This window comes from Pseudomonas sp. GW460-12-10-14-TSB1 (assembly GCF_017349775.1).
Classification (GTDB): domain Bacteria; phylum Pseudomonadota; class Gammaproteobacteria; order Pseudomonadales; family Pseudomonadaceae; genus Aquipseudomonas; species Aquipseudomonas piscium.
Map to the genome: position 1 here is coordinate 1 of NZ_JACNAC010000023.1, position 55504 is coordinate 55504.

The 55504-nt window shown below is 63.0% G+C and carries 61 protein-coding genes (1 of these 61 cut by a window edge); 4 read left to right on the top strand and 57 right to left on the bottom strand.

Annotation, left to right across the window (positions count from 1 at the left end; genetic code table 11):
- Positions 1-389, bottom strand: a 389-nt coding sequence (locus tag J4D52_RS15225) for a RidA family protein (protein ID WP_207272137.1), incomplete at its 3' end; no start/stop codon positions are given.
- 105 nt (positions 390-494) lie between these two features.
- Positions 495-1124 carry a DUF5666 domain-containing protein gene (locus tag J4D52_RS15230; RefSeq protein ID WP_025805232.1) on the bottom strand — a complete coding sequence of 210 codons (630 nt, stop codon included), beginning with the start codon at positions 1122-1124 and terminating at the stop codon, positions 495-497.
- 265 nt (positions 1125-1389) lie between these two features.
- On the opposite strand from J4D52_RS15230, the gene J4D52_RS15235 reads away from it, so the two are divergent.
- A complete protein-coding gene (locus J4D52_RS15235; protein ID WP_025805231.1) occupies positions 1390-2598 on the top strand; it encodes an MFS transporter in 1209 nt (402 codons plus the stop codon).
- Positions 2599-2686: 88 nt separating this feature from the next.
- Positions 2687-3589 (top strand): LysR family transcriptional regulator, encoded by a 903-nt coding sequence (locus tag J4D52_RS15240; protein WP_063429034.1) that lies wholly within the window; start codon positions 2687-2689, stop codon positions 3587-3589.
- Positions 3590-3608: 19 nt separating this feature from the next.
- Here J4D52_RS15240 and J4D52_RS15245 read toward each other — a convergent pair whose 3' ends face one another.
- The 11 genes from J4D52_RS15245 to ccmA all read right to left on the bottom strand — a co-directional run bounded on the left by J4D52_RS15245 (position 3609) and on the right by ccmA (position 12229).
- Entirely contained in the window at positions 3609-4751 is a 1143-nt protein-coding gene (locus J4D52_RS15245) for a hypothetical protein (protein ID WP_063429032.1), read from the bottom strand.
- Between the two features lie 113 nt (positions 4752-4864).
- Complete coding sequence (locus tag J4D52_RS15250; RefSeq protein ID WP_025805228.1) at positions 4865-5269, bottom strand: hypothetical protein; 405 nt, start codon at positions 5267-5269, stop codon at positions 4865-4867.
- 11 nt (positions 5270-5280) lie between these two features.
- Positions 5281-6483 carry a c-type cytochrome biogenesis protein CcmI gene (ccmI, locus tag J4D52_RS15255; RefSeq protein WP_016702236.1) on the bottom strand — a complete coding sequence of 401 codons (1203 nt, stop codon included), beginning with the start codon at positions 6481-6483 and terminating at the stop codon, positions 5281-5283.
- Positions 6480-6950 carry a cytochrome c-type biogenesis protein gene (locus J4D52_RS15260; RefSeq protein ID WP_009047731.1) on the bottom strand — a complete coding sequence of 157 codons (471 nt, stop codon included), beginning with the start codon at positions 6948-6950 and terminating at the stop codon, positions 6480-6482. Before J4D52_RS15260 ends, ccmI begins: the two co-directional genes overlap by 4 nt.
- Complete coding sequence (locus J4D52_RS15265) at positions 6947-7483, bottom strand: DsbE family thiol:disulfide interchange protein (RefSeq protein WP_038581077.1); 537 nt, start codon at positions 7481-7483, stop codon at positions 6947-6949. Before J4D52_RS15265 ends, J4D52_RS15260 begins: the two co-directional genes overlap by 4 nt.
- Positions 7480-9468, bottom strand: a complete 1989-nt coding sequence (locus J4D52_RS15270; protein ID WP_063429031.1) for a heme lyase CcmF/NrfE family subunit — start codon at positions 9466-9468, stop codon at positions 7480-7482. Before J4D52_RS15270 ends, J4D52_RS15265 begins: the two co-directional genes overlap by 4 nt.
- Before the next feature lie 3 nt (positions 9469-9471).
- Positions 9472-9927, bottom strand: coding sequence for a cytochrome c maturation protein CcmE (ccmE, locus tag J4D52_RS15275; protein WP_025805226.1), 456 nt, complete (start codon positions 9925-9927; stop codon positions 9472-9474).
- Complete coding sequence (gene ccmD, locus J4D52_RS15280) at positions 9924-10100, bottom strand: heme exporter protein CcmD (RefSeq protein WP_025805225.1); 177 nt, start codon at positions 10098-10100, stop codon at positions 9924-9926. The genes ccmE and ccmD overlap by 4 nt, the downstream gene beginning before the upstream one ends.
- The gene (locus tag J4D52_RS15285; RefSeq protein WP_025805224.1) at positions 10097-10852 is read right to left on the bottom strand and encodes a heme ABC transporter permease; all 756 of its coding nucleotides are present in this window, start codon (positions 10850-10852) and stop codon (positions 10097-10099) included. The genes ccmD and J4D52_RS15285 overlap by 4 nt, the downstream gene beginning before the upstream one ends.
- Positions 10853-10928: 76 nt before the next feature.
- On the bottom strand, positions 10929-11597 hold the full coding sequence (gene ccmB / locus J4D52_RS15290) for a heme exporter protein CcmB (protein ID WP_009047725.1): 669 nt from the start codon (positions 11595-11597) through the stop codon (positions 10929-10931).
- The gene (gene ccmA / locus J4D52_RS15295; RefSeq protein WP_009047724.1) at positions 11594-12229 is read right to left on the bottom strand and encodes a cytochrome c biogenesis heme-transporting ATPase CcmA; all 636 of its coding nucleotides are present in this window, start codon (positions 12227-12229) and stop codon (positions 11594-11596) included. The genes ccmB and ccmA overlap by 4 nt, the downstream gene beginning before the upstream one ends.
- Before the next feature lie 198 nt (positions 12230-12427).
- On the opposite strand from ccmA, the gene J4D52_RS15300 reads away from it, so the two are divergent.
- On the top strand, positions 12428-13999 hold the full coding sequence (locus J4D52_RS15300; RefSeq protein WP_063429029.1) for a flagellar hook-length control protein FliK: 1572 nt from the start codon (positions 12428-12430) through the stop codon (positions 13997-13999).
- Positions 13996-14325: an EscU/YscU/HrcU family type III secretion system export apparatus switch protein gene (locus J4D52_RS15305; protein ID WP_025805221.1), complete on the top strand. Its 330-nt coding sequence runs from the start codon at positions 13996-13998 to the stop codon at positions 14323-14325. Before J4D52_RS15300 ends, J4D52_RS15305 begins: the two co-directional genes overlap by 4 nt.
- Positions 14326-14364: 39 nt before the next feature.
- On the opposite strand, the gene J4D52_RS15310 is transcribed toward J4D52_RS15305, so the two are convergent.
- The 44 genes from J4D52_RS15310 to pseI form a co-directional block, all read right to left on the bottom strand.
- A complete protein-coding gene (locus J4D52_RS15310) occupies positions 14365-14757 on the bottom strand; it encodes a DUF2802 domain-containing protein (protein WP_025805220.1) in 393 nt (130 codons plus the stop codon).
- The gene (locus J4D52_RS15315) at positions 14758-15240 is read right to left on the bottom strand and encodes a chemotaxis protein CheW (protein WP_007922496.1); all 483 of its coding nucleotides are present in this window, start codon (positions 15238-15240) and stop codon (positions 14758-14760) included. It lies immediately after the preceding gene.
- 78 nt (positions 15241-15318) lie between these two features.
- On the bottom strand, positions 15319-16221 hold the full coding sequence (locus J4D52_RS15320) for a CheW domain-containing protein (RefSeq protein ID WP_063429025.1): 903 nt from the start codon (positions 16219-16221) through the stop codon (positions 15319-15321).
- Positions 16222-16305: 84 nt separating this feature from the next.
- On the bottom strand, positions 16306-17094 hold the full coding sequence (locus J4D52_RS15325) for a ParA family protein (protein WP_007922498.1): 789 nt from the start codon (positions 17092-17094) through the stop codon (positions 16306-16308).
- Between the two features lie 50 nt (positions 17095-17144).
- Positions 17145-18029, bottom strand: a complete 885-nt coding sequence (gene motD, locus J4D52_RS15330; protein ID WP_025805218.1) for a flagellar motor protein MotD — start codon at positions 18027-18029, stop codon at positions 17145-17147.
- 15 nt (positions 18030-18044) lie between these two features.
- Entirely contained in the window at positions 18045-18785 is a 741-nt protein-coding gene (locus J4D52_RS15335) for a flagellar motor protein (RefSeq protein WP_025805217.1), read from the bottom strand.
- Complete coding sequence (locus tag J4D52_RS15340; protein WP_063429023.1) at positions 18785-19912, bottom strand: chemotaxis response regulator protein-glutamate methylesterase; 1128 nt, start codon at positions 19910-19912, stop codon at positions 18785-18787. Before J4D52_RS15340 ends, J4D52_RS15335 begins: the two co-directional genes overlap by 1 nt.
- Before the next feature lie 49 nt (positions 19913-19961).
- Entirely contained in the window at positions 19962-22241 is a 2280-nt protein-coding gene (locus J4D52_RS15345; protein ID WP_063429021.1) for a chemotaxis protein CheA, read from the bottom strand.
- Positions 22242-22253: 12 nt separating this feature from the next.
- A complete protein-coding gene (locus J4D52_RS15350) occupies positions 22254-23042 on the bottom strand; it encodes a protein phosphatase CheZ (RefSeq protein ID WP_009042749.1) in 789 nt (262 codons plus the stop codon).
- Positions 23043-23072: 30 nt separating this feature from the next.
- Positions 23073-23444 carry a chemotaxis response regulator CheY gene (locus tag J4D52_RS15355; RefSeq protein WP_003183998.1) on the bottom strand — a complete coding sequence of 124 codons (372 nt, stop codon included), beginning with the start codon at positions 23442-23444 and terminating at the stop codon, positions 23073-23075.
- Positions 23445-23604: 160 nt separating this feature from the next.
- On the bottom strand, positions 23605-24345 hold the full coding sequence (gene fliA / locus J4D52_RS15360) for an RNA polymerase sigma factor FliA (protein WP_007922505.1): 741 nt from the start codon (positions 24343-24345) through the stop codon (positions 23605-23607).
- Positions 24342-25172 carry a flagellar synthesis regulator FleN gene (gene fleN, locus J4D52_RS15365; protein ID WP_007922506.1) on the bottom strand — a complete coding sequence of 277 codons (831 nt, stop codon included), beginning with the start codon at positions 25170-25172 and terminating at the stop codon, positions 24342-24344. Before fleN ends, fliA begins: the two co-directional genes overlap by 4 nt.
- A 118-nt stretch (positions 25173-25290) precedes the next feature.
- Positions 25291-26607, bottom strand: coding sequence for a flagellar biosynthesis protein FlhF (flhF, locus tag J4D52_RS15370; RefSeq protein ID WP_025805212.1), 1317 nt, complete (start codon positions 26605-26607; stop codon positions 25291-25293).
- An 11-nt stretch (positions 26608-26618) separates the two neighbouring features.
- Entirely contained in the window at positions 26619-28748 is a 2130-nt protein-coding gene (gene flhA, locus J4D52_RS15375) for a flagellar biosynthesis protein FlhA (RefSeq protein ID WP_025805210.1), read from the bottom strand.
- Between the two features lie 166 nt (positions 28749-28914).
- Complete coding sequence (flhB, locus tag J4D52_RS15380; protein WP_025805209.1) at positions 28915-30051, bottom strand: flagellar biosynthesis protein FlhB; 1137 nt, start codon at positions 30049-30051, stop codon at positions 28915-28917.
- 3 nt (positions 30052-30054) lie between these two features.
- The gene (gene fliR, locus J4D52_RS15385; protein WP_025805208.1) at positions 30055-30837 is read right to left on the bottom strand and encodes a flagellar biosynthetic protein FliR; all 783 of its coding nucleotides are present in this window, start codon (positions 30835-30837) and stop codon (positions 30055-30057) included.
- 3 nt (positions 30838-30840) lie between these two features.
- Positions 30841-31110, bottom strand: a complete 270-nt coding sequence (fliQ, locus tag J4D52_RS15390) for a flagellar biosynthesis protein FliQ (RefSeq protein ID WP_003184009.1) — start codon at positions 31108-31110, stop codon at positions 30841-30843.
- Positions 31111-31134: 24 nt separating this feature from the next.
- Positions 31135-31884 carry a flagellar type III secretion system pore protein FliP gene (gene fliP, locus J4D52_RS15395; RefSeq protein ID WP_025805207.1) on the bottom strand — a complete coding sequence of 250 codons (750 nt, stop codon included), beginning with the start codon at positions 31882-31884 and terminating at the stop codon, positions 31135-31137.
- The gene (gene fliO, locus J4D52_RS15400) at positions 31884-32321 is read right to left on the bottom strand and encodes a flagellar biosynthetic protein FliO (RefSeq protein ID WP_063429020.1); all 438 of its coding nucleotides are present in this window, start codon (positions 32319-32321) and stop codon (positions 31884-31886) included. The genes fliP and fliO overlap by 1 nt, the downstream gene beginning before the upstream one ends.
- On the bottom strand, positions 32322-32789 hold the full coding sequence (gene fliN / locus J4D52_RS15405; RefSeq protein WP_063429385.1) for a flagellar motor switch protein FliN: 468 nt from the start codon (positions 32787-32789) through the stop codon (positions 32322-32324).
- A 54-nt stretch (positions 32790-32843) separates the two neighbouring features.
- Positions 32844-33812: a flagellar motor switch protein FliM gene (gene fliM / locus J4D52_RS15410; protein WP_009042741.1), complete on the bottom strand. Its 969-nt coding sequence runs from the start codon at positions 33810-33812 to the stop codon at positions 32844-32846.
- A gap of 9 nt (positions 33813-33821) precedes the next feature.
- Positions 33822-34325 (bottom strand): flagellar basal body-associated protein FliL, encoded by a 504-nt coding sequence (gene fliL, locus J4D52_RS15415; protein ID WP_102676215.1) that lies wholly within the window; start codon positions 34323-34325, stop codon positions 33822-33824.
- Between the two features lie 167 nt (positions 34326-34492).
- Positions 34493-35857, bottom strand: a complete 1365-nt coding sequence (locus J4D52_RS15420) for a flagellar hook-length control protein FliK (protein WP_102676214.1) — start codon at positions 35855-35857, stop codon at positions 34493-34495.
- Between the two features lie 111 nt (positions 35858-35968).
- Positions 35969-36313: an Hpt domain-containing protein gene (locus J4D52_RS15425; protein WP_025805201.1), complete on the bottom strand. Its 345-nt coding sequence runs from the start codon at positions 36311-36313 to the stop codon at positions 35969-35971.
- Between the two features lie 30 nt (positions 36314-36343).
- The gene (locus tag J4D52_RS15430; RefSeq protein ID WP_063429016.1) at positions 36344-38050 is read right to left on the bottom strand and encodes a fused response regulator/phosphatase; all 1707 of its coding nucleotides are present in this window, start codon (positions 38048-38050) and stop codon (positions 36344-36346) included.
- A gap of 5 nt (positions 38051-38055) precedes the next feature.
- A complete protein-coding gene (locus J4D52_RS15435) occupies positions 38056-38361 on the bottom strand; it encodes an STAS domain-containing protein (protein ID WP_025805198.1) in 306 nt (101 codons plus the stop codon).
- 119 nt (positions 38362-38480) lie between these two features.
- Positions 38481-38930: a flagellar export protein FliJ gene (fliJ, locus tag J4D52_RS15440; protein ID WP_063429015.1), complete on the bottom strand. Its 450-nt coding sequence runs from the start codon at positions 38928-38930 to the stop codon at positions 38481-38483.
- A gap of 6 nt (positions 38931-38936) precedes the next feature.
- Complete coding sequence (fliI, locus tag J4D52_RS15445; RefSeq protein WP_063429012.1) at positions 38937-40295, bottom strand: flagellar protein export ATPase FliI; 1359 nt, start codon at positions 40293-40295, stop codon at positions 38937-38939.
- Positions 40285-41106 (bottom strand): flagellar assembly protein FliH, encoded by an 822-nt coding sequence (gene fliH / locus J4D52_RS15450; protein WP_053277961.1) that lies wholly within the window; start codon positions 41104-41106, stop codon positions 40285-40287. The genes fliI and fliH overlap by 11 nt, the downstream gene beginning before the upstream one ends.
- A 9-nt stretch (positions 41107-41115) precedes the next feature.
- On the bottom strand, positions 41116-42135 hold the full coding sequence (fliG, locus tag J4D52_RS15455; protein WP_007922630.1) for a flagellar motor switch protein FliG: 1020 nt from the start codon (positions 42133-42135) through the stop codon (positions 41116-41118).
- Complete coding sequence (gene fliF, locus J4D52_RS15460) at positions 42128-43915, bottom strand: flagellar basal-body MS-ring/collar protein FliF (RefSeq protein ID WP_102676213.1); 1788 nt, start codon at positions 43913-43915, stop codon at positions 42128-42130. The genes fliG and fliF overlap by 8 nt, the downstream gene beginning before the upstream one ends.
- A gap of 15 nt (positions 43916-43930) precedes the next feature.
- Positions 43931-44257, bottom strand: a complete 327-nt coding sequence (fliE, locus tag J4D52_RS15465) for a flagellar hook-basal body complex protein FliE (RefSeq protein ID WP_007922633.1) — start codon at positions 44255-44257, stop codon at positions 43931-43933.
- A gap of 128 nt (positions 44258-44385) precedes the next feature.
- The gene (locus J4D52_RS15470) at positions 44386-45795 is read right to left on the bottom strand and encodes a sigma-54 dependent transcriptional regulator (RefSeq protein ID WP_063429008.1); all 1410 of its coding nucleotides are present in this window, start codon (positions 45793-45795) and stop codon (positions 44386-44388) included.
- Between the two features lie 5 nt (positions 45796-45800).
- A complete protein-coding gene (locus tag J4D52_RS15475; RefSeq protein WP_164485796.1) occupies positions 45801-46994 on the bottom strand; it encodes a PAS domain-containing sensor histidine kinase in 1194 nt (397 codons plus the stop codon).
- A 128-nt stretch (positions 46995-47122) separates the two neighbouring features.
- Entirely contained in the window at positions 47123-48598 is a 1476-nt protein-coding gene (locus J4D52_RS15480; RefSeq protein ID WP_007922638.1) for a sigma-54 dependent transcriptional regulator, read from the bottom strand.
- Positions 48599-48771: 173 nt separating this feature from the next.
- Positions 48772-49068: a flagellar protein FliT gene (fliT, locus tag J4D52_RS15485; protein WP_007922640.1), complete on the bottom strand. Its 297-nt coding sequence runs from the start codon at positions 49066-49068 to the stop codon at positions 48772-48774.
- A gap of 10 nt (positions 49069-49078) precedes the next feature.
- A complete protein-coding gene (fliS, locus tag J4D52_RS15490) occupies positions 49079-49474 on the bottom strand; it encodes a flagellar export chaperone FliS (RefSeq protein ID WP_007922642.1) in 396 nt (131 codons plus the stop codon).
- A 128-nt stretch (positions 49475-49602) separates the two neighbouring features.
- On the bottom strand, positions 49603-51021 hold the full coding sequence (fliD, locus tag J4D52_RS15495; protein WP_025805191.1) for a flagellar filament capping protein FliD: 1419 nt from the start codon (positions 51019-51021) through the stop codon (positions 49603-49605).
- Between the two features lie 82 nt (positions 51022-51103).
- Positions 51104-51469, bottom strand: a complete 366-nt coding sequence (locus J4D52_RS15500; RefSeq protein WP_053277955.1) for a flagellar protein FlaG — start codon at positions 51467-51469, stop codon at positions 51104-51106.
- A gap of 72 nt (positions 51470-51541) precedes the next feature.
- On the bottom strand, positions 51542-52393 hold the full coding sequence (locus tag J4D52_RS15505) for a flagellin domain-containing protein (protein ID WP_025805189.1): 852 nt from the start codon (positions 52391-52393) through the stop codon (positions 51542-51544).
- A 250-nt stretch (positions 52394-52643) separates the two neighbouring features.
- Positions 52644-52913, bottom strand: a complete 270-nt coding sequence (locus J4D52_RS15510; RefSeq protein ID WP_063429005.1) for a hypothetical protein — start codon at positions 52911-52913, stop codon at positions 52644-52646.
- On the bottom strand, positions 52910-54202 hold the full coding sequence (locus J4D52_RS15515) for a motility associated factor glycosyltransferase family protein (protein ID WP_063429003.1): 1293 nt from the start codon (positions 54200-54202) through the stop codon (positions 52910-52912). The genes J4D52_RS15510 and J4D52_RS15515 overlap by 4 nt, the downstream gene beginning before the upstream one ends.
- Before the next feature lie 81 nt (positions 54203-54283).
- Entirely contained in the window at positions 54284-55210 is a 927-nt protein-coding gene (locus J4D52_RS15520) for a ketoacyl-ACP synthase III (RefSeq protein WP_063429001.1), read from the bottom strand.
- Positions 55211-55434: 224 nt separating this feature from the next.
- Positions 55435-55504: the end of a pseudaminic acid synthase gene (gene pseI / locus J4D52_RS15525; RefSeq protein ID WP_025805185.1), read on the bottom strand. It continues 983 nt past the right edge of the window; only the last 70 of its 1053 coding nucleotides appear in the window; its start codon lies beyond the right edge, outside the window; it ends in the stop codon at positions 55435-55437.

Sequence of the window (55504 nt, forward strand, 5' to 3'; positions counted from 1 at the left end):
ATGGTCTCGGCCTCGACCTCGATCAGCCACTCGGGCAGGGACAGGCCGCTGACGATGATCCATGAAGACGCTGGCGGCTGCAGGGGGAAGCGCTGCAACAGCACCTGGCTGATCTGTTCCTGCTGGTCGCGGGCCGCTTCGGCGATGTAGATCCGCAGCATGACCACGTGGCTCAGGTCGCCGCCCGCCGCCGCCAGCACCCGGGCGATATTGTCGAAGCTCTGTTCGGTCTGCTCCCGCAGCCCCGGGCCGACGCAGACCTCGCGCTCATCGACACCCACCTGGCCGGACAGCAGCAGGCGCCGCCCACCGCGCACCTCCACGGCCTGGCTGAAACCGTACTGCATGGAATTGAAGACACTGGGCGGATTGAAGACTGATTTGTGCATGGGAACTCCGCTGCGATAGACGACCGCAAACCCTAAACCAAGCCCCTGCCCAAGGCCATCCGAAACCAGGCCGTTGAAACACCTGGCAACGTAACAGCCTGCCAGCTACATCGGCGGCGTCACCCCATCCTTGCCGGCGGAGATCGACTGCGCGGTGAGGGTGCCGTCCGCGCTCTGGGACACGAACATCACCACCTTGACCCCGGCCTTGAGCAGGCTACGGTCGCCCGGCACCAGGTTGACGATGGGCACGTCGTCCGGCACCAGGATCTTCTGCTGGCCGCCCTTGTAGTTGACGGTCAGGGTCCGGCCGTTGCTCACCACCAGGTCGCCGACGCTGCCATTGGTCATGCTGCTGCCCTTGACCAGGTCGAAGGGCCGATGACCGTCGCCGGTGCCGGCCATCTGCGGTGGAAACACATGGACCTCCAGCGCCTTGAGGCTGCCATCGGCCTGCGGCACGGCGGCCGAACCTATGTAGCTGCCGGGCTTGATGTCCTCGATATTGGCCAGGGTCACGGCGCGGACCTGGGTCTGCGGCGTAAGGTTGATGGTGACGTTCTCGCCGCTGTTGACGTGCACTCGCACCGCGTCGCCGGCGATGCTGGTGATTTCCCCGCGCACGCCGATGCGCATGCCCGGCGCGTCCTGGGCCTGGGCCGGGCCGGCCAGCAGCAGTGCGCCGAGGGTGATCGCTTGAGCACCGCCGAGCAGGCGGCGAAGACACAGATTCATGGGACGGGCTTCCTGTGATGAAAGGTGGCACAGACGTCGAAACGAAAGCACTCCAGCGTCCGCGGAACAATAAGCGAGCTATCGAACTGAATGTAAGTAAATGTATCATCGCAGCGCGATGCCGGTCGTCATCTGCCGCTCTGCGCCGGTCTCGCCAGGCATTTATTCCTGCACGGCATGAATGCTATCGCTCGTCAGCTTCTACCGCGTCACGGGCCAGCCCCTTAGCCTCGCCCGCATCCCTTTCGCTGCCACGAGAATCGCCATGACTTCCACCCCCCAGGGGCTGCCTGCCGCCACCACGACCATGACCCGCGGCATGGTGCTGCTGTTCGCCTTCTGCTGCGGCGCCATAGTCGCCAACATCTACTACGCCCAGCCGATCATCGAGCTGATCGCCCCGGACATCGGCCTGAGCAGCACCATGGCCAGCCTGATCGTGTCCCTGACCCAGATCGGCTACGCCCTGGGCCTGTTCTTCCTGGTGCCCCTGGGCGACCTGCTGGAAAACCGCCGGCTGATGATCCTCACCAGCCTGGTGGCCATCGCCAGCCTGCTGGGCGCCGCGCTCACCGAGCAGCCCAACGCCTTTCTGCTGGTCTCGCTGCTGATCGGCTTCAGCTCGGTGTCGGTACAGATCCTGATTCCCCTGGCCGCGCACCTGACGCCGGAGGAGTCCCGTGGCCGGGTGGTCGGCGGCATCATGGGCGGCCTGCTGCTGGGCATCCTGCTGGCGCGTCCGGTGTCCAGCGTAGTGGCCGACCTCTTCGGCTGGCGCGCCATGTTTATCGCCGCCGCCGTGCTGATGGCCGCCATCAGCCTGGTCCTGCTGCTGACCGTGCCCAAGCGCCAGCCCGCCCACAGTGCCACCTACGGCCAGTTGCTGCGCTCGCTGGGCAGCCTGCTGCGCCAGCAACCGGTGCTGCGTCAGCGGGCGTTTTACCAGGCCTGCCTGTTCGCCACTTTCAGCCTGTTCTGGACCGCGGTGCCGCTGGAACTGGCGCGCAACCACGGCCTGTCGCAAAGCCAGATCGCCCTGTTCGCCCTGGTCGGGGCCATCGGCGCCATCGCCGCGCCCATCAGCGGGCGCCTGGCGGACGCCGGCCACACCCGCGTCGCGTCGTTGCTGGCCATGCTGTTCGCCGCCCTGAGCTTTCTGCCGGCCTTTATCCACCCGGCCTACAGCGTCATCGGCCTGGCGGTGACCGGCGTGGTCCTGGATTTCTGCGTGCAGATGAACATGGTCCTCGGCCAACGCGCGGTCTACGCCCTCGATGCCCATAGCCGCGGCCGCCTCAACGCGCTGTACATGACCAGCATCTTCATCGGCGGCGCCGTCGGCTCGTCGATCGCCAGCGCGGTGTACGAACACGCCGGCTGGCTGGGTATAGTCGGCGTCGGCAGTGCCTTGCCGCTGCTGGCCCTGCTGCGTTTCCTGGGTACTTCGCAGAAGGCGCTGCCCGTCACTGCCTGAGTGCATCCTGGTCCCCTCGGGTCGCAAAACCGGGGGGACAAGGCAGCGTTCCAGACCATGCTCGATCGTTCACACACAAGGAGTCTCGATGGACCGACTGGCAGCCATGCAAACCTTCGTTCATGTGGTGGAAAGCGGCTCGTTCTCGGCCGCCGCCCGGCTTCTGGATATCGGCCAGCCGGCCGTATCGAAAACCATCGCCCAGCTGGAGGCGCGGCTGGCGGTACGGCTGTTGCTGCGCTCGACCCGCGGCCTGACGCCCACCGAAGCCGGCATGGCGTTTTTCGAGCGCGCCAGGCGGGCCCTCGAAGAGGCCGACGAAGCCGATCTCGCGGCGCGCGGGGCTGGTTCGGGGCTCAGCGGTACCCTGCGGATCTGCGCCGCGGTGACCTTCGCCCGCCTGCATATCGTGCCGCACCTGGGGACCTTTCTCGATCGCCATCCCGACCTCGACATCGACGTGGTGCTGGATGACCGCAATATCAATCTGGTGGAGGCCGGCATCGACGTCGCCCTGCGCATGGGGCCCTTGGGCGACTCCGGGCTGACCGCGCGGCGGATCGGCGAATGCCGGCGCGTGGTGCTGGCCACCCCGGACTACTTCGCCCGACATGGCGAACCCGCCTGCCCCGCCGACCTGGGCAAGCACCAGGCGATCATCTACAGCCTCGGCGGCGGTGCCCACTGGCGCTTCGAACGGGGTGACGAACAGCAGTCAGTGACGGTCCGCGGGCGGATTCGCGTCAGTGCCGCGGAGGGGCTGCGCGAATCGGTGCTGGCCCACCAGGGGCTGACCATGGCCTCGCAATGGATGTTCGCTCCCGAGCTGGCCAGCGGCGCGGTACGCGAGGCGATGCCGGACTGGACGCTGCCCCGGCAGGAGCTATGGGCGGTGTTTCCCACCGGGCGGCTGACCAGCGCCAAGGCCCGGGCCTTCGTCGAGTTTGTCCAGCAGCAACTGGCCAGCCCCGGACCAGACGCCCAAGGCTGAGCCGGGGTCCGCAGCGGATTCAGATGCGCTCGCGCACCAGCACTTCGACCTTGGCCGTCTCGCCCCACTGGCGCACCCGCTCGATCAGCGCCAGGTCGGTCTCGCCTACCAGGTAGAGGGTTTCGATCGACTGCCCGGCCGCCCACTCGACGAAGCCGCACTGCTCGAAGGTGCCGACAGACGCCAGCTGGAACTCGTTTTCATAGAACCCCGGCGCCACCGCGACCCGGGTGTCCTGGGCGCTGACCTCGGGCAGGAACGGACAGGCCAGGTGCACCACATCCCACTTCGCCACGCGCCAGTTGCGCAGTGCTTCGTCGAAGCGGCTGCGGGCACCGCGGACGAACCCCAGGCCGTCGATCACCATGCGCCGGTTGATGATCATCCACACCTTGCGTTTGCGCGGGGCCTTGAGCAGCACTTCGCCGGTAACCTTCGAAGCCCGCAGCGCCAGGGCGAACACCAGCAATACCGGAACGAAGTAGCGATAAACCGTCTCGGCGTTGGTGGCGCGGGTCAGCTTGTACAACCTGCGGGCCTCAGTGTCGGCCTGCTCAAGGTCGGCAAAACTTGCGTTGAGCCGGTCCTGCCACGCCACCACCGGTTTGGCCGAATAGCCGGAGCGAATCTCCTCCAGGGCCAGGCTCACCTTGGCCACCGAGAGATCCGTCAGCCCACCCTCCGCGGTTCTACCGAGCGCGGCAAAACGCTGACAGAGCTCATTCACCTGCACCGCGTCGGGAGCGCTGTAGAGCGTCGAGGCGGCGCGACAATGCTCCGGCCCCACTAGGTCATCGATCTCGGCCTTGATGCGCTGGCGGATCGAAGCCTCATGCCACTTGGCCAATCGATAGTCGCTCTGGAACCATTCGGTCCTGACGCTCTGGGTCTCGCTGATCAGCGCCAGCGAAGCCAGCAGCAGCCAGCCGTAGTCCACCCGCTTCCAGCCGATCTCGCCCAGGGGAAAGACCGAGATGAAGCTCCAGCAGAAGAAGTAGTAGAGGAAGATGAACAGCACCAGCAGGTACACCGGTGCCAGGGAGAAGTAGATCAGCTGTGGTACTTCGACATCGGCAAAGCCATGCAGGGCGAGCAGGACAGCGACAACACAGAGCCAGACGGCCATGGGCGCAAAATAGGGTTTGTTCAGGCTTTTCTTCATCGGGCGCTCGGATGGCGATACTCAGGAACACCCCGGGGTATCGGCCATCCAACCGGCTGCTTGAACCGGACCTGCCCGCGGTCCGCTCAGTGGTCGCAGCTTAGGGGAGCCGCTTACTGGAACTGGCGCCCCAGCCCCGACGGCACACCGTGGATATCGGTCGCTTCCCATGGCCCGTCGGGACTGATGGAGCGGCTCCAGCCGTTGTTCCAGCGGTAATAGGTGCGCTGGCGGTAGAAGGTGTTGGTCTGGTTATCCAGCACATAGACGCCCAGGCGCGGATCCCAGTGGCTGTTGCCACCCGGCGGCGGCGCAAAGCTCGCGGAAGTGCGCGGCAACGGCTTGGCCGGCTTGATCGGCGTGGAAGGTTTGCTCGGGGTGCTTGGCGGCACCGGCTTGGTGCTGGGCTGCGCAGGCGGAATCGGTGGCAGAGTCTCGGGTGGCGCTGGCTCCTGGACCGCACAGGCGCTCAACCCCAGGACCAGTGTTAACAGGGTGATGCGGGCAATGGCGGTCATGGCGGCGTCTCTTATTTATCCGGGCTGTCGATGGTCAGTTGTTGCGGCGCGGTGGTGCTGCTGGCCAAAGGCTTGCTGCGACCGACCCACTCGCCGGCCGTCGGTTGGCCGGCGCGGGAAATACGCGCAACCAGTTGGACTTCCGGGAAGTTCGACAGTTTCAACTGCGGCATCATCGCGTCGGCATCCCCCAGCTCCACCGTCACCGGCAGATCGGCCACGGTCAGGCGCTTGGCCGCCAGCGGCGCCGGCGGCCCGGAGGTGGCACGGGCGAAGATGAACACGCTGTCGCCCGGCTGCACCTTGGCTTTCAGATCGGCGGCCAGGTCGACCCGCACCTTGAGCAGCGCGGCAGCCTTGGGCGCGGGCGCCTGGGCCACTTTGCCACCGCTGGCCAGCAGCTTCTCGGTCGCCCGGTCGATACCGCCCTGCAGCGCGGCGCGCGAGTTGTCGTCCGCCGGCAGTTGCGCCAGCAGGCGGTTCCAGTAATCGATGGCCTCTTGATAACGCTCGCCTTCGAAGGCGGCGATCCCCAGCAGGCCGAGGCTGGTGACTTCCTTCGGATCGGCCTTTAGCGCTTCGTCGGTCAGGGCCTGGACCTTGTCCGACCATTGCTTGCCGTCGGCGAAGTACTGCGCCTGCGCCCACTGGCCGAGCAGTTCCGGCTGGCGGCCGGCCAGGGCCACGGTGCGCTCGAAGATCTTCGCCGCGTCCGCCGGGCGGTCCTGGGCCATGTAGGTACGGCCGAGGAAGTACAGGCCCTCGGCGGAATCCGGCTGGGCGGCGACCGCGCGCTCGAGGCGGCGGGTCATCTCTTCCATGGATTGCGGGGCCTGGGCGAATTCACGGGTCAGCTCGACCTTGTCGCTGGCGCCGAAATGCAGGTACAGGCCCAGGCCCAATAGCGGCACCAGCAGCGCCGCCAGCAACGGCAGCGGCTTGCCCAGGCCGGACACCCGGGCCGGCTCCGCGCCCTCGGTGTCGGCCAGCAATTCGCGCGCGGCTTCGGCGCGGCCGCTGTCCATCTGCTCGGCGCTGAGCACGCCTTCGGCCTGCTGGCCTTGCAGCTCGGCCACGCGTTCTTGATAAAGCGCCACGTTCAGCGCGGTACGATCCTCTTCACGCTGGGCGCGACGGCCGCGTAGAACCGGGATCAGCAGAAAACTCAGGGCTACCAGGAGCAGCAGGCCTGCGGCGAGCCAGAAATCAATCATTCGCGGTCTTTATCCAACAGTTGGTCGAGGCGCTGACGCTCCTCGGCGGAAAGTGTGCTCGGGCTGTCGCTGCGCTCTACGCGCCGACGCCGGACGATCACGGCGATGATCACCACACCGCCCAGCAGCAGGCCGGCGGGGCCGAACCAGAGCAAGGCGGTCTTGCCGGTCAGGGCCGGCTTGTAGCGCACGAAGTCGCCATAGCGGTCGACCATGAAGTCGATGATCTGCTGGTTGTCCTTGCCTTCGCCGAGCATGCGGAAGATCTCCTTGCGCAAGTCCGCGGCGATCGGCGCATTGGAGTCGGCGATGTCCTGGTTCTGGCACTTGGGGCAACGCAGCTCTTTGGTCAGTTCGCGAAAGCGCTCGCGCTCGGCGTCGTTGGCGAACTCATAGGTATCGATCGCCGCGTGGGCCACGCCGGCGATGCTCAGGCCCAGGACGGCCGCGGCCAGCCAGCGCTTCATGGCTTGGCCTCATCGGCCAGGGCCTGGTACTTGGCGGCCAGCTTCTCGCGCCACACCGCTTCGTCGATCACCCCGACGTATTTGTCGCGGATGATGCCCTTGGCGTCGATGAAGAAGGTTTCCGGCGCGCCGTACACTCCGAGGTTCAGGCCCAGGGTGCCCTCCTCGTCGCGGATATCCAGTTGGTAAGGGTTGTGGAACTCGGCCAGCCACTTCAGGGCGTCGGCGTTGACGTCCTTGTAGTTGACGCCATAGATGTTCACGCCCTGCTGCGCCAGCTTGTTCAGCACCGGGTGCTCGACCCGGCAGGAAATGCACCAGGTGCCCCAGACGTTGACCAGCGCCGGTTTGCCCAGCAGGTCGGCGCGGGTCAGGGTCTTGTCGCCCTGCACCGACGGCAGGGAGAACTCCGGGAACGGCTTGTCGATCATCGCCGACGGCAGCTCGGCCGGGTCCAGGTACAGCCCGCGGTACAGGAACACCGCCACCAGCAGGAACAGCGCCAGCGGCAACAACATTATCCAGCGTCTCATGCAGTGGCTCCTGTCATGCCTAGGGCTTCGCGCACCCGGGTCTTCACCTTGACCCGATAACGTCGGTCGAGGGCCGCCAGCAGGCCACCGAAACCGGTGAGCAGGCCGCCGAACCAGATCCAGCGCACGAAGGGTTTCACGTGCACCCGCACGGCCCAGGCGCCATTGCCCAGCGGCTCGCCGAGGGCGACGTAGAGGTCACGGGTGAAACCAGCGTCGATCCCGGCCTCGGTCATCACCGAGTTCTGTACCGTGTAGAGGCGTTTTTCCGGGTGCAGCACGGCAACTTCCTTGCCGTCGCGGACCACCCGCACCGTGCCCTTGTCGGAGGTGAAGTTGGGGCCTTCGAAATGCTTGGCGCCCTCGAAGACGAAGTGATAACCGGCCAGGTCCATGGACTCGCCCGGCTCCAGGCGCAGGTCGCGCTCGGCGCTGTTCTGGCTCGACAGCACCACGCCCAGGGCGCAGACCGCGATGCCCAGGTGCGCCAGCTGCATGCCCCAGTAGCTGCGGGTCAGGCCCGGCAGGCCCTTGATCAGGCCTTTGTGGCGGGTCTTGTCGAAGATGTCGCGGACTCCGGCGAGCAATACCCAGGCCGCCAGCATGAAGGTCGCCAGCACCGCCCAGTTGAAGTCGCCGTAGGCGATACCGGCCACCACCGCCAGCGCGGCGCTGCCCAGCAACACCGGGGTCAGCATGCTCACCAGCCATTTGACCGGGGTGTCTTTCCAGCGCACTACCACGCCGACCGCCATCACCACCATCAGCAGCGCCATCAGCGGGATGAACAGCGCGTTGAAGTACGGCGGGCCGACCGACAGCTTGGCCCCGGTCAGGGCGTCCAGCACCAGCGGGTACAGGGTGCCCAGCAGGATCATCGAGGCGGCCACCACCAGCACCAGGTTGTTGCCCAGCAGCAGGGTTTCCCGCGACCACAGGTTGAAGCCGACCTGGCTCTTGACCACCGGCGCGCGCAGGGCGAACAGGGTCAGCGAACCGCCAACCACGAACAGCAGGAAAATCAGGATGAACACACCGCGCTCGGGGTCCGAGGCGAAGGCGTGGACCGAGGTCAGCACCCCGGAACGCACCAGGAAGGTCCCCAGCAGGCTCAGGGAGAACGCGGCGATGGCCAGCAACACGGTCCAGCTCTTGAACACACCGCGCTTCTCGGTGACCGCCAGCGAGTGGATCAATGCGGTGCCCACCAGCCAGGGCATGAACGAGGCGTTTTCCACCGGATCCCAGAACCACCAGCCACCCCAGCCGAGTTCGTAGTAGGCCCACCAGGAGCCGAGGGTGATGCCGATGCCCAGGAATGCCCAGGCGACTATGGTCCAGGGCCGCGACCAGCGCGCCCAGGCCGCGTCCAGGCGACCGCCGAGCAAGGCAGCGATGGCGAAGGCGAAGGCCACGGAGAAACCGACATAGCCCATGTAGAGCATCGGCGGGTGCACGATCAGGCCGATGTCCTGCAGCAGCGGGTTGAGGTCGCGGCCATCGCCGGGCACCTGCGGCAGAATCCGCGCGAAGGGGTTGGAGGTGACGATCAGGAACAGCAGGAAGCCGGTGCTGATCATGCCCATCACCGCCAGCACGCGCGCCAGCATCACTTGCGGCAACTGCCGGGAGAACACCGACACGGCGAAGGTCCAGCCACCGAGAATCAGCGCCCAGAGCAGCAACGAGCCCTCGTGGGCGCCCCACACCGCGCTGAACTTGTAGTACCAGGGCAAGGCGCTGTTGGAGTTGCTGGCGACATAGGCCACCGAGAAATCATCGACCATGAAGGCGTAGGTCAGGCAGCCGAAGGCGAAGGTCAGAAAGGCGAACTGGCCCCAGGCCGCAGGCTGCGCCAGGCCCATCCACAGGCGGTCGCCGCGCCAGGCGCCGAGCAGCGGCACCACGGCCTGGACTAGGGCGAAACACAGGGCCAGGATCATCGCCAGATGACCCAGCTCGGGAATGAAGATTGCGGATGTCATCGATCAGCCCTCCTTGGCCGGAGCCGGCGCCATTTGCCCACTGTCTTTGAGGGCCTTGGTCACTTCCGGCGGCATGTACTTCTCGTCGTGCTTGGCCAGCACTTCGTCGGCCACCACCACGCCATCGGCATTGAGCTTGCCCAGGGCGACGATGCCCTGCCCTTCGCGGAACAGGTCCGGGAGGATGCCGCGGTAAGTGATGGTCACGGACTTGTTGAAGTCGGTGACCACGAAGCGCACGTCCAGCGAATCTGCGGAACGTTGCAGCGACCCCATCGCCACCATGCCGCCGGCGCGGATCCGCGTGTCATGGGGGGCTTCGCCGTTGGCGATCTGGGTCGGGGTGTAGAACAGGTTGATGTTCTGTTGCAGGGCGCTCAGCGCCAGGCCGACGGCAACGCCCACGCCTCCCAGCACGCCTAGGATGATCAACAGACGCTTTTTACGCAGCGGATTCACTGATTGTTCTCCCGGCGCAGACGACGCGCCTCTTGTTCCAGGTAACGCTTGCGGGCCAGCAACGGCACCGCCACGTTGAGGACCAGCACCACCAGGCAGATGCCGTAGGCTGACCAGACATACAGGCCGTGATGGCCCATGGCGAGAAAGTCGGCGAAGGAAGAAAAACTCATGATGCCGCCTCCAGGCTGTTCTGCACTTCGGCCCTGACCCAGCTGGCGCGGGCTTCGCGCTTGAGCACTTCAAGGCGCATGCGCAGCAACAGCACGGCGCCGAAGAAACAATAGAAGCCCAATACCGTCAGCAACAGCGGCAGCCACATTTCGACGGGCATCGCCGGCTTTTCGGTGAGGGTGAAGGTCGCGCCCTGGTGCAAGGTGTTCCACCACTCCACCGAGTATTTGATGATCGGGATGTTGATCACCCCGACGATGGCCAGCACCGCGCAGGCCTTGGCCGCGCTGTCGCGATTGCTGATGGCGTTGCCCAGGGCGATCAGGCCGAAATACAGGAACAGCAAGATCAGCATGGAAGTCAGGCGTGCGTCCCAGACCCACCACGAGCCCCAGGTCGGCTTGCCCCAGATGGCCCCGGTGACCAGCGCCACGGCGGTCATCCAGGCACCGATGGGCGCCGCGCATTGCAGGGCGACGTCGGCCAGTTTCATCTTCCACACCAGGCCCACCACCCCGCACACCGCCAGCATCACGTAGATGGACTGGGCCAGCATGGCGGCGGGAACGTGGATGTAGATGATGCGGAAGCTGTCGCCTTGCTGATAGTCCGGCGGCGCGAAGGCCAGGCCCCAAATGACGCCGACGGTGATCAGCAGCAAGGCTGCGATGCTCAACCAGGGCAACAACCTGCTGCTGATGCCGTAAAACCACTTGGGTGAGCCGAGCTTATGAAACCAGGTCCAGTTCATACTGTTTCCATCACGGGTGCCGCGCGTTGTCACGCTAGGCCAGGGTCTTTACTGATCAAAATTTGATCAGACCTCATTATTCGCCGACGCTGATCTTCAGGCCAGCCGCTATTGCAAAAGGTGTCAGAGTTACTGCCAGGGCGGTCAGGCTCCCAAGCCACAGCAGATAACCGGTCGCCGGCATGCCCTGCAAGGCCGCCTGCAAGGCGCCGCTGCCGAGAATCAATACCGGGATGTACAGAGGCAGGATCAGCAGCGCCAGCAACAGGCCGCCACGCTTGAGTCCTACCGTCAACGCCGCGCCCACCGCTCCCAGCAGGCTGAGCACCGGAGTACCCAGCAGCAGGGACAGCAACAGCACCGGCAGACAGGCTGTGGGCAGACCGAGCATCAGTGCCAACAGGGGCGCAAGCAATACCAGTGCCAGGCCGGAAAAGGCCCAGTGTGCCAGTACCTTGGCCAGAACCAGAAGAGGCAGGGGGTGCGACGAAAGGACCCACTGTTCCAAGGATCCGTCCTCGAAATCACTGCGAAAAAGCCCGTCCAGCGAGAGCAAAACCGATAATAAGGCCGCTACCCAGACTAGCCCTGGAGACAAGGTTTGCAACAATTGTGTCTCAGGTCCCACCGCCAATGGGAACAGTGAGACGACAATGGCGAAAAATACCAGCGGGTTGGCCAGTTCGGCGGGACGGCGGAACAGCAGCCGGGATTCGCGGGCAACCAGCAGTCCGAAAACACTCATACGGCCCAATGCCCCAGATCGATGTCGCGATAGCCGGCCGGCATGCGGCTCAGTGTGTGGTGGGTGGTGAGGATCACCATGCCGCCGCGTTCACAATGGCCGGCGAGGTGCTCTTCCAGTTGTGCCACGCCCTGCTTGTCCAGGGCGGTGAAGGGTTCGTCGAGGATCCACAGCGGCGGGCTGTCCAGGTACAGGCGGGCCAATGCCACCCGGCGCTGCTGGCCGGCGGACAGGGTGTGACAGGGCACATCTTCGAAACCGCGCAGGCCGACTGCCGCCAGGGCCTGCCAGATCGCCTCGCGCCCGGCGGGCTGATGCAGGGCGCAGAGCCAGCTGAGGTTTTCCTCGGGGGTCAGCAGGTCCTTGATCCCCGCTGCATGGCCGATCCACAACAGGTTGCGCGCCAGCTCCGCACGCTGGGCGTTGAGCGGCTGGCCGTTGAGCAGCACCTGGCCGCTGGTCGGCTGCATCAGCCCTGCCAGCAGGCGCAACAGGCTGGTCTTGCCACTGCCGTTGGGGCCGCTGATCTGCAACATGTCGCCGCTGGCCAGACGCAGTTCGAGCTTTTCGAAGAGCAGCCGCAGGTCGCGCTCACAGGCTAGCGCTACGGCTTCTAGAAGAGGACTGGTCAAATGATCGCGGGCCTTTAGGGTTCAAGTCGGCGGTGGAGCAGCCGTTAAAGAGATGCAGAATAAACGCATCGGCGGCCTGTTCCAGAGAGCTGCGTCAAACTTTTGCGATGTTTTCGCCACGCCCCCCGAAGACGGGCGGCATTATACATGCGATGCCCTACTCTCAAGAGGGCTTATTTCTCCACAGGTTGTGTCCAAATGACAGGCGAAATCACCCTTCCTCCGCTGCCACAGCTGACGCCGGGAACCCTGCGCGCGCTGCCGACCGGCGGTGAGCTGCTCAAGTTGCTGCAGCCGCTGGAAGGCCTGATCGCCGCCGGCCAATCGGCCAAGGCCGAAGTGCTGTCGCTCAAGCAGGCGGACCAGACGTTCCAACTGCTGCTCAAGCTGACCCTCGACAGCGGCCGGCAGACCACCGTCCAGGCCACCAGCAACCAGCCGCTGCCCCTGGGCACCAGCCTGGCGGTGACCCAGCCCTCGGCCGGCAACCTGGCCATTACCGTGCAGCAGGCGATTGCCGCCAGCGTCGCCACCCTGACCCGTATCGACACCACGCAACTTCCAGTGGGCACCCTGCTGCAAGGCAAGGTGCTGACCACCCAGCTGCAACCTCAGGCAGCCGGACAACCGGCGGTCTACCGCTCGCTGGTGAGCCTGCTCAACACCGCCCTGAGCGGCAGCACCCTGAGCATCGACAGCCCGCAACCCTTGCGCATCGGCAGCCTGCTGAGCGCCCTGGTGCAAGGCTCGCAGAGCTTGAGCCTGGTGCCGCTGAGCGGGCGTCAGGAGCAACTGGCGATCGCCCAGCAACTGGCCACCCAGCAAAGCCGCCAGGCCTCGCTGACCGGCCTGATCAATGCGCTGCAGAATCTGCCGCCTTCCGACAGTACGTCCAGCGAACTGCGCGTCGCGGTGGACAAGCTGCTCGCCGGCCTGCCCGACCTCCAGCAACTGAGCAACCCCAAGGCGCTGGCCCAGGCCCTGGGCAACAGCGGCGCCTTCCTCGAATCGCGGCTGCTGGCCGGCGACAATCCGGCCCTGGCCGGCGACCTGAAAGGCAACCTGCTGCGCCTGATCGCCCAGATGACGCCGGGCCTGCCAAGCAGCACCAGCTTCAACGCGATCATTGCCGCCAACACCCTGGCCCAGGTGCTGCCGAGCTTTGTCCGCAGTGCCCTGGGCACCCTCGGCCAGGTCAGCGCCAAACCCCAGCCCGGGGGCTTCCCCCTGCCCTCGCGGCTGCTGCAAAGCCTCGAGGAGGAAGGTGACCTGGAACATCTGCTGCGCCTGGCCGCGGCTGCTGTTTCGCGCTTGCAGAGCCATCAGCTGGCGAGCCTGGAACAGAGCGGCCTGACCGATGACGGACGGCTGCTGACCACCTGGCAACTGGAAATCCCGATGCGCACGATGCAGGACGTCGTGCCCTTGCAGGTCAAGCTCCAGCGCGAGGACCCGGCGGAAAAACCGCCCGAGGAAAAACGTCAGGAACGCGAACCGAAACAGCAGCTGTGGCGCGTCGAACTGGCGTTCGACCTCGAACCCCTGGGCCCGCTGCAGGTGCAGGCGCAATTGCTCAAGGGCCGCCTGTCCAGCCAGCTCTGGGCGGAACGGCCATTTACCGCGAGCCTGATAGAAAGCCATCTGGGCAGCCTGCGTGAACGGCTGCTCGCATCCGGCCTGGATGTCGGCGACCTGGACTGCCATCTCGGCACGCCGCCGCAAGGTCCGAAAACCCGACTGGAACAACGCTGGGTCGATGAAACCGCATGAATAATCCCAACCCGCCACGCCAGGCCATCGCCCTCAAGTACGACGGCCAGCACGCCCCCACGCTGACCGCCAAGGGCGACGACGAACTGGCCGAAGCCATCCTGAAAATCGCCCGCGACTATGAAGTGCCGATCTATGAGAACGCCGAGCTGGTGAAACTGCTGGCGCGCATGGAGCTGGGCGACAGCATTCCCGAGGAGTTGTATCGGACCATCGCCGAAATCATCGCCTTCGCCTGGAACCTCAAGGGCAAGTTCCCGGCCGGGCATGAGCCGCAGGAAGCGGCGCTGGAGAAGGATGTGACGGAAAGCGGGGAGGATTACTGATCTGTAGCCGCTGCCACAGGCTGCGGCTACAGAGGGATTTCAGCTTTTGTGCAGCTTGCTCATCAACTCCGCCTCGGCCTGGGTCAAGCCACAGGACTGAGTGAGTTCGTCGACGCTGGCGCCCATGCCCACCAGGCGCGCGGCCTGGGCGAAGGACAGGCTCGACGGGTCGCGCTGTTCCAGCTGGGCCAGCTTGTCCGGCAACGGGCCGACCACCGCGCGCAGCTCATGCAGGTCCTCGCCCATGCGCACCGTACCGTTCTGGTAATCGTCGACGCGCTTGGCTAGGTCCTTGATGCGCTGATCGCGCAGCGCATCGCCCTGGGCCTGCTGGACGGCGATCTGCCGCTGAGCGCGGATATAGGCCAGGAACATCGCCAGTGTGCCTGCCCAAAAGAGGAACAGGACAATTACCGCAACCTCGAGAATCAATCAGATACTCTCCAGTTCCGACCACTCTTCTTCGCTCATCATCTTGTCCAGCTCAACCAGAATCAGCAGCTCGCCGTTCTTGTTGCACACGCCCTGGATGAACTTGGCCGACTCTTCGTTACCGACGTTCGGTGCGGTCTCGACTTCCGACTGACGCAGGTAAACCACTTCCGCCACGCTGTCGACCATGATCCCGACCACTTGCTTGTCGGCTTCGATGATCACGATACGGGTGTTGTCGTTGACCTCGGTCGGCACCAGGCCGAAGCGCTGGCGGGTGTCGATCACGGTCACCACGTTGCCGCGCAGGTTGATGATGCCCAGCACGTAGCTCGGGGCACCCGGTACCGGTGCGATCTCGGTGTAGCGCAGGACTTCCTGCACGCGCATCACGTTGATGCCGTAGGACTCGTTATCCAGCTTGAAGGTTACCCATTGCAGGATCGGATCTTCGGAACTCTGTGCAGACGACGACTTATTCATACCCCTGACCCCTCAAAAAACCGTTGGAAACGGTGTGTGTTCTGTGTGGCCGCACCGTCGGCGCAGCCTGTTGTTGGTCTATATCGGCTTCGGCGCCGGTTTACTGATAGCCATGTGTTTCGCCCCGCCGCTGGCGATCAGCTCGGCCAGCTCGGAAACGTCCAGCAGCGCGCACATATGCTCGATGACCGTACCCGCCAGCCATGGCCGCTGGCCACGGTGGCTGCGCCATTTGATTTCGTTCGGGTCCAGGCGCAACGAGCGACTGACCTGATGCACCGCCAGCCCCCACTCGTAGCCCTGGACCGAGATCACGTATTGCAGGCCCTGGCGGAAGTCATCGCGGTAGCGGTCCGGCATCACCCAGCGCGCGGTATCCAGCACCTTCAGGTTGCCGGCCTGGCTCGGCAGGATCCCGAGGAACCATTCCGGCTGGCCGAACAGCGGTGTCAGTTCATGCCCCGCCAGGGAGTAGATCGACCCCAGGCAGACCAGCGGCACCGCCAGGGTCAACCCGGCGACATCGAACAACAGGCACTCGAAGGGTTCCGCCGCCCAGCTCGGCCGGTCGTCACCCGCCACCGGTGGCGGCGTGCTGCTGGGCGGCCGATGCACCTCGACCACCGGCTCGACCAGGCCTTGCAGCAAGGGCGCAACGGTCGACAAGGTAGCCGGCAGTGGCGCGGGCGCCTCCAGTACCGGGGCGATCACAGGCTCCTCGACCCGGGCCAGCGGCGCGACAACAGCCGCGGCTGACGGCTTGTGCGGGACCAGGGCATCGCGAGCCTGTTCTTCGAGCACCGCGGCCTGGAACTCATCCAGGACCTCGCTCGAAACCGCCACTTCTTCTACGGCTACCTGAACTTCCGGCAGTGCTTCAGGAACCGCGAACTCTTCTTCGGTGGCGTCCTGCAGCAACGCGTCCAGGTAAGACTGCAGCGCCAGCTGCGGTCGGGACGTAACGTCGACAGGACGGTTCATGAGGATGCCCACGGATAAAACCCAGCACAGTGACCTGTAGGCTTTATCGGCCAGACCGGCAGCAGACTTGAATGATCCGGCACGTCAGGCCACCTGCGGGACAAGTTGCTGGGCCAGCAGGTGCTTGAGCAAGGCGCGATAGGCCAGTACGCCACGGCTCTTGCCGTCGAATTGCGAAGGCGTCAGCCCGGCCCGGCTGGCATCGCGCAGGCGCGTGTCGACCGGGATATAGCCCTGCCAGATCTCATCCGGGAACTTGTCGCGCAACACCCGCAGGGTGCCCAGGGACGCCTGGGTCCGGCGGTCGAACAGGGTTGGCACGATGCTGAACGGCAGCGCCTGTTTGCGCGAGCGGTTGATCATCGCCAAGGTATTGACCATGCGCTCCAGGCCTTTGACCGCCAGGTGCTCGGTCTGCACCGGGATCACCAGTTGCTGGCTCGCCGCCAAGGCATTGACCATCAGCACGCCAAGCAACGGCGGGCTGTCGATCACCGCGTAATCGAAATCCTGCCACAGCTGCGCCAGGCTCTTGGCAATCACCAGGCCCAGGCCGCTCTGCCCCGGCGACTGGCGCTCCAGGGTGGCGAGCGCGGTGCTCGATGGCAGCAGGGAAATACGCTCGTCGCTGGTCGACAGCAGCAACTGCCCGGGCAAGCCCTCAGGGACGCTGCCCTTGTGCAGGAACAGGTCGTAGTTACTGTGTTCCAGGCTGTCGGGGTCATAGCCGAAATAGCTGGTCATGGAGCCGTGGGGGTCGAGATCGACCACGACCACGCGCTTGCCCGCCTCGGCCAGCAACCCGGCTAAAGCGATGGAACTGGTGGTCTTACCGACGCCACCCTTTTGATTGGCAACTGCCCAGACTCTCATTCAGATTGTTCCTCCCGGCAGGCACGGGCCGACCGAGAAATAGCACCCAGTTATAAAGCCGGTGACGGAGAATTGACGGCACTCTCGCGTCCCGGCGTCTTGACTGGCGTAGGTGCAGTTTGTGTGCCAGCCCGCTTCAATGCCGCATCCGGTGTTGCATGGGCGGTGCCGGTGCCTGTCAGGCTGCGGCGTACATCGAGATTGCGCGACACCACCAGCACCACCCGACGGTTGCGGGCACGGCCATCGGCCGTCGCGTTATTGGCTACCGGCTGGAACTCGCCGTAGCCGACCGACGCCAGGCGCTGCGGATTGACCCCCTGCATCGACAGCATCCGCACGATGCTCGCCGAACGGGCCGACGACAGCTCCCAGTTGGTCGGGTACTGCGCGGTCTGGATCGGCTGGTTGTCGGTAAAGCCCTCGACGTGAATCGGGTTGTCGAAGGGTTTGAGGATCGCCGCCACCTTGTCGATGATGTTGAACGCCAGGTCGCTGGGCATGGCATCGCCGCTGCCGAACAACAGGCTGGAGTTGAGTTCGATCTCGACCCACAGCTCGTTGCCGCGCACCGTCATCTGGTTGGAACTGATCAGGTCGCCAAAGGCTGCGCTGATATCGTCGGCGATGCTTTTCAGCGGGTCGCTGGCGCCGGCGATGCCGGCATCGGTCTGCTCGCTGTCCTTGACCAGCGGCTTGGCCGGGGTCACGGTCTGGGGCCGCTCCTCACCGATGGGAATCGGCTTGAGGGCACGATCCGAGTCGGTGAACACGCCAATCAGCGCTTCGGAAATGACCTTGTATTTGCCCTCGTTGATCGAGGAAATCGAGTACATGACCACGAAAAAGGCGAACAGCAAGGTGATGAAGTCCGCGTAGGACACCAGCCAACGCTCATGGTTGACATGCTCTTCATGCCGGCGACGACGGGACATAGTCCATTACCCCCATCAATCCATGAAGCCTTGCAGCTTCAACTCAATGGAACGAGGGTTTTCACCTTCGGCAATCGACAGGATTCCTTCAAGCAACATTTCGCGATAACGCGACTGCCGCAAGGCTATGGACTTGAGCTTGGCGGCGATCGGCAGCAACACCAGGTTGGCGCTGGCCACGCCGTAGATGGTCGCGACGAAGGCCACGGCGATACCGCTGCCCAACTGCGACGGGTCGGCCAGGTTGCCCATGACATGGATCAGGCCCATGACCGCACCGATGATGCCGATGGTCGGCGCGTAGCCGCCCATGCTTTCAAAGACCTTGGCCGCTTCGATGTCACGGCTTTCCTGGGTGTAGAAATCCACTTCCAGGATGCTGCGGATGGATTCCGGCTCGGCGCCGTCCACCAGCAGTTGCAGCCCCTTGCGCGAATAGGTGTCGGGCTCGGCATCCGCCACGCCTTCCAGGCCCAGCAGGCCTTCCTTGCGGGCGGTCAGGCTCCAGTTGACGACGCGATCGATGCCACCGGCCAGGTCGACCCGCGGCGGAAACAGGATCCAGCCGAGGATCTGCATGGCACGCTTGAAAGCGCTCAGCGGCGACTGCAGCAACGCCGCGCCGATGGTCCCGCCCAGCACGATCAGCGCCGCCGGACCATTGGCCAGGGCCGACAGATGACCGCCTTCCAGGTAGTTGCCACCGATGATGGCGACGAACGCCATGATGATCCCGATGAGGCTTAGAACATCCATTACAGACAAGCCTCGACCAGATGCTTGCCGATGTCGTCCAGGCCGTACACCGCATCCGCCAGCTCCGCCTTGACGATCGCCATCGGCATCCCGTAGATCACGCAGCTCGCCTCATCCTGGGCCCAGACCGCACTGCCGCCCTGCTTGAGCAGGCGCGCGCCTTCGCGACCGTCGGCGCCCATGCCGGTGAGGACCACCGCCAGAACTTTGTCGCCGTAGGACTTGGCCGCCGAACCGAAGGTGATGTCCACGCACGGCTTGTAGTTCAGACGTTCGTCGCCCGGGAGGATTTTCACCGCGCCACGGCCGTCGACCATCATCTGCTTGCCGCCCGGTGCCAGCAACGCCAGGCCCGGACGCAGGATGTCGCCATCCTCGGCTTCCTTGACGCTGATCCGGCAGAGCTTGTCCAGGCGCTCGGCGAACGCCTTGGTGAAGGCCGCCGGCATGTGCTGGATCAGCACGATCGGCGCGGGGAAGTTGGCCGGCAACTGGGTCAGCACCCGCTGCAGCGCCACCGGACCACCGGTGGAGGTACCGATGGCCACCAGCTTGTAGGCCTTGCGCTTGGGCGCCGCCGACGAGCCAGTGGCCGCCACGCGGGCAGGAACCGGGGCCGGAGCCGGACGCGCCGGGGCCGTGCTGCTGAAACTGCTGGTGCTCGATGGCGCAGGTGTCGGGGCCGCCGCCGGTTGTGGCGCCGGCGCACTGTAGCTGCTGAAACGACGGTTACTGCGCGAGATGCTGTGGACCTTCTCGCACAGCAGTTGCTTGACCTTCTCGGGATTGCGCGAGATGTCTTCGAAATTCTTCGGCAGGAAATCCACCGCGCCGGCATCCAGCGCATCCAGGGTCACCCGGGCGCCTTCATGGGTCAGCGAGGAGAACATCAATACCGGCGTCGGGCAGCGCTGCATGATGTGCCGCACCGCCGTGATGCCATCCATCATCGGCATCTCGTAGTCCATGGTGATCACGTCCGGCTTGAGGGCCAGAGCCTGATCGATCGCCTCTTTACCGTTGGTCGCGGTACCGACGACCTGGATATTGATATCCGCTGAAAGAATTTCCGAGACGCGGCGGCGGAAGAACCCCGAATCGTCCACCACCAGGACCTTGACTGCCATAAACACTCCGTTAGGCGGGGCAAGGCAAATGGCCCCGCCCCTCCGGTATTCAAATACGCCGTGCGGCGTAACGCTTGAGCATGCTCGGAACATCGAGAATCAGGGCGATGCGGCCGTCACCGGTGATGGTGGCGCCAGACATGCCCGGAGTTCCCTGGAGCATCTTGCCCAATGGCTTGATGACGACTTCTTCCTGGCCGACCAGTTGATCGACGACGAAGCCGATCCGCTGGGTGCCGACCGAAAGGATCACCACGTGGCCTTCGCGCTGCTCTTCGTGAGCGGCGGAACTGACCAGCCAGCGCTTGAGGTAGAACAGTGGCAGCGCCTTGTCGCGAACGATCACCACTTCCTGGCCGTCGACCACGTTGGTGCGCGACAGGTCCAGGTGGAAGATTTCGTTGACGTTGACCAGCGGGAAGGCGAACGCCTGGTTGCCCAGCATCACCATCAGGGTCGGCATGATCGCCAGGGTCAATGGCACCTTGATGACGATCTTCGAACCCTGGCCCTTGGTCGAGTAGATGTTGATCGAACCGTTGAGCTGGGAAATCTTGGTCTTCACCACGTCCATGCCCACACCGCGGCCGGACACGTCGGAGATCTCGGTCTTGGTCGAGAAGCCCGGGGCGAAGATCAGGTTGTAGCACTCGGTATCGCTCAGGCGATCGGCGGCATCCTTGTCCATCACCCCACGCTTGACCGCAATGGCGCGCAGGACGTTCGGGTCCATGCCTTTGCCGTCATCGGAGATCGACAGCAGGATGTGGTCGCCTTCCTGCTCGGCCGCCAGCACCACCTTGCCGCCACGGGACTTGCCCGCTTCCTCGCGCTCTTCCGGCGACTCGATACCGTGGTCGACGGCGTTGCGCACCAAGTGCACCAGCGGGTCGGCCAGGGCCTCGACGAGGTTCTTGTCGAGGTCGGTCTCTTCGCCGACCAGCTCCAGGTTGATCTCTTTCTTGAGCTGGCGGGCGAGGTCGCGAACCAGGCGCGGGAAGCGCCCGAAGACCTTCTTGATCGGCTGCATCCGGGTCTTCATCACCGCGGTCTGCAAGTCGGCCGTGACCACATCGAGGTTCGACACGGCCTTGGACATGGCTTCGTCGCCGCTGTTGAGCCCCAGGCGCACCAGACGGTTACGCACCAGCACCAGCTCGCCGACCATGTTCATGATTTCGTCCAGCCGCGCGGTATCGACCCGCACGGTGGTTTCGGCTTCGCTGACCGGCTTTTCCGCCGGGGCGGCAGCCGGAGCACGAGCAGGTGCCGGAGCAGCAGCTGCAGCCGGTTTCGGCGCTTCGACCTTGGCTTCGGCTTTCTTCACCGCAGGCTTGGCGACGGCGGCAGGCGCCGAGGCCGTGACAGCCGTTGCGCTACCCACGGTCGCTGCGGCAGCGGGTACTTCAGAGAACTTGCCCTTGCCATGCAGCTCGTCGAGCAGGGATTCGAATTCCTGGTCGGTGATCAAGTCGCTACCGGCGGCGGCCGCGCTTGGCGCAGCCGGCGGTACCGCCGCGGCCACCGCGGAGTCCAGTGCCTCTACCGCAAAGTTGCCTTTGCCGTGCAGTTGGTCCAGCAGTGCTTCGAATTCGTCATCGGTGATTTCGTCGCTGGCCGCGGCTTTTTCCGCAGCGGGCGCCGTGGCCGAAGGTGCCACCGCATCCGGTGCGAACTGGCCCTTGCCATGCAATTGATCGAGCAGCGACTCGAACTCGGCGTCGGTAATTTCGTCGCTGGCCGCTTCGCCACCGGCCGCAGGCGCAGCAGGTGCAACAGCGGCCGGGGCTTCGGCCTCGGCCTTGGCGGCATTCAGCGAATCGAGCAACTGCTCGAACTCGCTGTCGGTGATATCGCCGGACTCGCTTTCGGTCGATTCGGCAACCGGCTCGGCAACGGCTTCAACCTCGGCCACCGGTGCGGCGACCTCCTCGGCCCCCGCAGGCTCGGCCAAGCGGGCCAGGGCCGCCAGCAATTCCGGAGTGGCAGCGGTGATCTCGGTACGCTCGCGCACCTGGCCGAACATGCCGTTCACCGCGTCCAGCGCTTCGAGCACGACGTCCATCAGTTCCGCGTCGACGCGGCGCTCACCCTTGCGCAGGATGTCGAACACGTTTTCGGCGATGTGGCAGCACTCCACCAGCTCGTTGAGCTGGAGGAAGCCGGCGCCCCCTTTTACAGTGTGAAAACCGCGAAAAATTGCGTTGAGCAGATCCGCATCGTCCGGTCGGCTTTCCAGCTCGACCAGTTGTTCGGACAGTTGCTCTAGAATCTCGCCGGCCTCAACCAGAAAATCCTGAAGGATTTCTTCATCGGCGCCGAAGCTCATGTATGGGTGCTCCTAGAATCCAAGGCTGGAAAGCAAATCGTCGACATCGTCCTGACCGGATACAACGTCTTCACGTTTATCGGCATGAATCTGCGGACCTTCACCCTTGGCCAGATGTTTTTGCGGATCTTTTTCAGCGAGGATCGATTCACGGTCATGTTCGATGCCGGCAAAACGATCGACCTGGCTGGCCATCAGGACCAGTTTGAGCAGGTTGCTCTCGACTTCGGTGACCAACTGGGTCACGCGCTTGATCACCTGACCGGTCAGGTCCTGGTAGTCCTGCGCCAGCAGAATGTCGTTGAGGTTGCTCGATACCGCGCGCGTCTCTTGCTCGCTGCGGGTCAGGAAACCGTCCACCCGGCGGGCCAGGTCGCGGAATTCTTCGGCGCCCAGTTCGCGACGCATGAAACGTCCCCAGTCGGCGCTCAGGGCCTGGGCTTCGCTGCTCAGGCCATTGACTAACGGGGTGGCGCTCTCGACCAGGTCCATGGTGCGGTTGGCCGCAGCCTCGGTCAGCCTGACCACATAGGACAGGCGCTCGGTGGCATCCGTGATCTGTGAAACTTCCTCGGCTTGCGGCATATGCGGGTCAATCTGGAAATTGACGATGGCGCTATGCAGCTCGCGGGTGAGCTTGCCGACTTCCTGGTACAGGCCGCGGTCACGGGTCTGGTTGAGCTCATGGATCAGTTGCACGGCTTCGCCGAACTTGCCTTTTTCAAGGCTGTCGACCAGTTCGAGTGCGTGTTTTTTCAGGGTCGATTCGAAATCGCCCAATGAAGATTCGTTGTGCTCCATAGCTCCCCCGTGGCGGAATGGTTCCACATCTCAACCGATGCGTTCGAAGATCTTCTCGATCTTTTCTTTCAACGCCTGGGCCGTGAAGGGCTTGACCACATAGCCGTTTACGCCGGCCTGGGCAGCTTCGATGATCTGTTCGCGCTTGGCTTCAGCGGTCACCATGAGTACCGGCAGGTGCTTGAGTTTTTCATCGGCGCGCACATGGCGCAGCAGATCGATACCGGTCATGCCAGGCATGTTCCAGTCCGTTACCAGAAAGTCGATGCTCCCACTGTTGAGGACCGGAATGGCGGTGGTGCCATCGTCAGCCTCGACCGTGTTGGTGAACCCCAGGTCACGCAACAGGTTTTTTATGATCCGCCGCATCGTTGAGAAGTCATCAACGATGAGGATTTTCATGTTCTTGTCCAATTCGACCTCCAAGCAGTCTTAAACGCGTCCAGCACCTGGACGCGCCATTCAATCAATCAGGCAGAGCACTCAACGACTGCATGGAATACACACCGCAAGACCGGCAACGTCGTGCCAGTCTCGTCCGCAGTGTCCCCCACACTGCCTGTCAGCGCGCTCGCCACTCTCCCAAACGCCCCCGCAAACGGGCCGCGCACTGGCTGTGTAACTGGCTGACCCGCGATTCGCTGACCCCCAGGACCTCACCGATTTCCTTGAGGTTCAGCTCTTCGTCGTAGTACAGCGCCAAGACCAGTCGCTCACGCTCCGGCAAATTGGCAATCGCGTCCGCCAGCGCAGCCTGGAAACGTTCGTCCTCCAGGTCGCGCGACGGCTCGAGATGAGCACTCGCGCCATCCTCATGCAGCCCTTCATGCTCGCCGTCCTGCAACAGGTCGTCGAAGCTGAACAGGCGACTGCCCAAGGTGTCGTTCAAAATCCCGTAATAATCGTCGAGACTCAATTGAAGTTCGGCCGCAACTTCATGATCTTTAGCGTCACGACCGGTTTTAGCTTCAATTGCGCGAATGGCATCGCTCACCATCCGGGTATTGCGATGTACCGAACGCGGCGCCCAGTCACCTTTACGAACCTCATCGAGCATCGCACCACGGATACGGATACCCGCGTACGTCTCGAAACTCGCGCCCTTGCTCGCGTCGTACTTGGTCGACACTTCGAGCAGACCGATCATCCCGGCCTGGATCAGGTCTTCGACCTGGACACTGGCCGGCAGGCGCGCCAGCAGGTGATAGGCAATACGCTTGACCAGTGGCGCATAACGCTCGATCAATTCGTACTGGCTGTCACGTGCCGACTTTTTGTAAAGGTTGTAGCCGCTGGCGCTCATAGCACCGGTCCCGCTGTCTGATGCACTAGCCGCTCGACGAAAAATTCCAGATGTCCACGTGGGTTGGCCGGCAACGGCCAGGTATCGACTTTCTGCGCAATGGCCTTGAACGCCAGCGCGCACTTCGAGCGCGGAAACGCTTCATAGACCGCACGCTGCTTTTGCACGGCCTTGCGCACGCATTCGTCGTAAGGCACGGCGCCGACGTATTGTAGGGCTACGTCCAGGAAGCGGTCCGTGACCTTGGTCAACTTGGCGAACAGGTTCCGGCCTTCCTGCGGGCTCTGCGCCATGTTGGCGAGCACGCGGAAGCGGTTCATGCCGTAGTCGCGGTTGAGCAGCTTGATCAGCGCGTAGGCGTCGGTGATCGAGGTCGGCTCGTCGCAGACCACCAGCAAGACTTCCTGCGCGGCGCGGACAAAGCTGACCACCGAGTCGCCGATACCGGCAGCGGTGTCGATCACCAGCACATCGAGGTTGTCGCCGATGTCGCTGAATGCCTGGATCAGGCCGGCATGCTGCGCCGGACTCAGATGAACCATGCTCTGGGTGCCGGACGCCGCCGGCACGATACGGATTCCACCCGGCCCCTGCAGCAGCACATCGCGCAGCTCGCAGCGGCCTTCGATCACGTCGGCGAGGGTCCGTTTGGGGGTCAGCCCCAATAGCACGTCGACGTTAGCCAGACCCAGGTCGGCGTCCAGCAGCATGACGCGCCGGCCGAGCTCCGCTAGGGCCAGGGACAAGTTCACTGACACGTTAGTCTTGCCGACGCCACCTTTGCCGCCGGTCACCGCGATCACCTGTACGGGATGCATGCTGCCCATGTTCTTTCTTTACCTTGTCTTACTTAGACGGGGCCACATAACTGGCTGCGCGTTCACCAACGGAACAATGCCTGGCAGACCATCGATGTAGGTACATTGCAATTTTTCCATGATTCCCTCAGCCAACCCGCTTGGTCGGGTTGTGGTAGAGGTCAGCGAACATGTCAGCCATGGCTTCTTCGCTGGGTTCTTCCTGCATCTGCACGCTCACCGCACGACTGACCAGCTGGTGACGGCGCGGCAAGTGCAGATCGTCCGGAATCCGCGGGCCATCGGTCAGATAGGCAACAGGGAGTTCGTGACTGATCGCCAGGCTCAGCACCTCACCAAGGCTGGCGGTTTCATCCAGTTTAGTCAGGATGCAGCCGGCCAGCCCGCAACGCTTGTAGCTGTGGTACGCGGCGGTTAGAACCTGTTTCTGGCTGGTGGTTGCCAAGACCAGATAATTTTTTGCCCGGATCCCGCGCCCGGCCAGGCTTTCCAGCTGCATGCGCAGGGCCGGGTCGCTGGCTTGCAGGCCGGCGGTGTCGATCAGTACCACGCGCTTGCGCAGCAGCGGATCGAGGGCTTGCGCCAGGGACTGGCCCGGGTCGACATGGGTCACCGAGACGTTGAGGATCCGACCCAGGGTCTTGAGCTGTTCCTGGGCGCCGATGCGGTAGCTGTCCATGCTCACCAGCGCGATGTTCTGCGCGCCGTACTTGAGTACGTAACGGGCAGCCAGCTTGGCCAGGGTGGTGGTCTTGCCCATGCCGGCGGGGCCGACCATGGCGATCACACCGCCCTCCTCCAATGGCTCGACTTCAGGGGTCACGATCATCCGCGCCAGGTGGGCCAGGAGCATGCGCCAGGCCTGGCGGGGTTCGTCGATTTCAGTTATCAGCGCCAGCAGGTCGCGGGCCAGCGGACCGGACAAGCCGATACGTTGCAGGCGCCGCCAGAGGTTGGCCTGCTCGGGCCGGCTGCCTTGCAGCTGGCTCCAGGCCAGGGAGCCGAGCTGGACTTCCAGCAGCTCGCGCAGGCCGTTGAGTTCAAAACGCATCGAGTCGAATGCCCGCTGATCGACGGCCGGCGCGGCGGCCACCGGGGCCGGGCGCTGGGGCTCGCTGAACGTAGGTTCGATCAGCGGCTCGGCGGCGGTCAGCGGCAGGCCGGCGAACAGCTGGCGACTGGTGCTGGCATCGCCGTCGCCGCGCAGGCTCAGTTCGGCCTGGGCGGTAACGATGCGCGACTGAGTCTTGCGCAGTTCGTCCTCGAGTTCCATGTTCGGAACCCGGGGCGCCAGCGCCGACAGCTTGTAATCCAGGGCAGCCGTCAGCTCGACACCGCCGGCGATGCGGCGATTGCCAATGATGGCGGCGTCGGCGCCCAGCTCATCACGAACCAGCTTCATGGCCTGACGCATATCGGCGGCGAAAAAACGCTTAACTTGCATAACCCACTACCTCAGCCGTTGGGCCCTACTGTCGCAACGATGGTCACTTGCTTGTTGTCAGGGATTTCCTGGTAAGCCAACACGTGCAAGCCCGGGACCGCCAGGCGTCCGAACCGCGAGAGCATCGCGCGGACCGGACCGGCTACCAGCAGAATCACCGGTTGACCTTGCATTTCCTGGCGCTGCGCGGCTTCGATCAACGAACGCTGCAGCTTCTCAGCCATGCTTGGCTCCAACAGAACACCCTCTTCCGAGCCTTGTCCTGCCTTCTGCAGACTATTGAGCAAAATCTGTTCCAACCTGGGCTCCAAGGTGATCACAGGCAGCTCAGACTCAGTCCCTACAATGCTTTGCACGATGGCGCGCGACAATCCGACGCGCACCGCGGCCACCAAAGCGGCAGTATCTTGACTCTTGGCGGCATTGTTCGCGATAGCTTCGGCAATACTGCGGATATCGCGCACCGGCACCTGTTCGGCCAGCAGCGCCTGCAGCACCTTGAGCAACTGGGACAACGAGAGCACGCCCGGCACCAGTTCTTCCGCCAGCTTCGGCGAGCCCTTGGCCAGCAGTTGCAGGAGCTGCTGGACTTCTTCGTGGCCGATCAGCTCGCTGGAGTGCTTGTACAGAATCTGGTTGAGGTGGGTGGCGACCACGGTGCTGGCGTCGACCACGGTGTAACCCAGCGATTGCGCCTGGGCGCGCTGGCTGATCTCGATCCACACTGCCTCCAGGCCGAAGGCCGGATCTTTGGCGGTGATGCCGTTGAGACTGCCGTAGACCTGCCCCGGGTTGATCGCCAGCTCGCGGTCCGGATAGATCTCGGCCTCGGCCAGGATCACTCCCATCAGCGTCAGCCGGTAAGCGCTGGGCGCCAGGTCGAGGTTGTCGCGAATATGCACGGTGGGCATGAGAAAGCCCAGGTCCTGGGACAGCTTCTTGCGCACGCCCTTGATCCGCGCCAGCAGTTGCCCACCCTGGTTGCGGTCCACCAGGGGAATCAGGCGATAGCCGACTTCCAGGCCGATCATGTCGATCTGGGTCACGTCATCCCAACCCAGCTCCTTGGTTTCCATGGCGCGGGCCGGCGAAGGCAGCAGTTCCTGCTGGCGCTTGACCTCTTCCAGCGCCTGGACCTTGACCACGTTCTGCCGTTTCCAGAACAGGTAGGCAGCGCCAGCCGCCAGGGCCGCCATGCTCAGGAAGGAAAAGTGCGGCATGCCCGGCACCAGGCCCATCACCGCCATCAGACCGGCGGCGACGGCCAGGGCCCGGGGCGAGGCGAACATCTGCCGGCTGATCTGCTTGCCCATGTCTTCGGAACCGGAAGCACGGGTCACCATGATCGCGGCTGCGGTGGACAGCAGCAGCGATGGCAATTGCGCCACCAAACCGTCACCGATGGTCAGCAAGGCGTAGACCCGGCCGGCATCGCCGAAGGACATGTTGTGCTGGAAGATACCGACCGCCATGCCGCCGATCAGGTTGATGAACAGGATCAGCAGGCCGGCGATGGCGTCACCGCGGACGAACTTGCTGGCACCGTCCATGGAACCGTAGAACTCAGCCTCCTGGGCCACTTCCTGGCGTCGCGCCTTGGCCTGGGCCTGGTCGATCAGGCCGGCGTTGAGGTCGGCGTCGATGGCCATCTGCTTGCCCGGCATCGCATCGAGGGTGAAACGCGCGCTCACCTCGGAAATCCGCCCGGCACCCTTGGTCACCACTACGAAGTTGATGATCATCAGGATCGCGAACACCACGATACCGACCACATAGTTACCACCGATCACCACCTCGCCGAAGGCCTGGATCACCTTGCCCGCGGCAGCGTGACCGTCCTGCCCGTGAAGCATCACCACCCGCGTGGAAGCCACGTTCAGCGCCAGGCGCAACAGGGTCGCCACCAGCAGGATGGTCGGGAATACCGCGAAATCCAGCGGCCGCAGGGCATACACGCAGACCAGCAGGACGACGATCGACAGGGCGATGTTGAAGGTGAAGAACACGTCCAGCAGGAACGGCGGCACCGGCAGCATCATCATGGCCAGCATGACCAACAGCAACAGCGGCACACCCAGGTTCCCCCGACTGAGGTCAGTCAGGTTAGTGCGAGCCGTGCTGATTAACTGAGAGCGATCCACCGGTATTCCCCGTTCCCTAAAGCAAACTTTTGACGCCTGGAGGCGGCGCAGGGCGGGTATTGCAAGAAGCCTTCCAACTTTGGCCTGGAAGGCAAACTGATTTATGGCGTTGCGCCATCACTGGCTAAAAAGGGTGACTCCAGCGCCGTCGGCGCCAGGGCGCGGATCAGGAATCGCGTCGCAAATCCGGCGGAATCGGCAGGTCCTTGAGCGGATCTGGACGCTTGCCCTTGCCAGCCTGGTGCTGGCGAATCTGATAGACATACGCCAGCACCTGGGCCACCGCCAGATAGAGCCCGGCAGGGATCTCCTGCTCCAGCTCGGTGGAGTAGTAGATCGAACGCGCCAGCGCCGGCGACTCCAGCAACAGCACTTCGTTGGCCACGGCGATCTCGCGGATCTTCAGCGCCAGGAAATCGCTGCCCTTGGCCAGCAACACCGGCGCCCCGCCCTTCTCCGCGTCGTACTTGAGCGCCACGGCGTAGTGGGTCGGGTTGGTGATGACCACGTCCGCCTCGGGAATCGCCGCCATCATCCGCCGCTGCGACATCTCGCGCTGGGCCTGGCGAATCCGCTGCTTGACCTCCGGGCGCCCTTCCTGGTCCTTGTGCTCGTCCCGCACTTCCTGCTTGGTCATCAGCAGCTTCTTGTAGCTCTGGTACAGCTGCACCGGCACGTCCACCGCGGCGATCAGGATCAGCCCGCAGGCCATCCACAAGGTGCTCCAGGCCACCACTTGCACACTATGGATAATCGCCTGCTCCAGCGGCTCGTGGGCGATCCGCAGCAGGTCGTCGATATCCGAGCGCAGCACCGACAAAGCCACGACCAAGATCACCACAAACTTGGCAAAGGCCTTGAGCAACTCGATCAGCGAGGTCGGCGACACCATGCGCTTCATGCCGCTGAGCGGGTTCATGCGACTGAACTTGGGCGCCAGACTCTTGGTTGAAAACAGCCAGCCGCCCAAGGAGATAGGACCAATGAGTGCCGCCAGCACCAGGGGCAGCAGGATCGGCATCGAGGCGATAATCGCGATCTTGCCCGAATGCAGCAGGTACAGGCCCATGGCGCCAGGACTGAGCAGCACCTCGCGCGGCAGGGAGAAGTTCAGGCGCATGATTTCCAGCAGGTCTTGCGCCACCCCCGCGCCGTAGATCAGCAAGCCAGCGGCTCCGATCATGGTGATCGCCAGGGTGTTGAGCTCTTTGGAGCGGGCAATCTCGCCCTTTTCCCGGGAGTCCTTTTTACGTTTCTCCGTGGGGTCTTCTGTCTTGTCCTGACCGCTCTCGCTCTCAGCCATGGTTCAACGCGCCTGTGCCAGGTTGCGCAGCAACTGCAGGGCCTCGACGGCCAGCGGTTGGTACTGGTTGAGAATGTCGCCCAGGCTGATCCAGAAAATCACCAGGCCCAACACCAGGGTCAGCGGGAAACCGATGGAGAAAATGTTCAGTTGCGGCGCCGCGCGGGTCATCACGCCAAAGGCGATGTTCACCACCAGCAACGCTGTGATCGCCGGCAATACCAGCAGCAGCGCTGCGCCCAGCACCCAGCCGAGCTTGCCGGCGATGTCCCAGAAGTGGTTGACCAGCAGCGCGCTGCCCACCGGCAAGGTGGTGAAACTTTCGGTCAGCACCTCGAAGACCACCAGATGACCGTTCATGCCGAGGAACAGCAAGGTCACCAGCATGGTCAGGAACTGCCCGATCACTGCCGCCGAAACGCCGTTGGTGGGGTCGACCATGGAGGCGAAGCCCATGCCCATCTGCGTCGAAATGATCTGCCCGGCAATCACGAAAGCCTGGAAGAACAGCTGCAAGGAGAAGCCGAACAAGGCGCCGATGATGATCTGCTCGGCAATCAGCAGCAGCCCGCTGAGGTCCAGCGCATTGACCGCCGGCATGGGCGGCAAACCCGGCACCACCACGACAGTGATGGCCAGGGTGAAATACAGGCGGATACGGGTCGGCACCAGGGTCGTACCGAAGACCGGCATGGTCATCAACACGGCGCCGATCCGGAACAGCGGCAGCATGAAAGTCGCGACCCAGGTGCTGATCTGCGTATCGGTAAGCGCCAGCAGAGACATGGCTTAGCCGATCAACTGCGGAATACTGCCGTACAGCTGCAGGATGTATTCCATGAAGGTTTGCACCAGCCAGGGACCGGCGACGATCAGCGTCACCAGCATCACCAGCAGACGCGGCAGGAAGCTCAGGGTCTGCTCGTTGATCTGGGTGGCGGCCTGGAACATCGCCACCAGCAAGCCCACCAGCAGGCTGGGGATCACCAGGATGGCGACCATCATGGTGGTCAGCCAGAGCGCTTCGCGAAACAGGTCTACTGCGACTTCAGGCGTCATAGCGCGTCACCCGCCAACAAGGTTCTAAACACCACCGAAACTGCCCGCCAGGGTACCGATAATCAGGGCCCAGCCATCCACCAGCACGAACAGCATGATCTTGAACGGCAGGGAAATGATCAGCGGCGACAGCATCATCATACCCATGGCCATCAGCACACTGGCGACCACCAGGTCGATGATCAGGAACGGAATGAAGATCATGAAGCCGATCTGGAACGCGGTCTTCAGCTCCGAAGTGACGAAGGCCGGCACCAGGATCGTCAGCGGCGCCTGATCCGGCGTCGCGATGTCGGTGCGCTTGGACAAGCGCATGAACAGCTCCAGGTCGCTGCTGCGGGTCTGGGCCAGCATGAAGTCCTTGATTGGCACCTGGGCCTTGGCCACCGCGTCCTGGGCATTGAGTTTCTCCGCCAGGTACGGCTGCAGGGCATCCTGGTTCACCCGGTCGAACACCGGGGCCATGATGAACATCGTCAGGAACAGCGCCATGCCGGTGAGGATCTGGTTCGACGGCGTCTGCTGCAGGCCCAGGGCCTGACGCAGGATCGAGAACACAATGATGATCCGGGTGAAGCTGGTCATCAGAATGACGAACGCCGGAATGAAGCTCAGCGCGGTCATGATCAGCAGGATCTGCAGGCTGACCGAATATTCCTGCTGGCCCTCGGCATTGGTGCCGAGGGTGATCGCCGGGATCGACAACGGGTCGGCCGCCAGCGCCAGCGGCGCCGCCAGCATCAGGGCCAACATCAAGAGGAGGCGCAACGGCATTACTTCTTATCCTTCTGATCCTTGCCCAGCAGCTCCATCAGACGCTGGGCAAACTCCGGAGTCGCCTGCTCGGCGCTCGGCACCTGCACCGGCTCCTTGAGCACATGCAACGCAGTGATGGTGCCCGGCGTCAGGCCGAGCAGAATCTGTTCGTTGCCGACCTGCACCAGCATCAGCCGGTCCCGCGGACCAAGCGCCCGCGAGCCGACCAGCTCGATGACCTGCCCCTTGCCGGCCGGTCCGGCCTGCTGCACCCGGCGCAACAGCCAGGCGAGGAAGAAGATCAGCCCCACCACCAGCAACAGGCCCAGCACCAGCTGGGTCAGCTGCCCGGCCACGCCGCTGCTGCCAACCACTGGCGCGGCGGTACTGGCCGCCGGCTCGGCGGCCAGGGCCCAGAGCGGCCAGGCCAGGAACAGCGCGAGTAGCTTTCTCACTTAGCGCAGCTTCTTGATGCGTTCGCTCGGACTGATCACGTCGGTCAGGCGGATGCCGAACTTCTCGTTGACCACCACCACTTCGCCATGGGCGATCAGCGTGCCGTTGACCAGCACGTCCAGCGGCTCGCCGGCCAGGCGATCGAGCTCGATCACCGAACCCTGGTTGAGCTGCAGCAGGTTGCGGATGTTGATGTCGGTGCTGCCGACCTCCATGGAGATCGATACCGGGATGTCCAGGATCACGTCCAGGTTCGGCCCGTCGAGGGTCACCGGCTCGTTGCTCCTCGGTACACTGCCGAACTCTTCCATCGGCAGGCGATTGGATGCCGGCGCACTGGCCGCGTCGGCTGCCAGCAAGGCGTCGATATCGTTTTGTCCGGCATCGCCGGTTTCCTGCAGAGCGGCCGCCCACTCATCAGCCAGGGCCTGGTCTTCTGCGGAAGTCATTTCGTGTTCGTCAGCCATGTTGTCCTCGGCGGGCAAAAAATCATTAACAAAGCGAATTCATAACAGCGCCGCTCAACGGCGCTCGATCGGCTCGATCACTTGCAGGGCCAGGTTGCCCTTGTGCGAACCGAGCTTGACCTTGAACGCCGGTACGCCGTTGGCGCGCATGATCATGTCTTCAGGCAGTTCCACCGGGATCACATCCCCTGGCTGCATGTGCAGGATGTCGCGCAGGCGCAATTGCCGGCGAGCCACCGTGGCGCTCAAGGGCACATCCACGTCCAGCACGTCTTCGCGCAGGGCCTTGCTCCAGCGCTCGTCCTGGTCGTCCAGGTCCGACTGGAAGCCGGCGTCGAGCATTTCCCGCACCGGCTCGATCATCGAGTACGGCATGGTCACGTGCAGGTCGCCGCCGCCGCCATCGAGCTCGATGTGGAAGGTCGAGACCACGATCGCTTCGCTCGGGCCGACGATGTTGGCCATGGCCGGGTTCACTTCGGAGTTGATGTACTCGAAGTTGACTTCCATGATCGCCTGCCAGGCTTCCTTCAGGTCGACGAAGGCCTGCTCCAGCACCATGCGCACCACGCGCAATTCGGTCGGGGTGAATTCACGGCCTTCGATCTTGGCGTGACGACCATCGCCGCCGAAGAAGTTGTCCACCAGCTTGAACACCAGCTTGGCGTCGAGGATGAACAGCGCGGTACCGCGCAGCGGCTTGATCTTCACCAGGTTGAGGCTGGTCGGCACGTACAGCGAGTGCACGTATTCGCCGAACTTCATCACCTGCACGCCGCCCACCGCCACGTCCGCCGAACGGCGCAGCATGTTGAACATGCTGATACGGGTGTAGCGGGCAAAACGCTCGTTGATCATTTCCAGGGTCGGCATGCGTCCGCGGACGATGCGATCCTGGCTGGTCAGGTCGTAGCTTTTGACGCTGCCGGGCTCGGCGGCGTGTTCGGTCTGTACCAGACCGTCATCGACGCCATGCAGCAGCGCGTCGATCTCATCCTGGGACAGCAGGTCCTGCACGGCCATGTCGTGTTCCTACTGCAGTACGAAGTTAGTAAAGAGCAACTGCTCGACCACCACTTTGCCGACCTCTTTCTGGGCCACTTCCTGCACGCTGGCGGTGGCCTTCTGGCGCAGCATTTCCTGGCCGACCGGAGTCGCCAGGGTGTCGAAGCTCTGGCCGGAGAACAGCATGACCAGGTTGTTGCGGATCACCGGCATATGCACTTTCAGCGCGTCCAGATCGGCCTGGTTGCGCGCCAGCAGGGTGATGCTCACCTGCATGTAGCGCTGGCGGCCGTTCTGCGTGTAGTTGGCCACGAAGGCTGGCGCCATGGGCTCATAGATGGCCGCTGGCTTGACGCTGCTGGTCGCCTCGGTCGTCTCGACAGGCTTGCTCTGGGCACTGCTGTGCATGAAGTACCAGGTAGCCCCGACGGACAAACCGATCGCCAGCAACAAGGCCAGGACAATCAAGAGGATAAGCTTGAGTTTGCCTTTCCCGGCGGGGGTTTTCTCTGCTGCTTCGCTCTTCGCCATGCCAATAATCCGTCACTAATCGGGTTTTCACAGTCGCACGGCAAGGCAAGAGCAAGTGTTATGCCAGATTTGTCTGAACCGAAGGGATAGGGAAGCGCAAAGCAAAAGATCGCCAGCCGCGGCGTCACGCGACTGGCGATCTTCTGTTCAATGACGCCCGAAGCGGGTCAGGCGTAATAGTCGACGGCGCTGGTGCCGATGACCGTGCTGGTACTGGCGGCGACTTCGGCGACGCTCGGCGACAACTCCTCATCCCCGCCATCCAGGCGCCCGCCACTGGCGCTGGTGCCGTTGCTGCGATGCTGCCCCTGCTGGGCCTGCTCCTGCCCCCCCTGCCAGTTGCGCGACTGGTCGGAGACGTTGACGTCCACCTGCCCCATGCCTTGCTGGTGGAACATGTCGCGCAGGCGATGCATCTGCCCTTCGAGGGCCTCGCGCACGCCGACATGGGCACTCATGAAGGTCACCTGGGTCTGCTGGTCCGGCACCATGTTCACGCGAATGTCCAGGCGCCCCAGCTCGGCCGGTTGCAACTGGATCTCGGCCGACTTCAGATTGACGCTGGACAGGTACATGACCCGGTTGACCACCTCTTCGGTCCAGCCGCTCTGATGCATGGCCAGCGGCTGGTTCACCGGGACGGCGTTGGCGGTCTTGGGCGTGGCCGCCTGGGTCAGGGCCGCCAGGCGGTTGGCGAAATCATCGACGCGAGTGTCGCTGGCAGCGCTCTTGAGGTCCTTGAGACCGTCATCGAGCAGACCGCTGAAGGCCTTTTCGCCGCTCTGCTCGGTGCTGTCCTTGTCCACCTGCAGGTCCAGCATGTTGGCCATGCCGCTGGCGAAGGTCTGGGCCGAAGTCGGCCCGTCATCGGTCGTCACAGTCGGCGCCGCCTTGCTCGGCGCCTGGCTAGAAGCCGAGACATGGCCGCCCTGCTCCATGGCCAGGCGCACTGCCGGCAGCGCATCCAGCGGATCGGCTTCGGGATCGAATTCAGGGTCGACCGGCACCGGCGCCACGGTACTGGCCACCAGCGGCGCAACCGGCTGTGTTTGCGGCTGCACTTGCGGCTGTGCCGGAACCGGCGCGGCCGCCACTTCCGGCTCTGGCACCGGCAATGGCACCGGTTGGGTCGCCTGCATCAGCGCCGGATCCAGGGTGGGGTCGACCGGCGCGCCGTCGGCCAGCGCCTGATCGCTGCTCGCGGCCTGATCATCGGCGACCTTGTCGTCACTGGCAGCGGCCTTGTCGGCAGGCAAGGTTTTGCCGCTATCGGCAACCGCCGGCTCGGGGACGGCAGTCTTGCCCTTGCCCGGATCCACCTTGGCAGCGGCTTCGACACCCTTGTCACGAGCCGGCTTGATGGGGCCGTCGGCGGCCGCTACCGGCTTGCCGAGCGCTTCCTTGGCGAACACCCGGGCAAAGCTTGCGCCTTTATCCCCGGGCTCGGCGGCGCTTGCCTGGGGGGTGGCGGAAGCCGCTTGAGTCTTGGCCTGGGAGGCGGCCTGAAGCAGCATGTTCGGGGTAAGAGGCATGAAAACGGTCTCCGCTGCACTGGGATCGTAGGTACAGTTGGGAGACTTGTCTGCAAAGGTCGAGCCAGCTTTGCTGGCTCGCGGGGAAAAGCCTGGGTTGCGGCGGTTTTTTCAGCAGTGAAAACGCTGGCGTTCCTGCTCGCACAGCTGCCGGACAATGGCGAATTCGCCATCGATCTCGCCCACCAGCTGCTCGATACCGCGCAACGACGAATCCTGGGCACGTTGCTCCAACTGATGACAGAGCTCGGCCAGGCGAATCGCCCCCATATTGCTGCTGCTGCCCTTGAAGCTGTGGGCAGTGGCGACAAGTTGACGGGGGTCGTCGACCTTGTGCAACTGGCGCAAACGCTCTTCGGAGTCGCAGAGGAAGGTGTCGAGCAACAACGGATACTCATCCTCCATGACTTCCTGCAATGCGTTCAGCACCTCGTGATCCAGATGAATTTCAGCCACTTGCTCACTCCTTGATCAAGAATCGGCGAATTATGCCAGAGGCTCCCAAGAAAACTCCACGCAGGCACTACGACCATCGTCAGACCAGCTGGCACGCTGGCTGAGTTGACGGATCAGGCTGACGCCGCGCCCGGACAGGCGGTCGCCATCGACGGGTCGTGCCATCACCCGCCCGACATCGAAACCGCTGCCACTGTCCTCGACCCGGATCAGCAAACGACCGCCGGCACCCTGGGGCTCCACCTGCAGGTGCACCCGCACAAAACCCTCCTGCAACGCTTCCAGGCGTACCGCGCGCTCCCGGTAATAGCGGGAAAACCCCTGGGCATCGCGCTTGAGGCTTGAGTCCAGGCGCAATACGCCATGCTCCAGGGCATTGGAATACAGCTCGGCCAGCACACTGTAGAGCGCCCCGCTCTGCGCCCGCAGGCCATGCACTTCCAGCAACAGTTGCAGCAGGTAAGGCAGAGGGTTGAAACGCTTGAGGGTGGCGGCGCGATACTCGAAACTCACCGACCAGTCCAGCGGGCAGGACTGACCGCTGTCGGAGTACACCAGCGCCGGCGGCGTCAGCTGCCGGGCCTCGAGCAGACTGACCTCGACCATGCTCACATCGTCCCGCGCATCGCCACCAAACTCGCTCAGGGCCCGCTGGATCTCCTCGAACAACAGGTCCGGCTCGCGATTGGCGGCAAATACCTGCTGCAGGCGCTCGACACCGAACAACTGCTCATTGGCGTCGCAGGTGTCGATCACCCCATCGGACAACAGGAACACCCGGTCGCCCAGGGCCATGGGAAAGACTTCGGTGCGGTCGTCGAATGCCTCGGCACCCAGCACTCCCAGCGGCAGATGGTGCGCCACCAGCGGCACCCGCTCTCCGCTTGCCAGGCGATGCAGGTAGCCATCCGGCATGCCGCCGTTCCACACCTCCACCGCCCGCCGCTGGAAACTCAGGCACAGCAGCGTCGCACAACAGAACATGCCCACTGGCAGGATGCGCTTGAGCTTGGCATTCATCTCGCGCAGGGTTTCGGGCAGCCCGTAACCCTTGGCCGTCATGCCATAAAACACCTCGGCCAGGGGCATCGCGCCCACGGCCGCCGGCAAACCGTGGCCAGTGAAATCCCCCAGCAGCACATGCATGTCGCCCGTCGGGGTAAAGGCAGCCAGCAACAAGTCGCCGTTGAACAGCGCGTATGGCGACTGCAGGTAGCGGATATTCGGCGCGTTCAGGCACCCGGAATGCGCCACCTTGTCGAACACCGCCTTGGCCACCCGCTGCTCGTTGAGCAGGTAGTCATGGTGCTGGGTGATCTGGTCGCGCTGCTGCAGCACGGTTTCCTGCAGGCGCCGCAAGCGATCCATGGCCTTGATCTTGGCGGCCAGGATCACCGGGCTGTAGGGTTTTGCCAGAAAATCGTCGCCGCCGGCTTCCAGGCAACGCGCCAGCGCCTCGCTCTGGGTGAGCGAGGTCAGGAAAATGATCGGCACCAGCGCCTCGCCAGCCAGGCGCTTGATCTGCCGGGCCGCCTCGAAACCATCCATCACCGGCATCATCGCGTCCATCAACACCAGGTGCGGGCGCTGCTGGACGAACAGCTCCACCGCCTCGGCGCCGTTACTCGCCGTCAGCACCTCGTGCCCCTGGCGCCGGACGATGCTCGACAGCAACATGCGATCGCTCGTGCCGTCCTCGGCGATCAGCACGCACAGGGGTGCCTCGATCGACTGCATGTCGATCAACTGATGTCGAACAGCTTGTCGAAATTGGAAATGGCGAGAATCTTGCGAACGTCCGAGTTGCTGTTGATCACTCGCACGTCGGAATCGTCGCCGCCGGCGTGATCGCGCAGCAACAGCAGCATGCCCAGGGCAGAACTGTCGAGGTAGGTGGCGTCTTTCAGGTCCACCACAATGGAGTCGGGCTTTTTGTTGAGGTGCTCGTAGGACTCGCGAAACTCTTGGTGCCGGCCAAAATCGAAACGTCCCTTGATCGAAATCGTCAGTTTTTGCCCGTCCGGTGATACTTCAGTAACGACTGACATGATACCGCTTCCTTGTGATTGGCAATCTGTACAAGGTTTAGCACCCCGTACAAACATGGGCAACCCGAACCGCCGAAGCGTCGCTGACGAGCGCCTGGCGGCGACGAACGGGATGGCGCTCAGTACGGATCCTGGCGCGGCAGGCGCTGGGACAACTCGTCGAGCAGCTTCTGCTCGCGCTTGTCTTCCAGTTGGCGGGCTTCATCGATGTAGCGCTGCACCAGCTTGCGCAAGCCCTCGACCCGGGCATAGGCCTGCTGCCAGGCTTCCCGGGCGCGGTTGAGGTTGTTCTGGTGCCAGGCCAGGCTTTGCCGCTGCTGCCCCACGGCGGTTTCCAGCTGATTGAGGAAGTGCTGGTAGTTCATCAGCCATTGGCCGGAAACCCCACCGCTGCCCCGCTCGATCCACTGTTGCTGGTATTCGCCACGAAAGCGTTCCAGGTCCCCCAGCTTGCTTTCCGCCAGGCGCACCTGGCCCTGGAAGTGCCCCAGGCGCTGGGCGGCGGTGCGCTCGGCGCTTTCGGCCATTTCGACCACGGGCGCCAGACGCGCGGCACGGCTGTTGGCCATGGCGGCTTAACCGCCCGGCGCCGGAGCGAAAACCATCTCCAGATGGGCTTCGCTTTCACCCAGGCTGATGCTGTCGTTGAGCCCCTGGCGCAGGTAGGCGACCATCGACGGCTGCAGCGAGATGGCGGCGTCGGTTTCGCGATCGCCACCCGGTACATAGGCGCCAACACTGATCAGGTCGCGCGCCTGCTGGTAACGCGACCACAGCTGCTTGAAATACTGGGCGCGGGTCATGTGATCCGGGGTCACCACCGCCGGCATGACCCGGCTGATGGACGCCTCGATATCGATGGCCGGGTAATGCCCCTCTTCCGCCAGGCGCCGCGACAGCACGATGTGCCCGTCGAGTACGCCACGGGCCGAGTCGGCGATCGGGTCCTGCTGGTCGTCGCCTTCGGACAGCACGGTGTAGAACGCGGTGATCGAGCCGCCACCGGCCTCGGCGTTGCCCGCGCGCTCCACCAGCTTCGGCAGCTTGGCGAATACCGACGGCGGATAACCCTTGGTCGCGGGCGGCTCGCCGATGGCCAGGGCGATTTCCCGCTGGGCCTGGGCGAAACGGGTCAGGGAATCCATCAGCAACAGGACGTTCTTGCCCTTGTCGCGAAAATATTCGGCGATACGTGTGCAGTACATGGCTGCACGCAGACGCATCAGCGGCGCATCGTCCGCCGGCGACGCCACCACCACGGAGCGCTTGAGCCCCTCTTCACCGAGGATGTGCTCGATGAATTCTTTAACTTCACGGCCCCGCTCACCGATCAGCCCGACCACGATGATGTCGGCCTCGGTAAAGCGGGTCATCATGCCCAGCAGCACACTCTTGCCCACGCCGGTACCGGCGAACAGGCCAAGACGCTGACCGCGACCCACCGTCAATAATCCGTTGATGCAGCGAATGCCCACGTCCAGCGGCCGGCTGATGGGGTCGCGCTTGAGCGGGTTGATGGTCGGACCGTCCATCGGCACCCAGTCCTCGGCCTTCATTCCACCCTTGCCGTCCAGCGCGCGGCCAGCGCCGTCGAGGACCCGGCCGAGCATGCTCATGCCCATCGGCAGGCGGCCGGTATGGGCCAGCGGCACGACCCGAGCGCCCGGCGCGATACCAGTGACGCTGCCGACCGGCATCAGGAACACCTTGCTGCCGGAGAAGCCCATCACCTCGGCCTCGACCTGCACCGGGTGATAGCTGTCGTCGTTGATCACCATGCAGCGCGTGCCCATGGCCGCCCGCAGGCCTTCGGCCTCCAGGGTCAGGCCGACCATGCGCAGCAGGCGGCCTTCGAGAATCGGCTGGTTCGGCAGTTCGGTGGCTTCGGCGTAGCTGCTCAGGCGCTTGCCGAAGCTGGTGCGGTCAAGGCGCATCGACGGGGTCCTGCGCGAGGTCGACAGGGTCGACATCCGCGGCGGGCTTGCCCGTGGCGGCCCCCAGTTCGACGCTCAGGTCCGATTCGGCGGGATGCAAAGCCTGCTCGTGAAGCTGGTCGGACAGCTTGTCCATGATCTTGGCGATCCGGGTTTCCATGGTCGCGTCGATACGGCTGTGCTCGGTCTCGACCCGGCAGCCGCCCGGCAACATGGCTTCGTCCTCGACGATGCGCCAACTCTCCTCATGGCGCTCGCGCAGGCTTTTGACCTGGGCGAAGTCCTGCGGATTGATGTACAGGCGCACATTGCCCACGCCCAGCGGCAACAGCTTGAGGGCTTCGCGCATGACATGCTCGATCTGGCTGGAGTCGATGGCCAGCTCGCGCTGGATCACCTGGCGCGTCATGTGCTGCACCAGGTTGACCAGGGCTTTTTCAATCTGGGTGTCCTGCTCGGCGATCGGCTCGAACAGATTGCCCATCAGCGTTTCCAGCGCTGCCAGCTTGGCGCTCAGGGCCACTTCGGCTTCCTGGCGGACCTTCAGCGTGGTGCTGTGGAAACCTTCCTTTTCGCCCGTGGCGAAGCCTTCGTTATAGGCTTCCTGGCGAATGCTCTCGAGCTCTTCGAGGGTCAGTGGCTGGACTTCTTCCAGCGGCACCTCCTCGATCTCCGCCGGCGGCTCTTCAACCGGTTCCGGCTCGGGCTCGGGGACATGGGGGTCGAAACTGGGCAGCGCCCAGACGTCGAAACCACCGACGTCCCGAGCGCGAATCAGGTCGCTGTGGGATTCATCACTGCTGGACGACATAAAGCGACCTTAGATCATTTCTTCGCCGCCCTTCCCGCCGAGAACGATTTCTCCGGCTTCGGCCATACGGCGGGCAATGGTGAGGATTTCCTTCTGCGCGGTTTCCACATCGCTGACGCGCACCGGGCCCTTGGCCTCGAGATCGTCGCGCAGCAGTTCGGCAGCCCGCTTGGACATGTTCTTGAAGATCTTTTCCTTGACGCCTTCGTCCGAACCCTTGAGGGCCAGCACCAGCACGTCGGAAGACACTTCGCGCAGCAACGCCTGGATGCCGCGGTCGTCGACATCGGCCAGGTTGTTGAACACGAACATGAGGTCTTCGATCTGGCCGGACAGGTCTTCGTCGACTTCGCGAATCGAGTCCATCAACTGGCCTTCGATCGAGCTGTCGAGGAAGTTCATGATGTCGGCAGCGCGCTTGATACCGCCCAGGGTGGTACGCGAGGCGTTGGAGTTGCCGGCGAACTGTTTCTCGAGAATCTGGTTGAGTTCTTTCAGGGCGGCCGGCTGCACGGTATTGAGCGAGGAAACCCGCAGAATGATGTCCAGACGCGCCTTGTGGTCGAAGTTGCCGAGCACTTCGCCCGCCTGGTCCGGATCGAGGTAGGCCACCACTATCGCCTGGATCTGCGGATGCTCGTAACGGATCACGTCCGCCACGGCGCGCGGCTCCATCCACTTCAGGCTGTCCAGGCCGCTGGTGTTGCCACCCAGCAGGATACGGTCGATCAGGCCGTTGGCCTTGTCCTCACCCAGGGCCTGGGTGAGCATCTTGCGCACATAGTCGTCGGAGCCCACGCCAAGGCTGGTCTGGTCGCCGACGATGTCGACGAACTCGCTCATCACCTGCTCGACCTGCTCGCGATGCACGTTGCCCATCTGCGCCATGGCCACGCCCACTCGCTGGACCTCTTTGGGGCCCATGTGGCGCAGCACCTGCGCGGCATCGGTGGAACCCAGGGACAGCAGCAGAATCGCGGCCTTGTCGACCCGGGTCAGTTTGGCGGTAGCGGCTCGGTTATCACTCATCTGCGTTAATCCACTCTTTCACGACCTGGGCCACGCGACCCGGATCTTCTGCCACCAGACTCTTGATTGCGTTCAACTGTGCGTCATAGCCTTCGCTCGGGCTAGGCAGCAGGATGCTTTGCGGGCCGCCGAGGCTGACGCGATCGTTGGCCAGTTCGCCATCCAGGCCGCCCATGCCGCCGAGTTCGACATCGCTGCCGAGCCCCGCCAGTTGCTTGCCTTTGCCGCCACCGGTGATGTTGTTGAGCACCGGGCGCAGCACGCCGAACACCAGGACCAGGATGAAGAGCACGCCCAGGACCTGCTTCACGATGTCCCAGAACCAGGGCTGCGAGTAGAACGGAATGTCAGCGATCACTTCACCGCGATCGGTCGAGAACGGCACGTTGATCACACTGACGCTGTCGCCACGGCTGGCGTCGAAGCCCACGGCGTCCTGCACCAGGCGGGTAAAGCGCGCCAATTCGTCGGCGCTCCAGGGTGCGCGGGTGGTTTCGCCGTTGGCCGCATTGACCTTGACCTGATCGTCCACCACCACCGCCACCGACAGCCGGTTCAGACGACCCTGCTGTTGCTTGGTGTGGCTGATGGAGCGATCCAGCTCGAAGTTCTTGGTGGATTGTTGACGCTTGTCGTTGGGGTACGGCGCCAGCATCGGCTGGCCGGTGGCCGGGTCCATGATCTGCTGGCCGTTGGCGTCCAGCAGCGGCTGGCCTGGCTGCACCATGCCGGCGGCAGCGGTAGAACCACCGGTGGTCTGCGGCGCGCTGGCCGGCGCCGGCGGCTGGTTGCTCAGGGCGCCAGGAACGCCTTGCGGGCCCAGGCTGCTGGAGCGTTGTTCGTTGACCGACTGCTCGCTGCGCAAGGCTGGCTGGTCAGGGTTGAACTGTTCGGAAGTCGACTCGACCGCACTGAAGTCCACATCGGCGGACACTTCAGCCTTGTAGCGGTCGTTGCCCAGGATCGGCTGCAGGATGTTGTGCACCCGCTGGGTCAGCATGCTTTCCATGCGGCGGCTGTAGTCGAATTGCTTGCCGGCCATGGTCAGTTCGGAGTTTTCCGCCTGGTCGGAGAGCAGGTTGCCCTTCTGGTCGACCACGGTGATCTGCGACTTGCTCAGTTCGGGAACGCTGGTCGCCACCAGATTGACGATGGCCACCACCTGGCCCGGCTCCAGCGAACGGCCGGAATACAACTCGACCAGCACCGAAGCGCTAGGCTTGCGCTCGTCGCGCACGAACACCGAGCTTTTCGGGATCGCCAGGTGCACGCGCGCGCCCTTGACATTGTTCAGGCTGGAAATGGTCCGCGCCAGCTCGCCTTCCAGGCCGCGACGGTAACGGGTCGCTTCCATGAACTGGCTGGTGCCCAGGCCCTGCTCTTTATCGAGAATCTCGAAACCGATATTGCCGTCGCCCGGAGCCACGCCGGCAGCGGCCAGCTTGAGGCGCGCGCGCGGTAGGTCGTCGGCCTTGACCAGCAAGGCGCCGGAGTTGGGCTCGACGGTGTAGGGAATGTCGGCGGAGGCCAGGGTGTCCATGACCTGCTTGGCGTCCATGCCGGCAAGGCTGCCGTACAACGGACGGTAATCGGGTTGCTGGGACCACAACACCACGGCAAAACCAATCGCCACGCTGGCAGCCAGACCGACCATGAGGCCAACCTGACGCAACATGGTCATCTCGGAGAGGTTTTCCAGAAAGGACAACCCGAACAGCGGCGGTTTGCCTTCTGTCGGAGTGGCCTTGGCCGGTACGTTATCGGCGACTGCTTCTGCCATGACTCAATCTCGTCCTTAAACCGGCATCTGCATGATGTCTTGGTACGCCTGAACCAGCTTGTTGCGCACCTGGGTCAACGCCTGGAAGGACACACTGGCCTTCTGCGAGGAGATCATCACGTCGGTCAGGTCGACACCGCTCTTGCCGATCTCGAAGGCACTGGCCAGCTGGCTGGATGCCTGCTGAGTGTCGTTGACCTTGTTCACCGCCTGCCCAAGCATGTCGGAAAAACTGCTGCCGCTCACCTGCGGCACCGCGGCCGATTTTGGCTGGGCCATGGCGTCCATTTGCATGGCCCGCATGTCCAACATCAACCGATTAAATTCAATACCTTGGCTCATGGTCTACTCTCTCCGACGACCCGCAATTTTTTGACACTCACGCAGCGGTTAGTGAGGTGTTAGCAACAAGGGTGCCAGCTCCGCGGAGACACCGAACAAAAGCCTGCACGGCTTCAGTCTTAAACGACTCATGTTGCAAACAGATACGCCTCGACATCCATTCCGGCATCGCGCATTTGCGCCAACTTGTAGCGCAAGGTACGCGGGCTGATACCCAGGCGCTCGGCCGCCTCCTTGCGCCGGCCGCGCTCGGCCCGCAAGGTGTCGATGATCATCTGGAATTCCCGGCGCCGCAGATCGTCGCCCAAGGCCCCCGCCGACTCGACCGGCGACACCTCGGCCTCCACCGGCGCACTACGCGCCGCCGCTACCACGGCGGGCGCCATGGCCGGCAACGGCGCACAGGCCAGCGGTCCGCCCAGGCAGAAATCTTCCGGCTGGATCAGGCCGCCCTGCTGCAGGATCAGCGCACGCTGGATGGCGTTATCCAGTTCGCGCACATTGCCCGGCCATGGATAGCCGAGCAGGCACGCCTGCGCTTCGGCGGACAGCCGGGCGGCAGCGTGTTTCATTTTATTGACGTGCTTGGCCAGCAGGCGCTCGGCCAGCGGCAGGATATCGGCGGTGCGCTCGCGCAGCGGACGCCAGGCCAGCGGGAATACCGACAGCCGATAGTAAAGGTCTTCCCGGAACCGCCCCGCCGCCACTTCGCCGGCCAGGTCGCGGTTAGTGGTCGCCACCACCCGGATATCCAAGGCAATTGGTTTGCGCGCCCCGACCCGCTCGACTTCGCGTTCCTGCAGCACCCGCAACAGCTTGGCCTGCAGGGCCAGGGGCATTTCAGAAATCTCGTCCAGCAGCAGGGTGCCGCCATCGGCCTGTTCGAACTTGCCGGGCTGGGCAGCGATGGCGCCGGTAAAGGAGCCCTTCTCATGACCGAACAGTGTGGCCTCGAGCATATTGTCCGGAATCGCTGCGCAGTTGATGGCGATAAAGGGCTGGCTGGAGCGATGGGACTGCTGGTGGATGTAACGCGCCAGCACCTCTTTACCGGTGCCCGACTCGCCCGAGATCAGCACTGTGGAATCGCTGCGAGCGACCCGCGCCGCCAGTTCGAGCAGTTGCGCACTGGCCGGCTCGAATGCCACCGGCCCTTCGCCCTCGACCGCCCCCAGGCAACCCAGAGCATGTCGCGCCACCAGATCCAGCAGGGCCTTGGGCTCGAAGGGCTTGACCAGGTAGTCGGCGGCTCCTTGACGCATGGCCTCGACCGCACGCTCGACCGCGCCATGGGCGGTCATCAGCAAGACCGGCAATTGCGGTTGGCGCGCACGCAGCAGGCCCAGTAACTGATGACCGTCCATGCCCGGCATGTTGACGTCGCTGACCACCAGGCTGAACGACTCGCCAGACACCGCCTCCAGCGCTTCTTCCGCGCTGCCGACCGCCTCGTAGTCATGACCGGCCAACAGCAGCGTATCCGCCAGGGCCTCGCGCAGGGCGCGATCATCTTCAACCAGTAAAACCTTGATTGCCATTACCTTCACTCCACTCCTTGAGCGCCGGAGAACAGCGGCAGAACCACCAGCGCACATGTACCGCGCCCAGGACGCGAGCGCAGCAGCAATTCTCCCTGATGGGCACGCGCCACCGCCTTGACGACTGTCAGCCCCAGGCCGGTTCCCGTGGCCTTGGTGGTGAAAAACGGCTCACCCAGGCGCGCCAGCACCGCAGCATCGATACCACTGCCACTATCGCTGACACACAGCCGCAAGCTGTTGCCACGGGTATAGATATGGACTTTCAGGCGCACCTGGCCGGCACTGGCCTGGATGGCGTTCTCGATCAGGTTGAGCACCGCCCCCACCAGCGTGTCGCGGTTGCACAGCAACTCGCCGGCATGGCTGTCGCACTGCCAGCGCACGGGCACGTCCTGCACATGGGTCAGGGCCGCCGCCTGCAGCGACTGCAGCAGCGCCTTGGGCGTCACGCGATCGGTCAGCGGCAGCTCGCCCCGGGCGAACACCAGCATGTCGCGGACCTGATGCTCCAGTTCATGCAGTCGCTCCTTCAGCCGCCCGGCAAAGCGCTGCTGGGTGGCGACGGGCAGTTCCTGCTCGGTGAGGTGGCTGGCGTACAACAGCGCGGCGGACAACGGCGTACGAATCTGATGCGCCAGGGACGCCACCATGCGCCCAAGGGACGACAGGCGCTCATGACGGGCCAGTTGATCTTGCAAGTGACGGGTTTCAGTCAGATCGTTGAGCAGCACCAGCTGGCCTGGCTCGGCATCCAGAGAACGGGTGGCGATCGATAGCCGCCGTCCATCCTTCAGGGAAATTTCATGGCCGTCGTCTTCCCGTGGCGCGAAGCAACGGGCGATCACATGTCGCCACAGCTCGCCTTCGAGAGGCAGGCCCAGCAGGTCACAGGCGGCAGGGTTGGCTTCGCGGACAATGCCCTGGGCGTCGATGACGATGACGCCGCCAGGCAACAGATCGAGGAGGTTTTGCAGACGGTTGGCCAGGCGCTCTTTTTCCGCCAGCTCCTGCATGCGCTGGGCGCTGACCACGGCCAGTTCGCCCTTGAGCTCGGTCACCCGAGCCTCAAGCATGCTGTAGGAGTCGGTAAGCTGGCTCGACATCTGGTTGAACAAGGCGAACGCCTGCTCAAGGCCAAGCCGGCTTGCCTGCTCTACGGACGACGATTGCCCCTGGGTTTCAGGAACAGGAGACATCTGGGCGGCTTGGGGCATCGTGCTCTCTCGCGTGGCTGACCGTCAGTTAAACGGAACGTTGAGAGAGACTTAGCAATACCCGTGCCGAAAAAAAACCGCCCGGTTTTCAACAGGTTAAAAAACAGGCGTCAATCATCCGCCTGTTCATCACCCTCGCGACGGCTCATGCCGTACTTGCGCATTTTTTCCACCAGCGTGGTGCGGCGAATACGCAGGCGCTCCGCAGCCCGCGCGACAATGCCGTTGGCGTCGTCGAGCGCCTGCTGGATCAGGCCCTGCTCCAGACCACCGAGGTAGTCCTTCAGGTCCAGGCCTTCCGGCGGCAGCATGGCGGTGGCGGCGAAGTCCGGCGTGTGGCCATTGATCGCCACCCGCTCTTCCAGGTCGCTGCGCAGGCTGTCCACCAGTTGCTCGTCTTCGTCGTCGACATAGCGGAATTTCTTCGGCAACTCGACCACGCCGATAACGCCGTAGGGATGCATGATCGCCATGCGCTCCACAAGGTTGGCCAGTTCGCGGACGTTGCCCGGCCAGCCATGACGGCAGAGCGACATGATCGCCGCGGAGTTGAAGCGGATCGAACCGCGCTTCTCGTGCTCCATGCGCGAGATCAACTCGTTCATCAGCAGCGGAATGTCTTCCACCCGCTCACGCAGCGGCGCCATTTCGATCGGGAACACGTTCAGGCGGTAGTACAAGTCTTCGCGGAAACTGCCGACCTCAATCATGCTTTCGAGGTTCTTGTGAGTCGCGGCGATGATCCGCACGTCGACGCTCTGGGTCTTGTTGCTGCCCACACGCTCGAAGGTACGCTCCTGCAGCACGCGCAACAGCTTGACCTGCATCGGCAGCGGCATGTCGCCGATTTCGTCGAGGAACAGGGTGCCGCCGTTGGCCAACTCGAAACGCCCGGCACGGCTGGTGATGGCCCCGGTGAAGGCGCCCTTCTCGTGGCCGAACAGTTCGCTCTCCAGCAACTCGGCCGGAATCGCGCCACAGTTGACCGGCACGAACGGCGCCTCGCGACGCTTGGAGTGATAGTGCAGGTTACGCGCAACCACTTCCTTGCCTGTCCCGGACTCGCCGAGGATCAGCACGCTGGCGTCGGTATCGGCCACTTGCTGCATCATCTGCCGGACATGCTGGATCGCCCGGCTGGTGCCGACCAGACTGCGAAAGAGGTTGGGCTCACGATGGCGACCGCGCTCGCGGGCCTGATCGTACATTTCACGATAGACCTGGGCGCGATGCAGAGAATCGAGCAACTTGCTGTAGCTGGGTGGCATTTCCAGGGTGGAAAGCACTCGACGACGCTGGTCTTCCGGCAGGTCAATGGAAGAATTATCGCCCATTAACAAAACTGGAAGGAACTCATCCCAGGTTGAGAGTGTCTTTAACAGGCCCAGGAGTGCACCAGGAGCATTTACAGTCCCAATGAGGACACAGATTACTTCACGACTTGATGACAATGAGCCGACAGCCTGCTGCCAGTCATGGCTACCGCAGGGTAAATTTTCTTCGCCAAGAAAATTTAAAATCACCGCCAGGTCGCGGCGGCGGACGCTATCGTCATCAATCAGCAGAATTTTGGTTTCACGCCACATGCAATAGCAACTTCCCTAGTCAACTCAATGCCCGGAATCAGGGCAAGCTAGACGCTTGTAGGCATTTTGAGCCTGATAGACGTCTGAAATCTGAAAACAGCCACTAGTTAAGTCAAAAAAGCGTGCACAGTCAAATTTATGGCGCACTGGATTCGGATTAACTTAGGGGTTAATTAACCGAACAGATGGTAAACCTTTGCCGCGTTCTGTGCTTGATGGATCTGCGACATCTCGTCGACTATTGCCTGACGCTCCCCTGTCGTCACCTCAAGAAGCTGCCGATAAACCCCCAGCAGCTCCTGCAGATTCTCGCGTAACGCGGCTTCATCTTCCGGAGCTTCACTCAAGATGTCTTCCATGCAGGAACGGCAGGCCAGATCCAACTGACCGATCGCTTCCCAGTTACGCTCGGCCAGGGCGGCAACCAGTGCTTCACGGGTTTCTTCGATGCGCTGCAATACAAGACTCATGGTGATCTCCTTAGAACTGCGGACCCGGCGCAGCGATGGCGTCCCAGCCTTCCTTGACGGTGCGCAGCAGATCGGCGACCTCGTCGAGAATCTTTGGATCGGTCTTGATGTTCGCCTCGGTGAGGCGCGTCATCATGTAGGTGTACAAGCCGTCCAGATCACCCAGGGTGTCGAGCGAGTTTTCCAGATCGAGCCCTTCGCGCAAGCCGCCGATAATGCCGATGGCCTTGCTGATGAACACACCCTTGCCGGGAATATCCTTGCGCTCCATCGCCCCCTTGGCCTGGGCGATACGATCCAGACCGCCTTCCATCAGCATCTGCACCAGACGATGGGGGCTGGCTTCGGAAGTCTGCGCCTGGGCACCAATCTTCTGGTATTGCCGAAGGGCTAACATCGGATTCATGTTCTACCTCATCAAAACTCAAGGGTTCGTATAACCAGCGTATCGACCTGGCGTCAAAAAACTTTAGATCAAAAGCCAAAAGCCCGGAACGCTAGAAACGTTGCCGGGCTTTTGGCGCCTAGTATCAATCAGCCTTTCTGTTGCGCAGCCAACGCCTCGAACATCGAGGTGATGTTGCTCGCGGTGGCTTTCAACTTGCCCACCAGGGTGTCCATGTCGTTGTACTTCTTGGTCAGCACCGCCGTCAGGGTCTCGATACGACGATCCAGGGCCTCCTGATCCAAGGTCAGCTTGGCCTTGGCCTTGTCCAGCTCAGTCTTGCGCTGATCGAGAACACCGCCGGTCTGGGCAAAAGGCTTGATGGCGTCGTCCATGCGGCTCAGCAGGCCGTTTTCGCCGGTGAACAGGGTCTGCACCTCGCCACCGAGCTTTTTGTCGTTCATCGCCGCGGTGAACTTGGTGGAGTCGAAGTCCAGGGCACCGGTCTTCTGGTTGGTGGTTATCCCCAACTGCGACAGAACGGTCAGTTTGTCGCCAGATCCGACTTCCGACAGCGGCGCACGAATAGCCGCCAGAATCGAGCGCGGCAACGAGTCGCCGGTCAGCTGTGCCGGGATGGTCAGCTTGCCATTGTCATCCAGGGACGGCTTGGTCAGCGCGGTAACGCTGTTGGCCACCGCGTTGTAGGCATCGACGAACTTCTGGATCGAAGCCTTCAAGCCGTCGGTGTTGGCCGCGACGGTAATGGTCGAAGTGCCCTTGGCGACCAGGTTGAAGGTCATCCCGGAAACCGCCTTGTCCACCGAGTTGCTCTTGCTGGTCAGCGCCATGCCGTCGACGGTGAACTTGGCATCCACCGCCAGGGCACCAATGGAGCCCGCAGAAGTGGCGGTCATTGGCGAACCGGAAGTGCCAACGACATTGCTGCCGTCGATTTCCAGACCGGCAATACCACTAAGAGAAATATCGGACCCCGCACCGGTAGTGGTCGACCCCACCACCAGACGCGACCCAAAGGAGTCGGTCACGATGTTCGCGCTGATACCTGCGCCCTTGAGCGATGCATCGGCGTTGATCGAGTCACGCACCGACTGCAAGGTAGCGCCAGCTTTTATATCGAGATTGTAGTTAGCGCCGTTTTGACTGATTTTGAGGGTACCAGTCGGAATAGCACTTGTAGTACCGCCAGCGAAGGCAGCACTGGCGACTTTCGAGGAAGTCGCGAGATTCTGTACATCGACAACATAGTTGCCATTGACCGCGGTATTGCCAGCGACCGCCGTTACATACTTGCTGTCGGAAGTAGTGGCGGCATAGCCGGGAAATTGCGGATTGGTCTTGCTGCTGAGTTCGGTAATGGTGGTCCGAAAGGTCGACAACAAGGATTTCAAGGTGCCGATGCCGGAGATGCTTGCGGTGTTGGTCGCAGTTCCCCGGTCGATCTGACCTTGCTTGGGTGCTTTGTCAGCGTTCACCAAGGCTTTGACGATAGCACCGGTATCGAGGCCGGAGCCTAGACCGGTACCCGGTAGAATTGGACTTGCCATGGAGATCTCCCTTCAGTGTGTCGCCGGTCTTTTGACCATTACAACGCCCAAAAGAACATAGCAACAAATTTCATGCCAGCTGTCAGACTTTAGCGCTGAACAACAGGCTGCTCGCATCATTCAAACTATTGGCCAACTTCAGGACTTCTTCGTTGGGGATCTGACGGATCACCTCACCGGAGTCACTGGCAATGACCTTGACGACGACCTTGCCAGAAGGCTCGTCGATCGAGAATTCCAGGTTACGCTTGACCGATTGCACAAACTTTTCAATTTCCTGAATGGCCATTTTCAGTTTGTCCCGCTCGGTTTGCCCGCCCTTACTCTCTTCCTTGACAGTCGGCAGCGCCACAACGTCCGCTTGAGGCTTCTCCACAGGCTTGTCAGCAACAGGCGTTGCCGGCTTGGCCGCTGGATAAGACAAGTTCAGCTTCACGCTCATATCCATGTCCATCACCTCTTAAAGTAAAAAGCGAGAGAGCACGACCAGCGCACTCCCCCGCCAAAGCTTAGCCAGCTATTACTGAAGCAGTTTCAGTACAGCGGACGGCAGTTGGTTGGCCTGAGCCAGAACTGCGGTGGAAGCTTGTTGCAGAGTCTGCTGCTTGGTCATCTGCGCAGTTTCAGCAGCGAAGTCGGTATCTTGTACGCGACCCAGTGCAGCACTGGCGTTTTCGTTGATGTTCTGCAGGTTGGAGATGGTGCTGGTCAGACGGTTTTGTGCAGCACCGAGGTCAGCACGGCTGGAGTTGATGGTTGCCAGGGCCTTTTCGATTGCATCGATCGAAGCCTTGGTGCTGGCTTCAGCGGTGGCGCTGCTGTTACCGGTGATGGCGATGGTTGCAGAACCTACGCTCAGGGTTGCAGCGTCGAAGCCGCTGGCCAGAGTGATGGTGATCTGGTTGGTAGCACCGGTGTTGGAACCGACCTGGAAGGTCATGGTGCCAGCACTGCCGTCGATCAGGTTCTTGCCGTTCAGGTTGGTCGATTTGGCGATACGAGTCAGCTCGTCCGACATCGAAGCGAATTCTTTGTTCAGTGCAACACGGTCAGCGGTACCGTTGGAGTCGTTTCGCGATTGAAGAGCCAGTTCGCGCATACGTTGCAGAATGTTGGTGGATTCCTGCATCGCGCCTTCAGCGGTCTGAGCGATGGAGATACCGTCGTTGGCGTTTTTGATCGCCATGGTCTGACCGCGGATCTGCGAAGTCATACGGGTAGCGATTTGCAGGCCGGCGGCGTCGTCTTTTGCACTGTTGATTTTCAGGCCGGAAGACAGGCGAGTCATCGAAGTCGACAGAGCGTCGGAAGCACGGTTCAGGTTCTTCTGAACGTTCAACGATGTGACGTTAGTGTTTACTGTTAAAGCCATGACGAATTCCTCGTTGGTTGGGTACTGCGGCTTCCGGCCCTGGCAACCGCCGGGTATGGCCTAGAGAACCTTCGTAATAGTTATCGTCGGCAATGCAAGTTGCTTTAGGGGATTTTCAAAAAATTTTGCCATCAGCGTGCCATCCCTCGTAAATCAAGGGCTTGACGATTTTCAAGGGTAGAAAAATGGCGCCAGGAAAATGCCGGAGAGGGCCCGGGCGCGGAGATCGCCCGGGCAGGCAGGGAATGTTTCAGCTGGCAGAGAGGGAACGCAGCACTTCAACGCATTCGTATTGCAGGTAGTCGGCCAGGGCCAGCCAGTTTTGCCCTTGCTGGCATTCGAACATCAGGCCAAGCAACGCCTCCCAGTCCTGGCGCTGCTCTTGCGGCGCGGTATCGATCACCGGCTGGATCGCCCCCATCAACTGGACCATGGTCATGGCCGTCTCGACATCGTGCCCCAGGCGAAAGCCCTCGGCGCATTGCTGCAAGCGGGCGATCAGCCCCTCGATCGCGCTCATTGGCTGAACTCCGGATGGTAGGTCGTCCCGGCAATCATCGCCCCGTCCCGACTGCTGTTATAGAAGCGCACCCGCGGATGACCGGCGATAAAACGTTCCAGTTCGCACAGGTAGCTGCGGAAATTGAGCTGGGTCCTGACCCGCTGGCCATGGCCGTCCAGCACCCAGTGCCTGGCCGCGCCCAGCTGCGGCCCCAGCTCACCGTCGAGCCAGCCGGCATGGGTCTTGTTCATCGGGAAGGCAAAGTCGGCACCGAACAAGGTGACCTGCTCGGCGCCCATTTTCACCGCCAGGTCCACCGCAGGATGAATCACGCTGCCACCGACATACAGCTGCGCCTTGGGCAGTTGCTCGCGCATCCGCGTGTAAATCGGGCTGGCGGAATACCCGACATACCGCGGCCCCTGCCAGAGCGTCAGAATCTGCGGATCGACCATCGGCAGATAGACCAGGGTGATGGCTGCCGATTTTTCTGGCGGCAGGTGCAGGCCGGAAATCCGGTGATCGATGCTGACCACGATATCCGGCTCGATCCCCTGCTTGAGTAGCGGCCGGTAAGCGGTATCGACACAGATAAGCAGAGGGCGCTGGGCCTGGGCGCGAATCTCGCGCAAGCGCTCGAAATGCCGCTCCAGGCTCGGCCCGGTGGCAATCACGAAGATCTCGCGCCCCAGTTGGGTGCCGAACAACTGCGCCACGTCACTGTCACTGGCCACCAGCTCGGCACTCGATTGCAGGCGTTGGGCAACCTCCGGGGAATCGACCACGAAGTCACGGTTATTGAAGGCCAGGTGCACCTCGCTGACCAGGCGATCGCGGATCTTGGCGTTGTAGTCATCCGCCAACACCAGCTCGGAGGGCAAGGCAAAGAACGGCAACTGGATTTCCGCCAGATCGCCGGCATAACCCAGTTCGACTCGAGGATCGTTCAACCAGGCCTGCTGATCGAGCAATTGCAGCACCAACGCAAACACCGCGCCGTTCAGGATATGCACCTGCAAACGTTGCAGCGCCGGGTTTTCCAGCAGTATCTGCTGCAAGTCGCCCAAGCCGGTACCGTACAAATGGATCACCGGGCTGTCGGCCGGCAGGCTCGCCGCCTGGGCTCGGGCTTCCGCCGTACGGTCGTGGCGGCTGGTGAGCTGAATGCCGGAAATACTCAAGGTAGAATCCAGCCCTTCGACCAGATCCGCCTGCAATGCAGCACTGTCCTCCGCCAGCAACCGCTCGAGCAGTCGTGGCCAGCGAGCCTGTATTGCCTGGGCATTGCCCTCGAAGCTTTCGCTCATGCTGTCTCGCCTATCTTCATGCAAAAAAAATAGCGCTCAGGGTACACCCTGGGCGCTATTTTTGGATGCCACGGGATCAACTCATGGGCGATAGATAATCGCCGAGCCCCAGGAAAGCCCTACACCGAAGCCACTCAGGGCCACACGTTGCCACGTCGACTCGAGCACGTGCTTTTCCAGCAGCAGCGGAATGCTCGACGACACGGTGTTACCGGTCTCGACCATGTCCTTGATGAACTTCTCCGGCTCGCCTTCGAAACGGCGCGCCACGGCATCGACGATCGCCGCACTGCCCTGGTGGATACAGAACGCATCGATCTGCTCAGCCTTCAGGCCGGACTCATCCAGCAGCTCGTTCAAGTGCGCCGGGACTTTCAGCAGGGCAAAGTTGAACACCTGGCGGCCATTCATGAAAAACACCCCATCGGTGACTTTCAGGTGCGGAGCGCCGGAACCGTCGGTACCGAACTTGGCCTTGCCCAGCTGCCAGGGAGCGTCTTCGCCCATCCAGGTAGCGGTCGCCGCATCGCCGAACAGCATGGTGGTGTTGCGGTCTTCCGGATCGACGATCTTCGAGTAAGGGTCGGCGGTGACCAGCAGGCCGTTCTTCAGGCCCGCGGCTTCCATGAAGCCCTTGAGCGCGTAGATGCCATAGACATAACCGGAGCAGCCCAGGGAAATATCGAAGGCCGCGACGTTAGTCGGCAGGCCCAGCTTGTCCTGGACGATGGCGGCGGTGTGCGGCAGGCCTTCTTCGTCGCCGTTCTGGGTGACGACGATCAACGCGTCGATCGACTCGCGCGACAGTTGCGGGTTGTTGGCGAACAGCGCATTGACTGCTTCGACACACAGGTCCGAGGTTTCCTGCGTGGCGTCTTTGCGCGGCAGGAAGGCCGAACCGATCTTGCCCAGGATGAACTCTTCATCCTTATCGAATTTTGCACCTTGTGCGTAATTGTCTACGCCGGCTACAGGCACGTAGCTCGCAATGCTCTTTATGCCAATCATTACGGCTTCCCAATAATAAACAGCTGAATACCCCGACCACCGGGACCGGGGCTGCCGACAAACAGACATCTGGCGCCCCTGACGGGCGACAGCGGGAAGAAATAGAGGGCTATCACTGCACCGTTTACCGGCCAGGCGCCATCTCCCCGGTCAATACAATACAGTGAAGATGCGCGTTATGACTCGCAGGTCACGCTATTTTGCCGAATCAGCCATACAAACGGCTATTCGACAAATGCCCAATCCAGTGCGGTACCGCGCTTGAGGGCCTGGCGCGCGCAACGCCCGAGGACC

Excerpts from the sequence above, each read along its gene's own strand:
- J4D52_RS15475 (WP_164485796.1), bottom strand. The coding sequence starts at position 46,994 with ATGTCTCCTGTTCCTGAAACCCAGGGGCAATCGTCGTCCGTAGAGCAG.
- J4D52_RS15340 (WP_063429023.1), bottom strand. The coding sequence starts at position 19,912 with ATGGCAGTCAAGGTCCTGGTGGTGGACGATTCGGGGTTCTTCCGCCGC.
- J4D52_RS15430 (WP_063429016.1), bottom strand. The coding sequence starts at position 38,050 with ATGCAGTCGATCGAGGCACCCCTGTGCGTGCTGATCGCCGAGGACGGC.
- J4D52_RS15325 (WP_007922498.1), bottom strand. The coding sequence starts at position 17,094 with ATGAGAGTCTGGGCAGTTGCCAATCAAAAGGGTGGCGTCGGTAAGACC.
- J4D52_RS15480 (WP_007922638.1), bottom strand. The coding sequence starts at position 48,598 with ATGTGGCGTGAAACCAAAATTCTGCTGATTGATGACGATAGCGTCCGC.
- fliP (WP_025805207.1), bottom strand. The coding sequence starts at position 31,884 with ATGCCGTTGCGCCTCCTCTTGATGTTGGCCCTGATGCTGGCGGCGCCG.
- J4D52_RS15230 (WP_025805232.1), bottom strand. The coding sequence starts at position 1,124 with ATGAATCTGTGTCTTCGCCGCCTGCTCGGCGGTGCTCAAGCGATCACC.
- ccmI (WP_016702236.1), bottom strand. The coding sequence starts at position 6,483 with ATGATTGATTTCTGGCTCGCCGCAGGCCTGCTGCTCCTGGTAGCCCTG.
- J4D52_RS15265 (WP_038581077.1), bottom strand. The coding sequence starts at position 7,483 with ATGAGACGCTGGATAATGTTGTTGCCGCTGGCGCTGTTCCTGCTGGTG.
- J4D52_RS15345 (WP_063429021.1), bottom strand. The coding sequence starts at position 22,241 with ATGAGCTTCGGCGCCGATGAAGAAATCCTTCAGGATTTTCTGGTTGAG.
- J4D52_RS15350 (WP_009042749.1), bottom strand. The coding sequence starts at position 23,042 with ATGGAGCACAACGAATCTTCATTGGGCGATTTCGAATCGACCCTGAAA.
- J4D52_RS15315 (WP_007922496.1), bottom strand. The coding sequence starts at position 15,240 with ATGAATAAGTCGTCGTCTGCACAGAGTTCCGAAGATCCGATCCTGCAA.
- fliR (WP_025805208.1), bottom strand. The coding sequence starts at position 30,837 with ATGTCTCTGCTGGCGCTTACCGATACGCAGATCAGCACCTGGGTCGCG.
- fliA (WP_007922505.1), bottom strand. The coding sequence starts at position 24,345 with ATGAGCGCCAGCGGCTACAACCTTTACAAAAAGTCGGCACGTGACAGC.
- fliH (WP_053277961.1), bottom strand. The coding sequence starts at position 41,106 with ATGTCGTCCAGCAGTGATGAATCCCACAGCGACCTGATTCGCGCTCGG.
- fleN (WP_007922506.1), bottom strand. The coding sequence starts at position 25,172 with ATGGGCAGCATGCATCCCGTACAGGTGATCGCGGTGACCGGCGGCAAA.
- fliS (WP_007922642.1), bottom strand. The coding sequence starts at position 49,474 with ATGAATCCGATGTTAGCCCTTCGGCAATACCAGAAGATTGGTGCCCAG.
- fliQ (WP_003184009.1), bottom strand. The coding sequence starts at position 31,110 with ATGACGCCTGAAGTCGCAGTAGACCTGTTTCGCGAAGCGCTCTGGCTG.
- J4D52_RS15335 (WP_025805217.1), bottom strand. The coding sequence starts at position 18,785 with ATGGATGTTCTAAGCCTCATCGGGATCATCATGGCGTTCGTCGCCATC.
- J4D52_RS15240 (WP_063429034.1), top strand. The coding sequence starts at position 2,687 with ATGGACCGACTGGCAGCCATGCAAACCTTCGTTCATGTGGTGGAAAGC.
- J4D52_RS15305 (WP_025805221.1), top strand. The coding sequence starts at position 13,996 with ATGAATAATCCCAACCCGCCACGCCAGGCCATCGCCCTCAAGTACGAC.
- motD (WP_025805218.1), bottom strand. The coding sequence starts at position 18,029 with ATGTCCCGTCGTCGCCGGCATGAAGAGCATGTCAACCATGAGCGTTGG.
- fliD (WP_025805191.1), bottom strand. The coding sequence starts at position 51,021 with ATGGCAAGTCCAATTCTACCGGGTACCGGTCTAGGCTCCGGCCTCGAT.
- fliG (WP_007922630.1), bottom strand. The coding sequence starts at position 42,135 with ATGAGTGATAACCGAGCCGCTACCGCCAAACTGACCCGGGTCGACAAG.
- ccmD (WP_025805225.1), bottom strand. The coding sequence starts at position 10,100 with ATGAGTTTTTCTTCCTTCGCCGACTTTCTCGCCATGGGCCATCACGGC.
- J4D52_RS15435 (WP_025805198.1), bottom strand. The coding sequence starts at position 38,361 with ATGTCAGTCGTTACTGAAGTATCACCGGACGGGCAAAAACTGACGATT.
- J4D52_RS15260 (WP_009047731.1), bottom strand. The coding sequence starts at position 6,950 with ATGAAGCGCTGGCTGGCCGCGGCCGTCCTGGGCCTGAGCATCGCCGGC.
- J4D52_RS15235 (WP_025805231.1), top strand. The coding sequence starts at position 1,390 with ATGACTTCCACCCCCCAGGGGCTGCCTGCCGCCACCACGACCATGACC.
- fliF (WP_102676213.1), bottom strand. The coding sequence starts at position 43,915 with ATGGCAGAAGCAGTCGCCGATAACGTACCGGCCAAGGCCACTCCGACA.
- ccmB (WP_009047725.1), bottom strand. The coding sequence starts at position 11,597 with ATGAGTGTTTTCGGACTGCTGGTTGCCCGCGAATCCCGGCTGCTGTTC.
- flhB (WP_025805209.1), bottom strand. The coding sequence starts at position 30,051 with ATGGCTGAGAGCGAGAGCGGTCAGGACAAGACAGAAGACCCCACGGAG.
- J4D52_RS15520 (WP_063429001.1), bottom strand. The coding sequence starts at position 55,210 with ATGATTGGCATAAAGAGCATTGCGAGCTACGTGCCTGTAGCCGGCGTA.
- fliM (WP_009042741.1), bottom strand. The coding sequence starts at position 33,812 with ATGGCCGTGCAGGACCTGCTGTCCCAGGATGAGATCGACGCGCTGCTG.
- J4D52_RS15300 (WP_063429029.1), top strand. The coding sequence starts at position 12,428 with ATGACAGGCGAAATCACCCTTCCTCCGCTGCCACAGCTGACGCCGGGA.
- fliJ (WP_063429015.1), bottom strand. The coding sequence starts at position 38,930 with ATGGCCAACAGCCGTGCCGCGCGTCTGGCGCCCGTGGTCGAAATGGCC.
- fliN (WP_063429385.1), bottom strand. The coding sequence starts at position 32,789 with ATGGCTGACGAACACGAAATGACTTCCGCAGAAGACCAGGCCCTGGCT.
- J4D52_RS15355 (WP_003183998.1), bottom strand. The coding sequence starts at position 23,444 with ATGAAAATCCTCATCGTTGATGACTTCTCAACGATGCGGCGGATCATA.
- J4D52_RS15285 (WP_025805224.1), bottom strand. The coding sequence starts at position 10,852 with ATGAACTGGACCTGGTTTCATAAGCTCGGCTCACCCAAGTGGTTTTAC.
- J4D52_RS15510 (WP_063429005.1), bottom strand. The coding sequence starts at position 52,913 with ATGAGCGCGATCGAGGGGCTGATCGCCCGCTTGCAGCAATGCGCCGAG.
- fliL (WP_102676215.1), bottom strand. The coding sequence starts at position 34,325 with ATGGCGAAGAGCGAAGCAGCAGAGAAAACCCCCGCCGGGAAAGGCAAA.
- J4D52_RS15470 (WP_063429008.1), bottom strand. The coding sequence starts at position 45,795 with ATGGCAATCAAGGTTTTACTGGTTGAAGATGATCGCGCCCTGCGCGAG.
- flhF (WP_025805212.1), bottom strand. The coding sequence starts at position 26,607 with ATGCAAGTTAAGCGTTTTTTCGCCGCCGATATGCGTCAGGCCATGAAG.
- fliI (WP_063429012.1), bottom strand. The coding sequence starts at position 40,295 with ATGCGCCTTGACCGCACCAGCTTCGGCAAGCGCCTGAGCAGCTACGCC.
- J4D52_RS15420 (WP_102676214.1), bottom strand. The coding sequence starts at position 35,857 with ATGCCTCTTACCCCGAACATGCTGCTTCAGGCCGCCTCCCAGGCCAAG.
- fliT (WP_007922640.1), bottom strand. The coding sequence starts at position 49,068 with ATGAGTCTTGTATTGCAGCGCATCGAAGAAACCCGTGAAGCACTGGTT.
- J4D52_RS15245 (WP_063429032.1), bottom strand. The coding sequence starts at position 4,751 with ATGAAGAAAAGCCTGAACAAACCCTATTTTGCGCCCATGGCCGTCTGG.
- J4D52_RS15250 (WP_025805228.1), bottom strand. The coding sequence starts at position 5,269 with ATGACCGCCATTGCCCGCATCACCCTGTTAACACTGGTCCTGGGGTTG.
- J4D52_RS15515 (WP_063429003.1), bottom strand. The coding sequence starts at position 54,202 with ATGAGCGAAAGCTTCGAGGGCAATGCCCAGGCAATACAGGCTCGCTGG.
- J4D52_RS15505 (WP_025805189.1), bottom strand. The coding sequence starts at position 52,393 with ATGGCTTTAACAGTAAACACTAACGTCACATCGTTGAACGTTCAGAAG.
- J4D52_RS15270 (WP_063429031.1), bottom strand. The coding sequence starts at position 9,468 with ATGACATCCGCAATCTTCATTCCCGAGCTGGGTCATCTGGCGATGATC.
- J4D52_RS15320 (WP_063429025.1), bottom strand. The coding sequence starts at position 16,221 with ATGAACCGTCCTGTCGACGTTACGTCCCGACCGCAGCTGGCGCTGCAG.
- J4D52_RS15500 (WP_053277955.1), bottom strand. The coding sequence starts at position 51,469 with ATGGATATGAGCGTGAAGCTGAACTTGTCTTATCCAGCGGCCAAGCCG.
- fliE (WP_007922633.1), bottom strand. The coding sequence starts at position 44,257 with ATGAGCCAAGGTATTGAATTTAATCGGTTGATGTTGGACATGCGGGCC.